General features: G+C 71.6%; 51 protein-coding genes, 4 tRNA genes and 1 pseudogene (1 of these 56 running past the window's edge). 27 read left to right on the top strand and 29 right to left on the bottom strand.

Annotation, left to right across the window (positions count from 1 at the left end):
* The 4 genes from ACFUO4_RS34155 to ACFUO4_RS34140 all read right to left on the bottom strand — a co-directional run.
* A protein-coding gene (locus ACFUO4_RS34155) for a response regulator transcription factor (RefSeq protein WP_037711888.1) crosses the window boundary here: on the bottom strand, nt 1–541 show its 5' portion. The gene continues 200 nt to the left of window position 1, outside the view; the window shows 541 of its 741 coding nt (coding positions 1–541); it begins with the start codon at nt 539–541; its stop codon lies off the left edge, out of view.
* A 102-nt stretch (nt 542–643) separates the two neighbouring features.
* A complete protein-coding gene (locus ACFUO4_RS34150; protein WP_383492078.1) occupies nt 644–1,021 on the bottom strand; it encodes an antibiotic biosynthesis monooxygenase family protein in 378 nt (125 codons plus the stop codon).
* Between the two features lie 234 nt (nt 1,022–1,255).
* Nucleotides 1,256–2,128 carry a DUF2797 domain-containing protein gene (locus ACFUO4_RS34145; protein WP_383492075.1) on the bottom strand — a complete coding sequence of 291 codons (873 nt, stop codon included), beginning with the start codon at nt 2,126–2,128 and terminating at the stop codon, nt 1,256–1,258.
* A 109-nt stretch (nt 2,129–2,237) separates the two neighbouring features.
* Entirely contained in the window at nt 2,238–2,609 is a 372-nt protein-coding gene (locus tag ACFUO4_RS34140; RefSeq protein ID WP_383492072.1) for an HGxxPAAW family protein, read from the bottom strand.
* 85 nt (nt 2,610–2,694) lie between these two features.
* On the opposite strand from ACFUO4_RS34140, the gene ACFUO4_RS34135 reads away from it, so the two are divergent.
* Together ACFUO4_RS34135 and ACFUO4_RS34130 are read left to right on the top strand one after the other, a co-directional pair.
* Nucleotides 2,695–3,204: a MarR family transcriptional regulator gene (locus ACFUO4_RS34135; protein WP_383492069.1), complete on the top strand. Its 510-nt coding sequence runs from the start codon at nt 2,695–2,697 to the stop codon at nt 3,202–3,204.
* Nucleotides 3,205–3,386: 182 nt separating this feature from the next.
* Nucleotides 3,387–3,896 (top strand): hypothetical protein, encoded by a 510-nt coding sequence (locus tag ACFUO4_RS34130; protein ID WP_383492066.1) that lies wholly within the window; start codon nt 3,387–3,389, stop codon nt 3,894–3,896.
* 7 nt (nt 3,897–3,903) lie between these two features.
* Here the strand turns inward: ACFUO4_RS34130 and ACFUO4_RS34125 are convergent, their stop codons facing one another.
* Nucleotides 3,904–5,187: a hypothetical protein gene (locus ACFUO4_RS34125; RefSeq protein WP_383492063.1), complete on the bottom strand. Its 1,284-nt coding sequence runs from the start codon at nt 5,185–5,187 to the stop codon at nt 3,904–3,906.
* 265 nt (nt 5,188–5,452) lie between these two features.
* Between ACFUO4_RS34125 and ACFUO4_RS34120 the strand changes: the two genes are divergently transcribed.
* Entirely contained in the window at nt 5,453–5,632 is a 180-nt protein-coding gene (locus tag ACFUO4_RS34120; protein ID WP_079309070.1) for a hypothetical protein, read from the top strand.
* Between the two features lie 15 nt (nt 5,633–5,647).
* Here ACFUO4_RS34120 and ACFUO4_RS34115 read toward each other — a convergent pair whose 3' ends face one another.
* The 3 genes from ACFUO4_RS34115 to ACFUO4_RS34105 all read right to left on the bottom strand — a co-directional run bounded on the left by ACFUO4_RS34115 (nt 5,648) and on the right by ACFUO4_RS34105 (nt 6,777).
* Nucleotides 5,648–6,340 (bottom strand): signal protein, encoded by a 693-nt coding sequence (locus ACFUO4_RS34115; protein ID WP_383492060.1) that lies wholly within the window; start codon nt 6,338–6,340, stop codon nt 5,648–5,650.
* 73 nt (nt 6,341–6,413) lie between these two features.
* Nucleotides 6,414–6,486 (bottom strand) — tRNA-Arg (locus ACFUO4_RS34110).
* A gap of 200 nt (nt 6,487–6,686) precedes the next feature.
* Nucleotides 6,687–6,777 (bottom strand) — tRNA-Ser (locus ACFUO4_RS34105).
* A gap of 171 nt (nt 6,778–6,948) precedes the next feature.
* Here ACFUO4_RS34105 and ACFUO4_RS34100 point away from each other — a divergent pair.
* Both ACFUO4_RS34100 and ACFUO4_RS34095 read left to right on the top strand, forming a co-directional pair.
* A complete protein-coding gene (locus ACFUO4_RS34100) occupies nt 6,949–7,422 on the top strand; it encodes an SSI family serine proteinase inhibitor (protein WP_079309087.1) in 474 nt (157 codons plus the stop codon).
* 293 nt (nt 7,423–7,715) lie between these two features.
* Complete coding sequence (locus tag ACFUO4_RS34095) at nt 7,716–12,314, top strand: PAS domain-containing protein (protein WP_383492057.1); 4,599 nt, start codon at nt 7,716–7,718, stop codon at nt 12,312–12,314.
* Between the two features lie 36 nt (nt 12,315–12,350).
* On the opposite strand, the gene ACFUO4_RS34090 is transcribed toward ACFUO4_RS34095, so the two are convergent.
* The 6 genes and pseudogenes from ACFUO4_RS34090 to ACFUO4_RS34065 form a co-directional block, all read right to left on the bottom strand.
* A complete protein-coding gene (locus tag ACFUO4_RS34090) occupies nt 12,351–14,027 on the bottom strand; it encodes a long-chain fatty acid--CoA ligase (RefSeq protein WP_079309088.1) in 1,677 nt (558 codons plus the stop codon).
* Nucleotides 14,028–14,169: 142 nt separating this feature from the next.
* Nucleotides 14,170–14,736 (bottom strand): SigE family RNA polymerase sigma factor, encoded by a 567-nt coding sequence (locus ACFUO4_RS34085; RefSeq protein ID WP_079309089.1) that lies wholly within the window; start codon nt 14,734–14,736, stop codon nt 14,170–14,172.
* Nucleotides 14,737–14,910: 174 nt separating this feature from the next.
* A complete protein-coding gene (locus ACFUO4_RS34080; protein WP_383492053.1) occupies nt 14,911–16,077 on the bottom strand; it encodes a lipid-transfer protein in 1,167 nt (388 codons plus the stop codon).
* A gap of 185 nt (nt 16,078–16,262) precedes the next feature.
* A pseudogene (locus tag ACFUO4_RS34075) lies at nt 16,263–16,661 on the bottom strand (MaoC/PaaZ C-terminal domain-containing protein); the annotation flags it as partial.
* The gene (locus ACFUO4_RS34070; protein WP_383492050.1) at nt 16,658–17,740 is read right to left on the bottom strand and encodes a bifunctional MaoC family dehydratase N-terminal/OB-fold nucleic acid binding domain-containing protein; all 1,083 of its coding nucleotides are present in this window, start codon (nt 17,738–17,740) and stop codon (nt 16,658–16,660) included. The gene ACFUO4_RS34070 and the pseudogene ACFUO4_RS34075, both read right to left, overlap by 4 nt.
* Nucleotides 17,741–18,072: 332 nt before the next feature.
* Nucleotides 18,073–18,387 (bottom strand): hypothetical protein, encoded by a 315-nt coding sequence (locus tag ACFUO4_RS34065; RefSeq protein ID WP_079309093.1) that lies wholly within the window; start codon nt 18,385–18,387, stop codon nt 18,073–18,075.
* Between the two features lie 349 nt (nt 18,388–18,736).
* On the opposite strand from ACFUO4_RS34065, the gene ACFUO4_RS34060 reads away from it, so the two are divergent.
* Together ACFUO4_RS34060 and ACFUO4_RS34055 are read left to right on the top strand one after the other, a co-directional pair.
* Nucleotides 18,737–19,651, top strand: a complete 915-nt coding sequence (locus ACFUO4_RS34060) for a bifunctional DNA primase/polymerase (RefSeq protein WP_383492046.1) — start codon at nt 18,737–18,739, stop codon at nt 19,649–19,651.
* A 234-nt stretch (nt 19,652–19,885) separates the two neighbouring features.
* Complete coding sequence (locus tag ACFUO4_RS34055; protein WP_079309094.1) at nt 19,886–20,368, top strand: hypothetical protein; 483 nt, start codon at nt 19,886–19,888, stop codon at nt 20,366–20,368.
* A 50-nt stretch (nt 20,369–20,418) separates the two neighbouring features.
* On the opposite strand, the gene ACFUO4_RS34050 is transcribed toward ACFUO4_RS34055, so the two are convergent.
* Together ACFUO4_RS34050 and ACFUO4_RS34045 are read right to left on the bottom strand one after the other, a co-directional pair.
* Nucleotides 20,419–20,503, bottom strand: a tRNA-Ser gene (locus ACFUO4_RS34050).
* Nucleotides 20,504–20,593: 90 nt separating this feature from the next.
* Nucleotides 20,594–22,192: a S1C family serine protease gene (locus ACFUO4_RS34045; protein ID WP_383492043.1), complete on the bottom strand. Its 1,599-nt coding sequence runs from the start codon at nt 22,190–22,192 to the stop codon at nt 20,594–20,596.
* Between the two features lie 282 nt (nt 22,193–22,474).
* Between ACFUO4_RS34045 and ACFUO4_RS34040 the strand changes: the two genes are divergently transcribed.
* From ACFUO4_RS34040 to ACFUO4_RS34030, 3 genes are all read left to right on the top strand, one after another.
* Nucleotides 22,475–23,284, top strand: a complete 810-nt coding sequence (locus tag ACFUO4_RS34040; protein WP_383492040.1) for a glycerophosphodiester phosphodiesterase — start codon at nt 22,475–22,477, stop codon at nt 23,282–23,284.
* Between the two features lie 162 nt (nt 23,285–23,446).
* Nucleotides 23,447–24,085 carry an ATP-binding protein gene (locus tag ACFUO4_RS34035; RefSeq protein ID WP_079309097.1) on the top strand — a complete coding sequence of 213 codons (639 nt, stop codon included), beginning with the start codon at nt 23,447–23,449 and terminating at the stop codon, nt 24,083–24,085.
* Between the two features lie 138 nt (nt 24,086–24,223).
* The gene (locus ACFUO4_RS34030) at nt 24,224–25,189 is read left to right on the top strand and encodes a DUF5926 family protein (RefSeq protein WP_079309098.1); all 966 of its coding nucleotides are present in this window, start codon (nt 24,224–24,226) and stop codon (nt 25,187–25,189) included.
* A 254-nt stretch (nt 25,190–25,443) separates the two neighbouring features.
* On the opposite strand, the gene ACFUO4_RS34025 is transcribed toward ACFUO4_RS34030, so the two are convergent.
* Nucleotides 25,444–25,977, bottom strand: coding sequence for a hypothetical protein (locus ACFUO4_RS34025; protein WP_383492036.1), 534 nt, complete (start codon nt 25,975–25,977; stop codon nt 25,444–25,446).
* 57 nt (nt 25,978–26,034) lie between these two features.
* The gene (locus ACFUO4_RS34020) at nt 26,035–26,700 is read right to left on the bottom strand and encodes a bifunctional DNA primase/polymerase (protein WP_079309099.1); all 666 of its coding nucleotides are present in this window, start codon (nt 26,698–26,700) and stop codon (nt 26,035–26,037) included.
* A gap of 493 nt (nt 26,701–27,193) precedes the next feature.
* On the opposite strand from ACFUO4_RS34020, the gene ACFUO4_RS34015 reads away from it, so the two are divergent.
* The 4 genes from ACFUO4_RS34015 to ACFUO4_RS34000 all read left to right on the top strand — a co-directional run bounded on the left by ACFUO4_RS34015 (nt 27,194) and on the right by ACFUO4_RS34000 (nt 33,027).
* Entirely contained in the window at nt 27,194–28,705 is a 1,512-nt protein-coding gene (locus tag ACFUO4_RS34015; protein WP_383492033.1) for a PP2C family protein-serine/threonine phosphatase, read from the top strand.
* Nucleotides 28,706–28,809: 104 nt separating this feature from the next.
* Nucleotides 28,810–30,276: an aminopeptidase P family protein gene (locus ACFUO4_RS34010; RefSeq protein ID WP_383492030.1), complete on the top strand. Its 1,467-nt coding sequence runs from the start codon at nt 28,810–28,812 to the stop codon at nt 30,274–30,276.
* A 92-nt stretch (nt 30,277–30,368) separates the two neighbouring features.
* Entirely contained in the window at nt 30,369–31,736 is a 1,368-nt protein-coding gene (locus tag ACFUO4_RS34005) for a PLP-dependent aminotransferase family protein (protein WP_383492265.1), read from the top strand.
* Between the two features lie 55 nt (nt 31,737–31,791).
* Entirely contained in the window at nt 31,792–33,027 is a 1,236-nt protein-coding gene (locus tag ACFUO4_RS34000; protein WP_383492027.1) for an MFS transporter, read from the top strand.
* On the opposite strand, the gene ACFUO4_RS33995 is transcribed toward ACFUO4_RS34000, so the two are convergent.
* The 4 genes from ACFUO4_RS33995 to ACFUO4_RS33980 form a co-directional block, all read right to left on the bottom strand.
* Nucleotides 32,999–33,841, bottom strand: a complete 843-nt coding sequence (locus ACFUO4_RS33995) for a triphosphoribosyl-dephospho-CoA synthase (RefSeq protein WP_383492024.1) — start codon at nt 33,839–33,841, stop codon at nt 32,999–33,001. The genes ACFUO4_RS34000 and ACFUO4_RS33995 overlap by 29 nt on opposite strands.
* Before the next feature lie 9 nt (nt 33,842–33,850).
* Nucleotides 33,851–34,798 carry an intradiol ring-cleavage dioxygenase gene (locus tag ACFUO4_RS33990; protein WP_179143285.1) on the bottom strand — a complete coding sequence of 316 codons (948 nt, stop codon included), beginning with the start codon at nt 34,796–34,798 and terminating at the stop codon, nt 33,851–33,853.
* 104 nt (nt 34,799–34,902) lie between these two features.
* Entirely contained in the window at nt 34,903–35,463 is a 561-nt protein-coding gene (locus ACFUO4_RS33985; protein WP_383492020.1) for a GNAT family N-acetyltransferase, read from the bottom strand.
* Nucleotides 35,464–35,526: 63 nt separating this feature from the next.
* Nucleotides 35,527–35,976, bottom strand: coding sequence for an ATP-binding protein (locus tag ACFUO4_RS33980; protein ID WP_383492017.1), 450 nt, complete (start codon nt 35,974–35,976; stop codon nt 35,527–35,529).
* Nucleotides 35,977–36,207: 231 nt separating this feature from the next.
* Between ACFUO4_RS33980 and ACFUO4_RS33975 the strand changes: the two genes are divergently transcribed.
* The 9 genes from ACFUO4_RS33975 (at nt 36,208) to ACFUO4_RS33935 (ending at nt 46,289) form a co-directional block, all read left to right on the top strand.
* The gene (locus tag ACFUO4_RS33975) at nt 36,208–37,020 is read left to right on the top strand and encodes a hypothetical protein (protein WP_383492014.1); all 813 of its coding nucleotides are present in this window, start codon (nt 36,208–36,210) and stop codon (nt 37,018–37,020) included.
* A gap of 147 nt (nt 37,021–37,167) precedes the next feature.
* Nucleotides 37,168–37,914 (top strand): YcnI family protein, encoded by a 747-nt coding sequence (locus ACFUO4_RS33970; protein ID WP_383492011.1) that lies wholly within the window; start codon nt 37,168–37,170, stop codon nt 37,912–37,914.
* Between the two features lie 92 nt (nt 37,915–38,006).
* A complete protein-coding gene (locus ACFUO4_RS33965) occupies nt 38,007–38,660 on the top strand; it encodes an SCO family protein (RefSeq protein ID WP_079307447.1) in 654 nt (217 codons plus the stop codon).
* Nucleotides 38,657–39,109 (top strand): copper chaperone PCu(A)C, encoded by a 453-nt coding sequence (locus ACFUO4_RS33960; protein ID WP_079307449.1) that lies wholly within the window; start codon nt 38,657–38,659, stop codon nt 39,107–39,109. The genes ACFUO4_RS33965 and ACFUO4_RS33960 overlap by 4 nt, the downstream gene beginning before the upstream one ends.
* Before the next feature lie 14 nt (nt 39,110–39,123).
* The gene (locus tag ACFUO4_RS33955; protein WP_383492007.1) at nt 39,124–41,043 is read left to right on the top strand and encodes a copper resistance CopC/CopD family protein; all 1,920 of its coding nucleotides are present in this window, start codon (nt 39,124–39,126) and stop codon (nt 41,041–41,043) included.
* A gap of 6 nt (nt 41,044–41,049) precedes the next feature.
* Nucleotides 41,050–42,342, top strand: coding sequence for an iron uptake transporter deferrochelatase/peroxidase subunit (gene efeB, locus ACFUO4_RS33950; protein WP_383492004.1), 1,293 nt, complete (start codon nt 41,050–41,052; stop codon nt 42,340–42,342).
* Nucleotides 42,343–42,673: 331 nt separating this feature from the next.
* Nucleotides 42,674–43,606 carry a prephenate dehydratase gene (gene pheA / locus ACFUO4_RS33945; protein ID WP_383492001.1) on the top strand — a complete coding sequence of 311 codons (933 nt, stop codon included), beginning with the start codon at nt 42,674–42,676 and terminating at the stop codon, nt 43,604–43,606.
* A gap of 584 nt (nt 43,607–44,190) precedes the next feature.
* Entirely contained in the window at nt 44,191–45,468 is a 1,278-nt protein-coding gene (serS, locus tag ACFUO4_RS33940; protein ID WP_079307457.1) for a serine--tRNA ligase, read from the top strand.
* Nucleotides 45,465–46,289, top strand: coding sequence for an HAD family hydrolase (locus tag ACFUO4_RS33935; RefSeq protein ID WP_383491998.1), 825 nt, complete (start codon nt 45,465–45,467; stop codon nt 46,287–46,289). Before serS ends, ACFUO4_RS33935 begins: the two co-directional genes overlap by 4 nt.
* Here ACFUO4_RS33935 and ACFUO4_RS33930 read toward each other — a convergent pair.
* From ACFUO4_RS33930 to ACFUO4_RS33900, 7 genes are all read right to left on the bottom strand, one after another.
* Nucleotides 46,286–46,723: a hypothetical protein gene (locus ACFUO4_RS33930; RefSeq protein WP_383491996.1), complete on the bottom strand. Its 438-nt coding sequence runs from the start codon at nt 46,721–46,723 to the stop codon at nt 46,286–46,288. The two genes, ACFUO4_RS33935 and ACFUO4_RS33930, sit on opposite strands and share 4 nt — an antisense overlap.
* 25 nt (nt 46,724–46,748) lie before the next feature.
* Nucleotides 46,749–46,851 (bottom strand) — tRNA-OTHER (locus ACFUO4_RS33925).
* Nucleotides 46,852–47,113: 262 nt separating this feature from the next.
* A complete protein-coding gene (locus ACFUO4_RS33920) occupies nt 47,114–47,350 on the bottom strand; it encodes a hypothetical protein (RefSeq protein ID WP_079307461.1) in 237 nt (78 codons plus the stop codon).
* Between the two features lie 95 nt (nt 47,351–47,445).
* Complete coding sequence (locus ACFUO4_RS33915; protein ID WP_079307463.1) at nt 47,446–48,165, bottom strand: ABC transporter permease subunit; 720 nt, start codon at nt 48,163–48,165, stop codon at nt 47,446–47,448.
* A gap of 26 nt (nt 48,166–48,191) precedes the next feature.
* Nucleotides 48,192–49,103, bottom strand: a complete 912-nt coding sequence (locus ACFUO4_RS33910) for an ABC transporter ATP-binding protein (RefSeq protein WP_383491994.1) — start codon at nt 49,101–49,103, stop codon at nt 48,192–48,194.
* A complete protein-coding gene (locus tag ACFUO4_RS33905) occupies nt 49,100–50,008 on the bottom strand; it encodes an ABC transporter permease (RefSeq protein ID WP_079307467.1) in 909 nt (302 codons plus the stop codon). Before ACFUO4_RS33905 ends, ACFUO4_RS33910 begins: the two co-directional genes overlap by 4 nt.
* Nucleotides 49,998–50,972 carry an ABC transporter ATP-binding protein gene (locus ACFUO4_RS33900; RefSeq protein WP_383492262.1) on the bottom strand — a complete coding sequence of 325 codons (975 nt, stop codon included), beginning with the start codon at nt 50,970–50,972 and terminating at the stop codon, nt 49,998–50,000. The genes ACFUO4_RS33905 and ACFUO4_RS33900 overlap by 11 nt, the downstream gene beginning before the upstream one ends.
* Nucleotides 50,973–51,244: 272 nt before the next feature.
* On the opposite strand from ACFUO4_RS33900, the gene ACFUO4_RS33895 reads away from it, so the two are divergent.
* The 4 genes from ACFUO4_RS33895 (at nt 51,245) to ACFUO4_RS33880 (ending at nt 55,631) form a co-directional block, all read left to right on the top strand.
* A complete protein-coding gene (locus ACFUO4_RS33895; protein ID WP_383491992.1) occupies nt 51,245–52,087 on the top strand; it encodes a M24 family metallopeptidase in 843 nt (280 codons plus the stop codon).
* 87 nt (nt 52,088–52,174) lie between these two features.
* The gene (locus ACFUO4_RS33890; RefSeq protein WP_383491990.1) at nt 52,175–53,926 is read left to right on the top strand and encodes an SDR family oxidoreductase; all 1,752 of its coding nucleotides are present in this window, start codon (nt 52,175–52,177) and stop codon (nt 53,924–53,926) included.
* A gap of 94 nt (nt 53,927–54,020) precedes the next feature.
* A complete protein-coding gene (locus tag ACFUO4_RS33885; RefSeq protein WP_383491989.1) occupies nt 54,021–54,959 on the top strand; it encodes a MerR family transcriptional regulator in 939 nt (312 codons plus the stop codon).
* 123 nt (nt 54,960–55,082) lie between these two features.
* Nucleotides 55,083–55,631: an RNA 2'-phosphotransferase gene (locus ACFUO4_RS33880; protein WP_383492259.1), complete on the top strand. Its 549-nt coding sequence runs from the start codon at nt 55,083–55,085 to the stop codon at nt 55,629–55,631.
* Nucleotides 55,632–55,638 lie beyond the last annotated feature (7 nt).

The raw sequence follows: 55,638 nt of genomic DNA, 5'->3' as shown, positions 1-55,638 counted from the left end.
GCAGCAGCTCGAACTCGGTGGCGGTGAGGTGGATGTTCTCCCCGGCCCGCGAGACCTCGTGGCTGTCCTCGTCCAGGGTGAGGTCGCCGACGACCAGCACGGAGTCCGACCGCCGGTCGGCGGCACCGGAGCGGCGGATCAGCCCCCGCAACCGGGCGACGACCTCTTCCAGGCTGAACGGCTTGGTGACGTAGTCGTCCCCACCGGCGGTGAGCCCGGCGATACGGTCCTCGACGGCGTCCTTCGCGGTGAGGAACAGGACGGGGACGTCCGGCAGCTCGCGCCGCAGTCGCCCGAGGACGGTCAGCCCGTCCATGTCGGGCAGCATCATGTCGAGAACGACGGCGTCGGGCCGGAACTCCCGCGCGGTCTGGACGGCGCCGGTGCCGTCCCCCGCACTCCGGATCTGCCATCCCTCATAGCGCAGGGCCATGGACAGCAGCTCGGTGATCGACAACTCGTCGTCCACCACAAGCACTCGGACGGGGCTCCCGTCCGGCCTCAGCAGTTCGGTGCGCCCCTGGGGCGAGGTCGTGGTCATGGTGGACACACTGTCGGGACGCTCTGAGAACAGGCTTTCGTCTTCCTGTGATTTCCCTGAGAAACGCACAGGGAACACCAAGGCGGCCCCGGTCACCCGAGGTCAGAGGCGGGTCCGCTGGAATCCGTGACTGTGCTCGACCTTGGCGATGTGCAGCGAGTACCGCTCGTACCAGTGCGCCCGGCCCTGCTCCTTGGCCGCGCGGTGCGCCGCGTGCTGCCGCCACTCCTCGATGCCGGCCAGGTCCCGGAAGTAGGCCACGGTGACCGCGAGCCCGCCCGGCGTGTGCGCCGAGTCCTCGCCGAGGAACCCGGGGATCTCCTGGACGAGTTCGGCCATGCGCTCCGCCGTGGCGGCGTATCCGCCGTCCTGCTCCGCCTCCTCCGTACGGACGGAAGTGAAGACGACCGCGTAGTACGGCGGTTCATGGGCGGCAACAGGGAGAACCGGTGCGACAGGTGCAACGTGTTGATCACTCATGTCGCCCACGGTCGCCCCCGGTGCGGCGCCGCGTCCAGGGACCTTGCCGAAAGGGATCCCGGAGGGATCCGTCTCTTTACCTTCCCCGTCTCTTTACCTTCCCCGTCTTCTCACCTTCCGCGTCTTCTCACCTTCCGCGTCTTCTCACCTTCCGCGTCTTGTCACCTTCCGCGCCCCTTTGCTTTCCGCGTCCCGGCCGTCGCCCGGCCCTCTGCACAACGCTCGCCCGCCCCCTCAGAACAACCCGTCCTGCACCCCCGCCTCCCGCCTGAACTCCCGCACCGGCACCGAGACTTCCGTCCCCTCCGCCGGCACCAGCTCCCACCCCGTCATCAGCCGCGTGTCCAGCACGATCACCCCACTCCCGGTGTCCAGATGCAGATCCGGCCCGGCCGCGGCAAGCAACTGCCCGCCCACCACGCCACCCGCGACCAGCTCGGACACCGCGCCCACGGCGGCCGGCACCCCCGCGAGCCCGAACACGCCCACGTGGTCCACCGGCCGGAACGGCTCGGCCCGCAGCGACTGCGGCCAGTTGCCCAACGCCAGCGCCCGACCGTGCAGTTCCGCGATCTCGGCCGCCCGCTCCGCCGCCGTCCCCGGCAACGCGGACCGCACCGCGCGCTTGTCGGCGTACGGAATCCGGTCCGGCACCCGGAGAGCGGCCCGCAGCAGCTCCTCCGTCCGCCGGGCGGCCATCAGCGGGCCGGCGCCGAGCCAGCTGAAGCAGACGGCCCCCTGCTCCAGCAGCCGCGCGGAACCCCGCTCCTCAGCGGTGATCCCGACCTTGGTCATGCCGGGGCCGAACCACGCCAGATATACGTGGTACGGGCGTGGGTCGTCCGCGATCGTGTCGGCGGCCACGGAGTGCGCCCGGTCCAGGCGCGCGCACTCCTCGCACCGCGCCCCCGTGCTCCGCCCCGGCACGGCCGCCCGCACCGGACACGCATGCCCCCGCGCTCCCACGCATGTCCGCACACCCCCGTCCGCGACCCCGAAGGCCACCCTTTTCCCCCAGGTCAGCGCACTGCGCCGCCCGCCGTCCCACGCCAGCACGGGACCGTCCGCCGACCATCGCAGCCCCGAGCACTTCCACGCCTGTGCCATCTCTGACGAGAGTAGGGGCCACCACTGACAACGCCCCGCTCAGCCGCCGGCGTCCGAGGTGACGGCCTCCCCGATCAGGCACCCACGTCCGAGGTGACGGCCTCCCCGATCAGGCACCCACGTCCGCCGTGGCGACCTCCGGCTCGGCACCGGCGACCACCGGCACCGCGGCTCGCCCGCCCCGCCCCCGCCCCGCCAACCGGCACCCCACACACCCCGGATGCCCGTCCCGCGCCGACAGGTCCCGGGTCCGCATCCCCCACTCCTCCCGCGGCCGACGCCCCGGCGGCTTGCCCCAGCCCGCCAGATGCAGGCCCCAGGTGACAAGGGCGCCCAGCACCACCAGGGCACCCCCGCCCGCCAGCACCGGGACCGACACCATGACCACCCCGAGACCCAGGACGACACAACCGACCGTGGCCACGGCGCATCCGGTCCACCCCGCGATCGTGTGCCCCTCGTCATACTGGTGCGCACTCACGTTCCAGCCTCCCACCCATCCCAGAATCTCTCACGCTGTAAGAAATTTAGCACCTTAATCCCTCACGACCTAAGGTAATCCCGAGATGCACGCCAAGCCCCGCCCCGCCACCACCCCGGCCGAGGCGCTGTCGTCGATGGACTCCCTCATCGCGACGCACCTGCTCGGCCAGCAGGAAATGGCCCAGCGGCTGGGCCTGAACGTCACCGACCTGCTCTGCTTCGGCTGCGTTCTGAAGGCCGGCGAGGACCTGCTCACCGCGGGCGACCTCGCGGAGCACGCCCACGTCACCACGGGCGCGATGACCGGCATCCTCAACCGTCTGGAGCGCGGCGGCTTCATCACCCGCCGCCCCGACCCCACCGACCGGCGTCGCGTCCGGGTCGCCGCCGTCCCGGCCGCGGTCGCCCGGGTCACAGCCCTGTACGGCCCGTACTACGCCCGCCTCGACACCCTCTTCGCCGACTACTCCGCCGCCGAGATCGCCGTACTGAACGACTGGTTCACGCGGACGACAGGCCTGGCGCTGGAGTACATCGAGGAGCTGCGCGGCAAGGACGCGGAGGACACCGAGGAAGCCGGGCGCTCCAAGTAAGGGGCGGCCGAAGGGAGTCCAGGAGGGTGTGGCCGCGGGAGTCCAAGTAGGGCGCGGCCCAAGGGAGATGGTGGAGCTGGCCCTACCCCCGTTCCGGGAGGGCACTCCATCGTTTCGCGAGGCCCGCCGGGAGATCGTGGAGCACGTCAGCAGTTCCCCGACCGCCCCGGAAGGACACCGCCATGGAGACGCAGCGCACGGAGCGCCCGGACGTGCCGCAGGGGGTGGGCGCGCTCGCCTCCTTCGTCCGGTTCGTGGTGTGCGGCGGAGGCGTGGGGCTGCTGGCCGGCGCGGCGGTCCCGCTGCTGGCGAGGGTGCTGCCCTGGGCGGTGGCGAACGCGGTGATCACGGTCGCGTCCACCCTGCTCTGCACCGAGCTGCACGCCCTGTTCACCTTCGGCACCGGCCGCCGCGCCGGACTGCGCCGTCATCTGCAGTCGGCGGGTTCGGCGACGGTGGCGTACGTGGTGACCTGCGCCGCGATGGTCGTGCTGCACGCGGTGCGGTCCTCCCCGGGCCTCGCCTGGGAGCAGGCCGTCTACCTCGGCGCCTCCGGCCTCGTCGGCATCGGCCGGTTCCTGGTGCTGCGGCTGTGCGTGTTCGCCGACGGCCGCACGGAGGAGGCGATGCCGGTACGGCCCCTGCCGACCGCCGTCCGCCTCCGCCACGGCGACCTGCGCCTCGCCCACTAGGGCGCGGCTACGAACCGTCCGCCCGCACCGCGTAGACGTACCGCAGACCGTGGTACTCACTGACGTTCCAGATCACGGACTCGTCGTACGCCCACCCGGAGGCCCCGCTGCTGTGGAAGCTCAGGTCCTCGCAGCCGACGGCGAGGTCGGCGACGGTGGTGGCGGTGGACGAGCCGGAGGTGAAGGTGCGCAGGGCGCCCTTGGCGGTCGGGCCGCCGCTCACCGAGAGGTAGTGCTTGCTCTTGCGGGAGACGACGCCCTGGATCTTCTTCTGCGCGATGGTGACGGCCTCGGTGGCGGTGAGTGAACCCGGGTGCCGGTCGGTGTAGTCGAGCGGCCAGCGCACCACGTGGGGCGTCTTCTCCGCGGGTTCGCCGGTGCCGTTGAAGGTGTGGTCCTCGTCGTCGTAGGAGACCACGCCGTTCAGGGAGTACTCGCCTATCACCAGGCTGTCGGGGGTGCTGGCGCGGTCGAGGCCGATGGCCGAGTAGCGCAGATACGTTCCCGCGTTGTCGTAGGCGTGGCTCTGCGGGAGGACGTACTGGTAGCCGTACCCGTAGTACTTGCCGTCGGTGTGCAGACCGCAGACGTCCTTCTCGGCGGTGTCGACCGTGAAGAGGGTGTTGAGATCGAAGATCCGCAGGCCCTTGTAGGTGTCGACGACGTACAGCAGGTTGCCGTACCACATGATGCCGCCGGCGTGCTTCTGCATGGGTTCGAAGGAGTACGCGCCGGTGGCCGTCCGCACCGGCTCGACCAGCAGGACATGGCGATAGGTGGGCGCGGCGGCCGCGTTGTAGTCGACGAAGGTCAGGCGCATGCCCTTGTCGATGGGTTGCTCGTCGCCCGGGGTGTCGCGGTCGGTGTCGGTCTCGAAGTACCAGGAGACGAGGACGACCTTGTCGCCGCCGCTGTCCGGGTAGAGGCCGTTGCCGTAGGCGTCGGCGCTGGTGGTGACGCCCTGGGGTATCCAGTACAGGACGTCCTGGTCGGCGGGGTCCCAGGCGAAGCCGGTCTGGAAGGCCTCGGCGGTGCTGGGTGCGCTGGTCAGGGGTTTGGCGTCGCGGTTGGCGGTGGCGATGACGGTGGTGGCGTCCACCTTGGTCAGCCGGGCCGCCAATCCGGCCGCCAGCGCGGCGAATTCGCCGTGCTCGTTGGAGGAGCGGCTGGTCAGGGAGTACTGGTTCGCGGGGACGGTCGCGGCATGGGCGGGGGCGGCGGCCAGCGCGTTCGCGGCCGCACCGGCGAAGGGGGCGGCGGCCATGCCACGCAGGATCGTTCTTCTCGTCATGGTCATGACGCGAGAAACTAGGCGCATTCGAACATGCGACACAAGCGCAAATGTTCGCCTCAACGGGCCGGAGTGGTACGAGACTTGGATCCGCACCGGCTCGCCGCACCCGGTGGGTGGGGCTGGCCGCACCCCCGGTCCGGTGGGCGACTCCATGGTTCCGCGAGGGGGGTCGCGGCATGGTGGAAGACAGAGGTTCTCAACGGCCTTCGGAGGAACGCATCCCGTCCCAGGGGCTCAGGCCCCGCGCAGGAAGGAAGCTCTCATGAACACACCGGCGAACCACCCGTCCCCGGCCGACGACAGCGAACTCGCCCCCCTGCTCACCGCCTGGGACCTGACCCACCCGGCCGCCGCCGACCCCGAGTGGCGCCACCTCCTGGACGAGCTCGCCCACCCGCGCACCATCGAGGCCTTCCACCGGCTGGCCGGGGCGGCGGCCTGAACTGCCGTACGACGCCTACGAGGTGGCGGCCACCGTCAGCGTGTAGTCGACGCCCGTGGAGAAGTCGGCGGACCGGCCCCGGATCTTCAGCGTGTGCAGACCGCTCTCCAGGCCGGGCAGTTGGACCCACAACCCGCACCCGGTGCCCTCGAACGTCTCGTCCGTGCCGGTGACGGGGTTGCCCGCGACGCTCTCCACGGTGACGGCCTGGCCCCGGTAGACGTCCTCCTCGACCTTCTCGCCGTCCAGGACCGCCGTTCCCTTCACGTCGTCCATGAACAGCACGCAGTCGGCGGGCCCGCCGATCCGGTTCACCAGAGGAAAGGCGAGCGGCACCCCGGCCGGGACCGGACAGCTGCGCGCGGCCTGCGTCCCGAAGGTGCCGGCCAGGAACCACACATCCTTCGGCTGGTTCCGCGCACAGTCACCGCCGTCCTCGTCCGCGACCGGGTTCGTCGCCTCGGGCTCCGACGCCGCCCACGACCACCAGCGACTCTGCAGCACATCCGGAGCGAGCCGCCCCTGCTGCGAAGAGGACGCGGACGCAGAGGGGGATGCCGTGGGCGCAGAGGGGGATGCCGTGGACGCCCGATCCGACGCCTCCCCGGACCCCGCGCCCTCCGCGTCGCCCCCACCACCGCACCCCACCAGCACGGCGGCGAGCCCCACCGCCACGAGCCCCGCTCTGCCGCCGCCCCTGACCCTCATCACGCTCTCCCTCCCCGGAACATCACCATGAAACGCGAAAGGCCCCGGATCTCTCCGGGGCCTTTCGTCTGCGTGCACTCGGCAGGATTCGAACCTGCAACCTTCTGATCCGTAGTCAGATGCTCTATCCGTTAAGCTACGAGTGCTTGTTTTGTTTTCCCGCCGTTCCTTGCCCTTCCGGGCTGCTCGCGGCGACAGGAAGAACATTACATGACTGCCGCCGCCATGTGAAATCCGTTAGCCATACCCCTTGTGACCTGCGAAAACGCGTTGAGGGCGGCATGAGCGGCCGATGCCGGACAACGACGAAGCCCCGGTCCGAGGACCGGGGCTTCGTGATCAAGCGCGGAGGCGGAGGGATTTGAACCCTCGATGGGCTTTAAGGCCCAAACCGCATTAGCAGTGCGGCGCCATAGACCGGACTAGGCGACGCCTCCAGCACAACCGCCCGCGCGAGCGCGAGTGGTGCGTGCAGATGATGACACAGTCGAGCGCGGTGTCACCAATCGCCTCCCACGGTACTAGGCAGGCGGGCCGCAGGGCAAAGCTGTTCTCGCCGTCACCGGGCCGTGCCGCAACCGGCCGGGGCGGGCGGCGTTAGTCAGGTCATGTCCCTGCTCCGGAAGTCCCGCGCCCCGTTCGCCCGGCTGCTCGTCGCCGGCGCCTCCTCCCTCGTCGCCGCCGGCTCCCTGGCCGCCTCGCCCGCCGCCGCCCTGGACCACATGCCGCCGCCCGCCCGCGACGACCTCGGCACCGGCGACCACCTCACTGTCACCGTCCGGAACGCGGGCGGCGGAAAGGACGGCACCTTCGAGCTGTACTGCCACCCCGGAGGCGGCACCCACCCCGACGCCGGCCGCGCCTGCGCCGCGCTCGACCGCGGCACCCAGTGGGGCAGGGACACCTTCGCCCCCGTACCCGACGACAGCCTCTGCACCATGCAGTACGGCGGTCCCGCCACCGCGCATGTCACCGGGACCTGGGCCGGGCGGCCCGTCGAGGCGACGTACGACCGCAGCAACGGGTGCGAGATCGGGCGGTGGGACCGGATGGTGCCGCTGCTGCCCGACCTGCGGGCGTGAGTCCGGGGCGAGAGGCCGTGGCGAGAAAGCGTGTACACCCGTCGTGTTCGCACAGGCATTTCATGGCGGATTCGGCGGGGACGTGAAAACGGCGCGAAGGTCCCCCGGAGACGAAGCAAGAGGTCGCGGGAGTCGGTCACACGTTCTGCGTCACTTCGTCGTGCGACCTCCCTCTCATCCGGGGCCGCGCGCGCAACCGCAGCCCTTAGACTCCCTCGCGTGACACGCTGCGGACCGGTTGGCAAGATGGCCCGAGCGGTCGGCAAGGTGCGGTAACAGGGAGGAAGCGTCTCGTGAGCAGCAGGCCATCCCGAGGCGCTGCTCGCCTCGCAGCCATACTCGACGCGCTGCCCGATGCGTTGGTGCTGGTCAACGCCAATGGGACCGTCGTCAACGCCAACACGATCGCGCTGGAGGCCTTCGAGGCCCCGGGCACCGCGCTCGTGGGGCGCGGGCTGCTCGATCTGCTGCCCGAGTTCGACTCCAAGCTGATCCCGGGCTCCATGCGACGCCCGGACCACATGGATCCACGTGGGCGGACCAAGCCGACCCGGATGATCGCGCGCCGGACCGACGGGAGCCAGTTCCCGGTCGAGGTGACCAGCGCGAACCTCGAGAACGGCCAGCAGGCCTACGACAGCTACGGCTACGGCGGCGACGAACTGCTGATGCTCGTCGTACGCGACCTCACCGGCACCGTCGACACCGAGGCCGAGCTGGCGCGGTCGCAACGGCAGACCGAGATGATCCTGCGGGCCGCGGCCGAGGGTGTCGTAGGGACCGACACCGACGGGCGGATCGTCCTCGTCAACCCGGCCGCCGCCCAGATACTGGGCTACCGGGCCAGCGACCTCGGCGGACGCGAGCTGCACGAGCTGATGCTGCACTCGCGCGCCGACGGCACGCCCTTCCCGTACGAGGAGTCCCCGCTCGCCGACACCCTGCGCTCCGGGCGCAAGCACCGGGTGCGCGGGCAGGTGGTGTGGTCGAAGAAGGGTGAGAAGGTCTCCGTCGACCTGACGACCGCGCCGGTACGCGACGGCGACCAGCTCGTCGGCGCCGTCATGACCTTCACCGACCGGCGGCCGTACGACGCGCTCGCCGAGGAGAAGGCCGCCGTCGAGAAGCAGCACGCGGACGAGCTCGAACGGCTTTCGGAGGAGCACGCCTCCGAACTCACCGCACTGCGCCAGAAGCACGTCACCGAGGTCGAGGAACTCCAGGAACGGCACGCGGAGGAACTCGCCGCCGGCGAGGAGCGGTATGCCGCGCTGGGCGAGCGGGAGAAGGACCGCTACGAGGCGCTCGCCGGGCGGCACGAGCAGCTGCTGACGCTGCTCGGGTCCTCGCTGCGCGGGCCGCTCGACGAACTCCGCCGCGAGCTGGCCACCCTCGCCGCCGACGACGCCGGGCAGCTGTGGCCCGAGGCGAACCAGGTCCTGCACCACCTGTCCGCCGGGTACTCCCGGATCACCCAGCTCATCGACAACGTCCTCGCCTACCAGCGGCTCGACGCGGGCACCGACGGCATCACCCGGACCAAGGTGATGCTCGACGCCGTCGTCGCGGCGGGCGTCGAAGGGGCCGTCGAGCTCATCGGGCCCGGCCGTGTGCAGTTCGCCGTGCACGCGCCGCCCATCGAGGCCGAGGTCGACCACGCGCTGCTGGCCCGCGCCCTCGCCCACCTCGTCGCCGACGTCGCCGGCGTCGACGCGACCGGCAACGCACCCGTGTCGGCGGGCGGTTACATGGACAACACGGTCGTCGTGGCCGCCGCGCAGCGCGGTGAGGTCGTACGCATCGAGGTGCGCGGGCCGTACGCCGGGGGAGACCCGGTGCACGAGCCGATCGTGCGCGGGATCGTGCGGGCGCACGGCGGTGTGCTCCAGACCCATGAAGTGCCGGGGATGAGCGGGAGCGCGTACGTCCTCGAAGTGCCGATCGGGGGTGGCGCGGGAGCCGTTCCGGCCGCACCCGCCGCTGTTCCGGCCGCGATCGAGGCGGCCCCGGAGGCCACCGAGGGGGGCGGGCGACGCCGGGCTCGGCGGGCGACGACGGACGCGTTCCTGGAGAGCGAGGACCTGACCGAGTCGGACGGCTCCGCCGAGGGCTCGGGTTCGGGTGAGGGCGGTACCGCTCCGACCGGGCGGCGCAGGAGGCGTGCGGCGGAGGAGGCGGCGGCGCCGGTTCCGGCGGCGGGTCAGGGGGCGCCGGTCACGGCGGCTCAGCCGGCCCAGACGGCTCAGGCTGCCGAGGAGGCCGCGCCCGCGTCCGGGGGTACCGGGCGGCGGCGGGGGCGGCCTGCCGAGGTCGCCGGTGGTGAGGTGGCCGCGGGTGCGGGTGTCGGCGGGGGCGCGGGTGTCTCCGAGGGTGCCGTCATGACCGCCGCCGAGCATGCCGCGGGGACCGCGGCCGTGGGCAGTGGGCTGGGCGGGACCGTACCGCCGCAGGGAGTGCCGTCACAGGGGGTGCCGCCACAGGGCGTGGCCCCGCAAGGGGTGCCCGCGGCTGCGCAGCACGCCTTGCCGCCGGCGTTGCCCGCGGTGGCGTCCGGGGACGCGGCCGGTGGGGAGGCTCAGCCGACCGGGCGTCGGCGTCGTGCCCTGGCCGCGGCGAACGAACGTGCGGCCGCGCAGGAGGCGGGGCCGCGGGCGGTGTTCGCCCTGCCGCCGGCGGAGGCGGACCGGGGGCCCGAGGTGGCCTCCGGTGGCGGGGTGCCGGGACAGGTGGCCGGTACGCCTGGGCAGGTGGCCGAGGTGCCTGGGCAGGTGGCTGACGTGCCTGGGCAGGCGGTCGGCGGGCCCGGGCAGGTGGCCGAGGTGCCTTCGCCGGTTGCCGGTGCCGGGCAGCCTCAGGTTCCTGGGGTGCCTCAGGCTGCAGTGCCGGGGGCGCCTCAAGTCCCCGGGCAGTCTCAAGTTCCCGGGCAGCCGCAGGGGCCGGGGGCCGTGCAGGTTCCGGTTCAGGGGGTGGCGGCCGCGCCGGTTCCGGTTCCCGCTCAGATGCCGGTTCAGGCGCAGGCTCAGGCTTCGGCCGCGGTGCCTCCGCAGGTGCCCGGCGCTCAGGTCGCCGTACACGTTCCCGTTCCCGGGCAGGCCGTGCCCGTCGGCGGGCTGGTCGACGACGGGCGGCACGACGCGGTTCTCCACGATCAGTCCGAGGATCACACTCCGCCGCAGCCGCACCCCGCGAGCGCGCCGACCGGTCGGCGTCGGCGGGCCGTGGGTCAGCCCGCGGAGGCCGCCGGGGCGACGCCCGCGCCGGGGGTTCCGGCGCAGCAGCAGGCGACTCCCGGGCAGGGCGTTCCGGCAACGGGCGTTCCGGCGAACGCCGCTCCGGGGCAGCCGGTGCCCGCTCAGTCGGTGCCGGCGCAGGCTGTCGCTCCTGGCGCGGCCGCTCCCGTGCCGCCGCAGAACGCCACCGGTCAGGCCGCGTTGCCCGCGCAGGCGTCGGCTCCGCAGCAGGCCCCGGCGACCGCTCCCGCGCAGCCGCTTCCGGCGGAGGCCGCCGCGCCGCAGGCCTGGGCTGGCAGCGAGGGCGCCGGGGTTGCGGGGATTACCGGGGTCGCCGGGGTCGCCGTACCGGCGAACGGCGAGGGCGTTCCCGTACCGCCGCAGGCTCCGCAGGCCGTGCCGGGCGTCGGCACTCCCGCGCCCGGGACGCCGCTGCCGCCCGAGGCCAGCGCCGGTGCGGCGCAGGCGCGGGGCGCTCAGCCGCTGCCCGCTGAGGCCGCGGCGGGCGCGGCGGGCGCGGCGGGCGCGGTTGCCGGCGCTCCCGTCGACCCGAACTCCACGCAGGGGCGGGCGATCAGTGTGCGGACGCTGGGCCAGGGGGTGCCGTTCACGCGGCAGGCCGCCCAGGTGCAGCAGCCGCAGACCGCCACGCCCGCACCGCATCAGCCGGGGGGTTCCGGACGGCGCCGCAAGCTCGGCACGCCGCCCGACCCGGCCGCCGGCCGGCCGCACCCCACGCCCGAGGCCACCGCCCCCGCGGCGGCGCAGCCGTCGCTCGCCGGGCAGTCGCGGCTCGCGCAGATGACCGAGGGCACCGGACGGTCGTACGCCATAGGGGCGCCGGACGAGAACGCCGCCGAGGGCCCTGAGCCGCTCGACGGTCCGGGCGGGGCGGTCGAGGTGGCCGATCCGCCGCGGCCGCAGCCGATGGACGACGAGCTGCCGCCGGAGCCGCTGGACAACCCGCGCCGGCTGCTGGTGTGGCCCGCGCCGGATGTGACGACCCAGCAGGCGCTGAGCGACCGCGGCTATCGGCCCGTCATCGTGCACTCGCGCGAGGAGGTCGACGCGCAGATCGCCGCCTTCCCGGCCGCGCTGTTCGTGGACCCGCTGACCGGGCCGATCACGCGGACCGCGCTGCAGTCGCTGCGGGAGGCCGCCGTCACCGCGCAGGTGCCGGTGATGGTGACCGCGGGACTCGGACAGGCGACACGCGAGGCGGCGTACGGCGCCGACCCCGCCGTTCTGCTGAAGGCGCTCGCGCCGCGGGACAGCGAGCAGCATCCGCCGCGGGTGCTGCTGATCGAGGAGCACGCGGAGATCGCGCTGGCGCTGACGGCGACGCTGGAGCGGCGCGGGATGCAGGTGGCGCGGGCCGCGAGCGACGCCGACGCGGTGGCGCTGGCGGGGCAGTTCCGGCCGAACCTGGTGGTGATGGACCTGCTGCAGGTGCATCGGCGGCAGGCCGGGATCGTGGACTGGCTGCGCGCGAACGGGCAGCTCAACCGCACCCCGCTCGTCGTCTACACCGCCGCCGTCGACCAGGCCGACCTGCCGCGGCTGGCGTCCGGGGAGACGGTGCTGTTCCTGGCGGAGCGGTCGACCAGCGCCGAGGTGCAGGCGCGGATCGTGGACCTGCTGGCACGGATCGGCACCAACTGACCCTGGTGGGGGCCGGTTGGTGCCGACAGGCGTCTTCTAGAGCTTGGTGACGTCCAGGGTGCCCTCCGCGTACTGCTTGCGGATCACCTTCTTGTCGAACTTGCCCACGCTGGTCTTCGGCACCGACTCGATGACCGTCCAGCGCTCCGGGAGCTGCCACTTGGCGATGTGGCCCTCGTCGGCGAGGAAGGCGCGCAGGGTCTCGAAGGTCGCGGTGGAGCCCTCCTTGAGGACGACCGTGGCGAGGGGGCGCTCGCCCCACTTCTCGTCGGGTACGGCGACCACGGCGGCCTCGGCGACGTCCGGGTGGGACATCAGCGCGTTCTCCAGCTCCACCGAGGAGATCCACTCGCCGCCGGACTTGATGACGTCCTTGGCGCGGTCGGTGAGGGTGAGGAAGCCGTCGGGGGAGATGGTGCCGACGTCGCCGGTCTTCAGCCAGCCGTCCTCGCTGAACTTGTCGGCGGGGCGCAGGGGTTCGGCGTCCGGGCCGTTGTAGTACGCGCCCGCGATCCAGGTGCCGCGGACCTCCAGCTCGCCGGCCGACTCGCCGTCCCAGGGCAGGCGCTCGCCGCCGGGGCCGGTGAGGCGGGCCTCGACGCCGGCCGGGAAACGGCCCTGGGTGAGCCGGTACGCGAACTCCGCGTCCGTGCCGACCACATGGGCCGGCGGGCGGGCGATGGTGCCGAGCGGGGAGGTCTCCGTCATGCCCCAGGCGTGACAGACCCGCATGCCCAGCTCGTCGAAGGCCGCCATGAGGGACGGCGGGCAGGCCGAGCCGCCGATGGTGACCTGGCCGAGGGAGGAGACATCCCGCGGGTTGGCGGTCAGCTCGCCGAGCAGGCCCTGCCAGATGGTGGGCACGGCCGCCGCGTGCGTCGGCTTCTCGCGCTCGATCATCTCGGCGAGCGGCGCGGGCTGCAGGAAGCGGTCCGGCATCAGCATGTTCACGCCGGTCATGAAGGTGGCGTGCGGCAGGCCCCAGGCGTTGACGTGGAACTGGGGGACCACGACGAGGGAGGTGTCCTGGTCCGTCAGGCCCATCGACTGGGCCATGTTGACCTGCATGGAGTGCAGGTAGATCGAACGGTGGCTGTACACCACGCCCTTGGGGTCGCCCGTGGTGCCGGAGGTGTAGCACATGGCGGCGGCCTGGCGCTCGTCCAGCTCCGGCCAGTCGTAGCTGGTCGGCTTGCCCGCGAGCAGTTCCTCGTACTCGTGCACGCTCGCGTGGGAGCCCTCGAGGAGCGAACGGTCACCGGGGCCGGTCACCACCACGTGCTCCACCGTCTTCAGGTGCGGGAGCAGCGGGGCGAGCAGCGGCAGCAGCGAACCGTTGGCGATCACCACCCGGTCCGCCGCGTGGTTGACGATCCACGCCAGCTGCTCGGCCGGGAGCCGCAGGTTCAGCGTGTGCAGGATCGCGCCCATGGAGGGGATGGCGAAGTAGGCCTCGACATGCTCGGCGTTGTTCCACGCGAGGGTCGCGACCCGGTCGTCGTCGGCCACTCCCAGGTCGTCACGGAGCGCGTGCGCCAGCTGGGCCGCGCGGGCGCCGATCTCGGCGAAGGAGCGGCGGTGCGGCTCGCCCTCACCGGTCCAGGTGGTCACCTGCGATGTGCCGTGGATCGTGGACCCGTGGGTCAGGATCCTCGAGATCAGCAGCGGTACGTCCTGCATGGTGCTCAGCACGGCGTCCTCCCGGGGCGACATTGCCTACGCGGTAGTAAGGGTTGGGCTGATTCTGCTCACATACCGCGCGGTATGTCACTAGTGGACGGTGATCGATCACGTCACGTTGCGTTCACAGCGGCGCCGCGCTACCGGGGAGGGGAGGACGATCACTCGGGCTGCGCTATCGGACCAGGCTCAGCTCCGGGTCCTCGCGCAGCTTGCCCAGGGCCCTCGACACCGCCGACTTCACGGTCCCCACCGACACCCCGAGCACCTCCGCCGTCTGGACCTCGCTCAGATCCTCGTAGTACCTCAGGACGACCATCGCCCGCTGCCGCGCCGGCAGCTTCATGATCGCCCGCCACATCGCGTCGTGCAGCGCCTGCTGCTCCGCGGGGTCCTCGCCGCCGGGCAGCGGCTCGGGCTCCGGGATCTCGTCGGTCGCGAACTCGTCCACCTTGCGCTTGCGCCACTGCGACGTGCGCGTGTTCAGCAGCGCGCGGCGCACATAGCCGTCCAGCGCACGGTGGTCCTCGATCCGCTCCCAGGCGACATACGTCTTGGTGAGCGCGGTCTGCAGCAGGTCCTCGGCATCGCTCGGGTTCGCGGTCAGCGACCGGGCGGTGCGCAGCAGCACCGGCTGGCGTGCCTTCACGTACGACGAGAACGAGGGGTACGTCGCATACGGGCGGGTCTGCCTCGCCGGTACTGCGGCGTCCGAAGCGCTGGTGCAGACGGGTGTGGTCATGGCTCAACGCTAGGAGTGAGGGGCCCTCCCGCTCATCGGCCGCAGGTCCCGAAGACGACTCCGCCTCAGGTTGTAGGGGTGGGGGTGGCTCCACCTCCTGAGGGTGGACGAGGAGCTGGGGACTACTGCGGGATGACCCCTGGGGGCTCGTCCCACGGAGGCACCGGACCGGCGTCATCCGTCGGCCGTGAGCACCAGACCCGACGTCGGTACTCCCGTCCCCGCCGTCACCAGGACCCGGCCGGCCGAGGGTATGGGATTCACGGCCGTCCCCCTGATCTGGCGCACGGCCTCCGCCATTCCGTTCATCCCGTGCAGATACGCCTCCCCCAGCTGTCCTCCGTGCGTGTTCAGCGGCAGCCTCCCTTCCGCCACGAACTCCGCCGCCTCCCCCTTCCCGCAGAACCCGAACTCCTCCAGCTGCATCAGCACGAACGGCGTGAAGTGGTCGTACAGGATCCCCACGTCGATGTCGGCCGGCGTGAGCCCCGAGGTCCGCCACAGCTGGCGGGCCACCACGCCCATCTCCGGCAGACCGGTCAGGTCGTCGCGGTAGAAGCTGGTCATCTGCTCCTGGGCCCGGCCCGCTCCCTGCGCGGCGGCGGCCACGACGGCGGGCGGGTTCGGCAGGTCCCGCGCCCGCTCCAGCGAGGTGACGACCAGGGCCTGGCCGCCGTCCGTCTCCTGGCAGCAGTCGAGGAGGCGCAGCGGCTCGACGATCCAGCGCGAGGCGGCATGGTCGGCGAGGGTGATGGGGCGGCCGTGGAAGTACGCCGCCGGGTTGGTCGCCGCGTGTCTGCGCGCGGTGACGGCCACCTGTCCGAAGGCCTCCGGTGTCAGGCCGTACGTGTGCAGATAGCGCTGGGCCGCCATCGCCACCCAGGACGCCGGGGTGAGCAGCCCGAACGGCAGCGACCAGCCGAGCGCGACGCCCTCCGCGGAGGGCTCCCGGTGCTGCACGCCGGAGCCGAAGCGACGCCCCGAGCGTTCGTTGAAGGCGCGGTAGCAGACCACCACCTCGGCCACGCCGGTCGCCACCGCCAGCGCCGCCTGCTGGACGGTCGCACAGGCCGCGCCGCCGCCGTAGTGGACGCGGGAGAAGAACGACAGCTCGCCGATCCCGCAGGCCTGGGCGACGGTGATCTCCGGGCTGGTGTCCATCGTGAACGTCACCATCCCGTCCACGTCGGCCGGCGCCAGCCCGGCATCGTCCAGCGCGGCCCGCACCGCCTCCGCGGCCAGCTTCAGCTCACTGCGGCCGGACTCCTTGGAGAACTCCGTGGCCCCGATCCCGACGATCGCCGCCCGCCCACCGAGGGAGTCACGCCCACGCACACTCATCCGGCACCTCCTGCGGGGGCGGTCGACTCCGGGGGCGCTTCGGCTGCCGAAGACACGTGAGCTTCGGAGGGCACGTCGGCCGTCGAGGGCGCGCCGGCTCTCCTGGGGACGTCGGCGGTTGAGGGCGCGCCGGCCGTTGAAGGCACCCCGGCTCTCGCAGGGGCGTCGGCTTCTGAAGCCACGTCGGCCCCCGAAGGGACCGTCACCGTCACCGTGCCCGTGACATGTCTGCCGATGCCGTTCTCCCCGAGCACGCGGACCGTCGCCGTGGTGCCGGCGGGGGTTTCGGTGACTTCCTCGACCGTGCCTCTCAACACCATCGTGTCCCCCGGGTAGTTGGGCGCTCCCAGTCGGATGGCCACGCGGTGCAGTACGGCCGTCGGGCCGAAGTGGTCGGTGATGTAGCGGCCGACCAGGCCGTTGGTGGTGAGGATGTTCATGAAGATGTCGGGAGAGCCCTTCTGCCGGGCCGTCTCGGCGTCGTGGTGGACGTCCTGGTAGTCGCGGGAGGCGATGGCGCCGGCGACGACGAGGGTTCGGGTCACCGGGATCTCCAGCGCCGGGAGTTGTTCGCCGGGCTTCATACAGGCCTCCCCTCGACGCCGACCCGGCTCGCCTCGGCACGGGAGGCACGGGACTCCCGGGAGGCACGGGACTCCCGGGAGGCACGGGACTCCCGGGAGGCACGACAGGCACGGAAGACAGGGAGCACCAACTCCTCGTCGTACTGCTCGAATTCGAGCCGCACCGGCATACCGATCCGCACCTCGTCGTACGGCACCCCGATCACGTTGCTGATCATTCGCACGCCTTCCGTGAGCTCTATCAGGGCGACCGCGTAGGGAGGGTCGAAGGCCGGGAAGGGCGGGTGGTGCATGACGACGTACGAATAGACCTCGCCCGTCCCGCTCGCCTCGACCGTGTCCCACTCCGGGTGTCCGCAGCCGGCGCAGCCGGGGAGCCAGGGATGACGCAGGGTGGAGCAGGCCGTGCAGCGCTGGATCAGGAGGCGGCGCTCGCGGACGCCCTCCCAGAAGCCGGCGTTGTCGCGGTTGACGACGGGGCGGGGACGCGGGGGCCTGCCCTGCGCGGGCTTGCGCTGCGGGGGCTCCTCGCGCCGGGGCTTCTCCGGCTGAGGCTCCTTCTGTGCTCGCCCGTCCCTCCTGTGCGCGGGTGCGTACTTGAGGATGCGGAAGCGATGGGTGCCGGCCAGCTCGGGGCCGACGCGGATGTCCATGCGGGTGGTGACGAAGTAACCCGTGCCGAGCTTGGTCGTCTTGCGGTCGGACACGGACTCGATGACCGCGTCGAACGTGATCTCGTCGCCCGGGCGCAGGGGGCGGATGTACTCCTGCTCGCAGTCGGTGGCGACGACCGACGTGCAGCCCGAGTCGTCGAGGAGGGTGAGCAGTTCGTCGTACGCCGACGAACGGCCCGTATGCCCGGAGAGGCCGCCCATGGTCCACGCCTGGAGCATGGTGGGGGGCGCTATGGCGTCCGGGCCGGTGTACGCCGGGTTGGCGTCGCCCATGGCCTCGCACCAGTGCCGGATCATGGGTGCGTTGACGGGGTCCTTGCCGGCGGCGGAGACGGCGGCGGCCTGCCCCTCGTACGCCTTCAGGCGCCTGCCCAACTCGTCGCTCGCCCGCGGCTCCTGTGTCATGGCCTCCCCCTCTGTCTCCCTCGTCCCCGCCGTCCCGCCCGTCGCGTTCTGTCATTTCTGGTACACCGCTGCCGCCGCCCGGGTTCCACGAACCGGCCGCGGACTTCGCGAAGATTTCTGACTGTCCGTCAGATAACAGGAGCTGTCAAGGTCAGCGGGGCCAGATCGGCGGGGGCTGTCGACCTCATGCGGAAACGGCTGCGCGGTGGCGCCGAAGCACCACCGCGCAGCCGTACGACCACCCCTCGGAGCACACCCGTCGGACCAGGCCGGCCGACCCCCCGGTCGGCCGACCCTCCCTTCAGTTCACGTCCTCAGCTCACGCCTTCCGCTCACCACCACAGCGGGGTGAAATGGACGGACGTGTTGTCGTTGCCCTGATTGACGGCCGTGAACGCCGAGCCGTTGACCTGGGCGGTGTTGCTCTGGTTCGAGGCGCCGGAGCCGACCGCGTTCTGCTGCGTGGTGGACGAGTTGCCGTTGTTGGTGCCGCCGACCCCGCTGCCGACGATGCTCGCGACACCCGCGTTCGATCCGTCGTCCGCGAAGCCGCCGTTGTCCGCCGCCGCGACGCCGGTGAACAGGGCCGCGGCGAGCGGGAGGGCGGAGACGGCGGCGATGACGCGGGCGGTACGGATGCTTGCCATGTTTCTTCCTCCAGAACCCGGCCTCTTGAGCCGGAAGTACGTCAAGTAAGGCTGTTTCCAAGGCAGTTGGCCGACCGCCTCGGTGTCGTTCACGACGTCGCGAGACCAGAGTTGCCCACCGAATCCCCGGCGAACCAGCCCGGAAGCGGCTATTCCCCCTGAAGCGTGAGGACAAGTCGATAAACCCCTTTCGCGATCTAAGGCATCAGACCTGTGCCTCTCGGGCATCTCCACCCCAAGTGCCGCAACAGGCGAAGCGTTCCGGCGGTTTTCCGGCCAATCCGCTCCGCCCGGCGAGTCGCCTCCGAACTCCCTTCCCTTTTTCGAACACTCGTACGAAAATGGAGGCATGGCCACCACAGACCGGCAGGCCACGACGCTGGCCCTCGCACACGCCCTGTCCGCCGCCGAACGCGGACTGGCCGTCATCCCCCTGTCCCGTACGAAGCTCCCGGCGCTGCGCTCCCCGCACCGCGACGCACCCCGTCCCGCCGAGGCCTCCGCCGCCTCCGGGAGCCCCGAGCCGACACCGAATCCGCCCTGCCACGGCGAGTGCGGCCGCTTCGGCCACGGGGTCTACGACGCCGCCACCGACCCGGCCCGTATCCGCGAACTGTTCGCCGCGGCCCCCTGGGCGACCGGCTACGGCATCGCGTGCGGTCTCCCGCCCCACCATCTGATCGGCGTCGACCTCGACACCAAATCCGGTACGGACTCCTCCGCGGCGCTGCGCGAGCTGGCCCTGCGCCATCTCTTCACGATCCCGCCCACGGTGGTCGTCCTGACCCCGAGCGGCGGCCGCCATCTGTGGCTGAGCGGCCCGCCGGACGTGGTCGTCCCCAACTCGGCCGGCCGGCTGGCGCCTGGCATCGACATCCGCGGCGCCGGCGGCTATCTCGTCGGACCCGGCTCCCGCACCGACCAGGGCGTGTACGCGACGGCCCCCGGTACGGCCGGCCTCGCCCCGGCGGCCTGCCCGCCGGCCCTGCTGCGCCTCCTGCTCCCGCCGCCGCGCGCCTCCCACCACCCCACGCCCGCGTCGACCGGCGACCACGGACAGGGCCTCGTCCAGTTCGTGCTCGCCGCGCACGAGGGCCAGCGCAACACCCGCCTGTTCTGGGCGGCCTGCCGCGCCTACGAGGACGGCATCGGCCCCGCCCTCGTGGACCCCCTCGTCGAGGCGGCCCTCAACACCGGCCTGTCCGAACGCGAGGCCCGCGCGACGATCGCCTCGGCGGCGCGCATGACGGGGCATCGGCCGTGAGGAGGCACCGAGGCAGGGCCGGCGCGGGGCACCGGTCATGGGGGCGCCAGGCGAGAACGACGAGGTACCGGCCAGGAGGACGCATGCGAACGCATGACGCGTTACCGGCCACGAGGACGCACGCCAACGCATGACGAAGCACCGGCCACGAGGACGCACGCCAACGCATGACGAAGCACCGGCCACGAGGACGGATGTCGCAGCACCACAGCACGCACCACCCCCGGGAGCACGATGCGCCACCGTCCCAGAGTGCCGACCATGGCCCTGGCACGCCTCACCCTCGCCTCGGGCCGCAGCGTCGTCCTCTCCGAGCTGCGGCTCTCCTCGACGTACGGCGACATGCCGGAGGGCTATCCCTGCAAGCCGCTCAACGAGTCGCGGATCAGGGCCCTGGTGCACGCGGCCGAGCGCGACCTCCCGGCCGCGCCCGTCCACCTCGTCCCGCCGCCGCGCGAATACCCCCACCAGTACGCCGGCGGCTTCGGTCCCGTCGAGGTGCTCCCCTCCGTCGCCTGCGTCGGCACCTTCCATTCCACGGCCCTCGCCCCGGCCCGCGACCCGGACCTGTACCGTTCCCGGCTCACGATCGTCTGGTTCCAGCCGACCACCGACGTGCCCTCGGACTGCGACACCACGGCCGCTCTGCGCGACGTGGCCTGGGACGAGCTGGCCCGGGACTACGCGCTCCAGGCCCTGCCGTTCACGCCAGGGTGAACATGCAGGAAGGGGTGCCTCTCTAAGAGAGGCACCCCTTCGAACTCATGCGGTGGGTGTGGGATTTGAACCCACGGTGACTCGCGCCACGACGGTTTTCAAGACCGTTCCCTTAGGCCGCTCGGGCAACCCACCCCGCGCCGCCGCTCGTCGACCGGCGGCGCGGGGACAAGAGTAACCGGTGCCCACGCGCGCGTGGGGGCGGTGGTGGGACCCGCGTGTGGGTCAGCTGTCGCCCTCGCGGGAGCCCAGGGTGAGCTCCACCGTGTTGGTCTTGCCGTCCCGCTCGTAGGTGATCTTGACCTTGTCGCCGGGCTGGTGGGTCCAGATCTCGCCGATGAGGGTCGGGCCGGAGTCGATCACCGTGTCGTCGAGCTTGGTGATGACGTCGCCCGGCTTCAGGCCCGCCTTGTCGGCCGGGCCGCCGGACTCAACCGGGTCGGAGCCGCTGGCGCCCTGCTCGGTGATCTTCGCACCGCCCGTGGAGTCCTCCAGGGAGACGGACGCGCCGATCTTGGCGTAGACGGGCTTGCCGGTCTTGATGAGCTGCTGGGCGACGTACTTGGCCTGGTTGATCGGGATGGCGAAGCCGAGGCCGATGGAGCCGGACTGGCTGGTGCCGCCGAGGCCGCCGCTGCTCGTCGACTGGATCGCCGAGTTGATGCCGATCACGTTGCCCTTGGCGTCCAGCAGGGGGCCGCCGGAGTTGCCCGGGTTGATCGAGGCGTCGGTCTGGAGGGCGCTCATGTACGAGGCGTTCGAGCCCGTGCCGTCGCTGGAGGCCACCGGGCGGTTCTTGGCGCTGATGATGCCCGTGGTGACCGTGTTGGACAGGCCGAAGGGGGCGCCGATCGCGATGGTCGAGTCGCCGACCGCCACCTTGTCGGAGTCGCCGAGCGTCAGCGGCTTGAGGTCGCCCGGCGCGTTCTTGAGCTTGATCACCGCGACGTCGTAGCCCTGCGCGTGGCCGACGACCTCGGCGTCGTACTTCTTGCCGTTCGGGAAGGTGGCGGTCAGCTTGCCGCCGTCCACCGCGTCCGCCACCACGTGGTTGTTGGTGAGGATGTGGCCCTCGCGGTCGAAGACGAACCCGGTGCCGGTGCCGCCCTCGCCGCTGCTCGACTCGGCCTCGATGGTCACCGTGCTCGGCAGGGCGGCTGCGGCCACGCCCGCGACGGTGCCCGCGTCGCGCTTGACGTCCCCGCCGCTGTCCGAGGCGGAGACGGTCGTCGAGGAGCCGTTGTCGTTGTCCTTGGCCAGGGTGTAGCCGAGGCCGCCGCCCAGGCCGCCCGCGACCAGGGCCGCGATCAGGACCGCCGCCATCAGACCGCCACGGCCGCGCCCCGACTTGGGGGCGGGCTGCTGGTAGGAGGCGCCCCAGCCACCGGCACCCGCACCGCCCGAGCCGCTGTCGGCGTACGCCGGGGTCGCGGGCGGCGGAGGCGGCCAGGAGGCGTCCGGGGCCTGGGGGGTCTGGGCCGGGGTGCCGTAACCGGGCACGCCTTGTGCCGGGGCCTGGCCCGGGGCGCCCTCACCCTGCGAGGCCTGCGGCCCGTGCGACCCCTGGGGCCCGTGCGGGCCCTGTGGCCCCTGCGCGCCGCCCGCGCCCGCCGACGCGTAGGCCGGCGCCTGGCCCGCGTGCACCAGTTCCTGCTCCGGTGCGCCGGGGGCGTGCGGAGGCGTCGTGGGGAGCGGGGTCGTCGGGGCGCCGCTGTCGGGCGCGCTCGCCTGCGGGGAGGCCGGGGAGGCTGCGGGGGAATCCACCGGCACGGGAGGTGCGGACGGGGCCGGGGGTACCGCAGTGCCCTCGTTCTCGGTGCTCACAGCTTGTCTCCTCGATCCACGGCTGTTTTTCCTAAGGTCGCACTCGGTCACGCTCGTTCACGCTTGCCGACGGTCCGGCGCGATGCAGCTGTGCATGTGCTTTTGTATGCCGTCAGCTTTTCCCACAGGCCGTCAGAGCACCATAAGCGGTGCCTGTGGGTCTGCGACCATCCTTTATATGGGACCTTTTGGACGGAACGCCCGCATCTCGACGCCCGTATCTCGTCCTGTCATGGCCCACCTCGTGCGACGCGTACCCCGCCGCGGTGGCACCATGACGCGGTGACCCACGCACGGCAGCACAGCATTCAGGTCGTCGCCCACCGCGGAGCCTCCGAAGAGGCCCCCGAGCACACCCTGGCCGCGTACAAGAAAGCGATCGAGGACGGCGCCGACGCGCTCGAGTGCGATGTGCGTCTGACGGCCGACGGCCATCTCGTCTGCGTCCACGACCGACGCGTCAACCGTACGTCCAACGGGCGGGGAGCCGTCTCCGCCCTGGAGCTGGCCGAGCTCGCCGCCCTGGACTTCGGCTCCTGGAAGAACCGGGACGAGGAGCCCGACTGGGAGCACCGCCCCGAGGACCGCGAGGAGACCTCCGTACTGACCCTGGAGCGGCTCCTGGAGCTCGTCGCGGACGCGGGGCGGCGGGTGGAGCTGGCCATCGAGACCAAGCACCCCACGCGATGGGCGGGTCAGGTGGAGGAGCGGCTGCTGGTGCTGCTGAAGCGGTTCGGCCTGGAGGCGCCGGCCTCGGCCGCCGACTCCCCGGTGCGGATCATGAGCTTCTCAGCCCGTTCGCTGGCACGCGTGCGTGCCGCCTCGCCGATGCTGCCGACGGTCTATCTGATGCAGTTCGTCTCGCCCCGGCTGAGGGACGGACGGCTTCCGGCGGGCGTGCGGATCGCGGGGCCCTCGATCCGGATCGTGCGCAATCACCCGGCCTACATCGAGCGGCTGAAACGAGCCGGCCACCAGGTGCACGTGTGGACGGTGAACGAGCCCGAGGACGTCGACCTCTGCGTGGAACTCGGCATCGACGCCATCATCACCAACCGGCCTCGCGCGGTCCTGCGCCAGCTGGGCCGATGACCTTCGCCGCGCCTGACGGTGACTCACTGGTAAAGACCTGTGAAGAAACCTTGACCACACGAGTCGACTGAAGCATCTTCGGTCACGGCCAAATCGTCGAAATCCGGCCACACGATTACAGGGAGTGCTCCGGCGCGTTCGGTCCGTGTTCGATCGTTACGAATGCGTCAGCGGACCTGCGTTGGCCGGTTTCCGGTACAGGCCAATGGGGCATCCACACCGTGGCGTGGGGCAAAGGAGGTCTCGGGGGTGGCGTTGGTGGTGGCACAGGAGGTGCCCACGTCGTCGAGCATGGCCGTACCCCATGGCCCTGCGGGCGTGGGGGAAGCAAGACACCGGATGCGTTCTCAGTTGCGCAGGGGCGGTGTGTCGGAAGCGGTCATCGACGACGCCGTACTGATTCTTTCCGAACTCTTGAGCAATGCGTGCAAGCACGGCCGGCCTCTGGGCGACGCCCTGGCCGGGGACGGCGACGTCCGCGCCGCGTGGCGCGTGGAGCCGAGCGGCAGACTCACGGTCGAGGTGACGGACGGAGGCGGGCCCACCCGCCCTGCTCCGGCCACGCCCTCGGTCACCGCGCACGGCGGCCGGGGGCTGAACATCATCACCGCGCTGTCCGACGACTGGGGCGTCCGGGACGACGCCCGCGGCGAGGTCACGGTGTGGGTCGTCGTGCACGACGACGTTCATGATCCCGATGCCTGCCACCGCCGGGACGACTTCGCTACGCGCGTCACGGCGCCGTCGGTGTCGTCGATCGGCGGCCTGGACTTCGCGGACGCCTTCACCGACATGGACTGAGGCGCGCGGCACCGCGCTGCGACGAGGGCCCTCGCCGCACAGGACGCCCGGCACGTTGTCCACAGGCTCCCGTCACGCATGGCCTGAACGACTAGGCTCCCGCCCGTACGAGACGAGCCGTAACCGGGAGACCCCACGATGGCCAAGAAGCGACCCCAGACGAAGGCCCAGCGCCCTCAGATCGCCGACGGGGAGGTCCCGGTCGTCGGTGCCCGTGAACCCTGCCCCTGCGGCAGCGGCCGCCGCTACAAGGCGTGCCACGGCCGGGCCGCCGCCCACGCGGTGACCGAGCTGGTGCAGCGCCCGTTCGAGGGCCTGGCGGGCGAGGGCGACTGGGTGGCGCTGCGCGAGCTGGTGCCGGCCGCCACGGTCGAGCTGTCCCTGAAGGGCGGCCTCCCCGAAGGCGTCCCGTCGGTCACGCTGGCCACGGTCCTGCCGATGGCCTGGCCGGCGCTGCGCCGTGACGACGGCTCGGTGCTGCTCGGCCTGCAGAACGACACGGCGTCGGGCGACATCAGCCGCGACCTGGCCGACACCCTGCAGCGCGCGCTCACCGCCGAGCCGGGCACCCCGGTCCAGGGCCGCCGCGCGCCGGCCGAGGGGCCGCGGCTGCAGGACCTGCTCGACCCCGAAGGCACGTTCGAGCCAGTCGTGCACGAGGGCTTCGAGTTCTGGGTCCCGGACGCGGAGAACGCCACCCCGGAGGTGACCGCCTCCCTGGAGCGGGCCAACGCCGCGGCCATCCCGACCGTGAAGCTCCAGGGGGTGGACGCCGCCTACTGGTGCGAGACGCCGGAGAAGAACCACCTGCGCTGGGTCATGCCGTACGGCGAGGAGCAGCTTCTGGACGCGCTCGCGCGGCTGCACGCGGCCGGGAAGTCCGGCCTCGGCGAAGGCACCCGGCTGGTGGGCTCCTTCCGTGCCCACGGCCTGACCGTGCCGGTCTGGGACCTGCCGAGCGGGGTGTCGGCGGAGGACGTGGAGAAGCCGGCGGCCGAGTTCGCCGAGCGCCTCACCGCGGCCCTGGCCTCGGACGCACCGCTCACCGCGGACGAGCGCCGCGCGCGGGGCGGCCTGACCAACCGACAGGTGACCCTCAGCTGAGACACAGGTCCGAGACAGGGTCCGGCTGACCGGTCGTTCAGCCGGATCCGCTCTCGCCGTGCGGCCGGATCGGATCACAACTGCCGTCCGCGGCAAGTGAGTCGGTGTCCGGAAAGCCGACGAACTTCCGAGATCGAATTTGCGAACAGCCGATCTCTTGTTACCGTTCGAGTAGCCCGGTTGCTGGTGCATCCCCCGTCGCCAGCAACCGGGTCTTTCTACGCCCGCTTCCGTTCAGGGGACGCTGATGCGTGTCAACTGCCGGAAGGCGCCGTGGAGTTGCTTCCGCTTCGCAGCAGCAGCGGCCCACTCCCGGCCTCGCCCGCGAACTCCGCGACCGCGGTGTAGGCGTCCGGACCGCCCCGGCTGCGCTCCCTGGGCGTCTCACAGGTCCCCGGTTCGTCCCCCGCACCCACGGCACAGCGCATCTGCACGGTCCGATCGTCCGGACCCATGAGGCTCAGTACGGCGTCGAGGGCGCCGCCGGTGACATTGCGGTAGTAGGTCCGCGCCCAGGTCTCCTCGCCCTGCGTCAGGACGCAGGTCTGCGCCTCGATGCCGTCGGGGGAGGTGAGTTCGGGGCCGCAGCGCGCGGCGGTGGCCAGACCGAGGCCGAGGAGGGGGGCGCGACTGGGTGCGGCGGACGGCATCTTGGCGTCGTCGCGCGCGGCGGTGCGCGCCGGCTCACGCGCCGCCTCGTCCCCCACCTGCCCCGCGGACGCCACGGCCAGCGGCAGCGCGACCGCGCATGCCACGACGCCCGAGAGGGCGAGGAGACGAAGGTTCATGAAAGGGGACGATAACGACCAGGCGCACACGGCTGGTTCCGTGCGCGCCCGACACCCTTACAACTCGGGCGCGCTCACACCCGTACGAGTGAGGGCGTCGACGACCGCGTCGACCACGGCCTCCACGTCGGGCACCCACGGAGAGGCCGAGCCGGGCAGCGGGGCGCGCTCCCAGCGGATGGCGCCGTGGCCCGTCTCGGACGGGGGCAGGGCGAGGTAGCCGCCCTCGCCGTGGAACCGCAGGGAGCCGGGGACGAAGTCCTTGGCGTACAGCAGTTCGCCCAACTGTTCCATGGAGTACGGCTTGACGAGGATCGCCCAGCGATTGGGCGCGGCGACCACCGGTCCGAGGCGCATGCCCTGACGGTCCAGGGCGGTGAGCGCGCGGGCGGCCGCGAGGGCCGGCAAGGAGACCGCGCAGGGAGCCGCGCCACCCGTGGCCAGGACGATCGGCGCGGCGGGGCGGTTGGCCCACCACCAGCGCACCATGCGCTCGTCGGTGGTGGCCGCGAGGAGGCCGGGATCGAAGGGGTGCGCCCCGGGCACCGTGCACTCGGGGTCGGGACAGGAGCAGCGGGCCCGGCCCTGTGGGTCCGGCGCCGCGCCCGGGAGTACGGGCCACTGCCATTCCGTCGCGAAGGTCAGGGCCGCGCTGATCAACTCAGGCCCCCCGTCGTTCCGCTTGGACAGGAGCCTGCGTGCCTTTCCGAGGATCTCGCGCATGAGCGCTCGTTCCTTTCCGTTGCACCGCTGGCAACACCGTGGGCCACATCACACCATGTGTCGATCACTGCACTGTGCGTACCTGTTGGCGCATCACACCCTTGTCCGAGACAAGGGGAACCCCTATGGGCCGAACGTCGGCTGCGTCCGCGGCAGCCGGGCCCACACTGCATCTATCAAAAGCATGGGCGTGGCGTGGGGGTGGCGAAGTCTGGCGTTTTGCCGTCCCGCGTATTTCTCTTCGCCTCCGCCACGGGAGGATGGGGCTCGGTCGTCGGTGGCTAAGACGCCCGGGTCCGTCACCAGGTTCCGGGTGGTTGTCAACCACCCCTGGCCTTCTCCGAGTACGTACCCATCACGACCGCTGTGACGCTCTGTGGAGCAAGGCCAGTCGACCGCAATAAGGCGTTACCTGAGTCAGTTTCAAGCCAACTTGGCATTTCGGCAAGGGGTACCCCGGTGACCCACGGACACCAGGAATCCCGGCAGGACAATGCTGGACATCCCCTCACGAGTGCGTGTACATGTGGAGACACTGCTAGCGGCGCAGAATGACATGGGGGTTTGCGATGCTTTTGAGCAATACGCACCGGTCGGAAAGCCGGACGCCATGAACGCCCCTCACCCTCCGAAAGTGGCTGGAATCGATTCAACGGTTCCCTCGCCCGCACACACTGTCGCGCCCGCGCCCGTAGCCCCGGACACCTCACCGGCCTCTCCGCCGGGCGCTCCCGGGGCCCTGCTCCAGGACCGGCTCGCAGGCTGGGTCTCCGACCTCACGACCCTCCACGAGCTCACCGAGCGGCTGGCCCGCACGGATTCCCTCGCGGAGGCCCTGACCGAACTGCTGCGCGCCGGAGCCGCCCTGGTGGGCGCCCGGCGCGGTCTCGTCGTCCTGGAACCCGGCGACGGCCTGGGTCCCGACACCACCATCGGCCTCGGCCTGGCCCGCGCCGACCTCGGCCACATCGAGACCGTGCCGCGCAGCGCCATGTCCTACGGCCGCATCCTCGACGGACTCCCCGACGCCGACGGCGAGATCGCCGAGCCCGACCTGTTCGCCGGGGAGGGCCTCGACCCCCGCCACCGCGAGGTGGCCGCCCGCCTCGGCTACGCCGCGAGCTACGCGCTGCCCCTGTCGTCCGACGCGGCGGGCCGCCTCGGCGCGGCCGTGTGGCTGTACGACGAGCCGGCCGAGCCCGGCGAGCGCCAGCGCCACCTCGTCGGCCTGTACGCCCGCTACGCCACCGAGCACCTGGCGCGCGTCGTCGAGGTCGAGCGCACGCGCGCGTGCATGACGACGATGGCCGAGGAGCTGCTGCCGTCCCGGCTCCCCCGCGTCGCCGGCGTCCAGCTCGCCGCCCGGCACCGCACCGGCCCGCGCGGCGGCGGCGACTGGTACGACGCGCTGCCGTTGCCGGATGCCGCACTCGGCCTCGCGGTCGGCTCGGTGACCGGCTCGGGCCCCAGCGCGGTCGCCGCGATGGGCCGGCTCAGAGCGTCCCTGCGGGCGTACGCCGTCATGGAGGGCGAGGACCCGGTCGCGGTCCTGTCCGACCTGGAGCTGCTGCTGCGCCTGACCGAGCCCGCCCGCTCGGCCACCGCCCTGTTCGCCTACTGCGAGCCCGCGCTGCGCAAGATCACCCTGGCCGGCGCCGGGCACTGCCCGCCGCTGCTGGTCGGTGAGCGGCGCACGGATTTCGTGGAGACGTCCGTGTCGGCGCCGCTCGGCATGCTCGCCTGCTGGGAGGCGCCCAGCGTGGAGCTGGCGGCCGAACCCGGAGAGACGGTTCTGCTCTACACCGACGGGCTGCTGCACCGTACCGGCGACGCCACGGACCGCGCCTTCGCGCGGCTGCACGCGGCCGCCGCCGGCGTACCCAAGGCGCTGCGGCACGATCCGGACGCGATCGCCGACCACGTGCTGCGCACGGTGCTGCCCGACGGGCTGGACGCGGCGGACTCCGACGAGGACGTCGTACTGCTCGCCGCCCGTTTCGAGTAGCTCCGCGTGTAACGCCGGGCAGCGGCGTGTAACAGGTCTTCCGGCCCTGGGCCCCCTTCCGTACGACCGTACGATGGAGGGGGTCCAGTGCCGTATCGAGGAGGATGACCGTGGCCGACGAGCTCACACCGGAGACCCCGGAAGCTGAGTCTGAAGAGCCCATCAAGCAGCGGAAGAACGGCCTGTACCCGGGCGTCTCCGACGAGCTCGCCGAGAACATGAAGTCCGGCTGGGCCGACACCGAGCTGCACGACCTGGAGCCGATCGCCCAGGCCGCCGAGACCGCGGCCCGCCGTGCGGCGCTCTCCGCCCGTTTCCCGGGCGAGCGGCTGGTGATCCCCGCGGGCAACCTGAAGACCCGCTCCAACGACACCGAGTACGCCTTCCGGGCCTCCGTGGAGTACGCCTACCTCACCGGCAACCAGACCGAGGACGGCGTCCTCGTCCTGGAGCCGGTCGCCGACGGCCACAAGGCGACGATCTACCTCCTGCCGCGCTCCGACCGCGACAACGGCGAGTTCTGGCTCTCCGGCCACGGCGAGCTGTGGGTGGGCCGCCGGCACTCCCTCACCGAGGCGGAGAAGCTGTACGGCATCCCCGCCTCCGACGTCCGCGAGCTCGCCGACGCGCTGCGCGAGGCGACCGGCCCGGTCCGCGTCGTCCGCGGCTACGACGCCGGCATCGAGGCCGCGCTGACCGACAAGGTCACCGCCGAGCGCGACGAGGAGCTGCGGGTCTTCCTCTCCGAGGCGCGGCTGGTCAAGGACGAGTTCGAGATCGGCGAGCTGCAGAAGGCCGTCGACTCCACGGTCCGCGGCTTCGAGGACGTCGTGAAGGTCCTCGACAAGGCCGAGGCCACCTCCGAGCGCTACATCGAGGGCACGTTCTTCCTCCGCGCGCGGGTCGAGGGCAACGACATCGGCTACGGCTCCATCTGCGCCGCCGGTCCGCACGCCTGCACGCTGCACTGGGTGCGCAACGACGGGCCGGTGCGCTCCGGTGACCTGCTGCTGCTGGACGCGGGCGTCGAGACGCACACGTACTACACCGCCGACGTCACGCGCACGCTGCCGATCAACGGCCGCTACAGCGAGATCCAGAAGAAGATCTACGACGCCGTGTACGACGCCCAGGAGGCCGGTATCGCGGCCGTGAAGCCGGGCGCCAAGTACCGGGACTTCCACGACGCCGCGCAGCGGGTGCTGACCGAGCGGCTCGTCGAGTGGGGGCTTGTCGAGGGGCCCGTGGAGCGGGTGCTGGAGCTCGGGCTCCAGCGGCGCTGGACGCTGCACGGGACCGGGCACATGCTCGGCATGGACGTCCACGACTGCGCTGCCGCGCGGGTGGAGACGTATGTCGATGGTGTCCTTGAGCCCGGAATGGTGCTGACCGTCGAGCCCGGGCTGTACTTCCAGGCCGACGATCTGACCGTGCCCGAGGAGTACCGGGGCATCGGTGTGCGGATCGAGGACGACATTCTGGTGACCGCTGACGGCAACCGGAACATGTCGGACGGCCTGCCCCGGCGGTCGGACGAGGTCGAGAGCTGGATGGCTTCGCTGAAGGGCTGAGGTTGTTCCGAAGGCCGGGTACCTGTGGGGTGCCCGGCCTTTCGTTGTGGTCTGCGGGTGTGTGGGGGCTTGTCGCGCAGTTCCCCGCGCCCCTGGAGGGGGTTTCAGTGGACCTGCATATTGAGTTGATCGCTGCTGAAGGGCGGCGCTCTGGGCTGGAGCGGGCCCTTCGTGATGCCGTGCGGGACGGGAGGCTGGCGCCTGGGGCCCGGTTGCCTGCCACTCGGCGGCTCGCCGAGGAGCTCGGGGTCTCCCGGGGGACCGTCAAAGCGGCCTACGACCAGCTTGTCGCCGAGGGGTATCTGACCGCTCGGCAGGGGGCTGGGACTCAGGTGGCGTCTCTTCCCGTCAGCGATGCCGAGGCTGCTCCCGTCCCCTCACGCGCGCGTGCTCCCCGTTTCGATCTGCGGCCCGGGAGCCCGGACGTCGGGGCGTTTCCCGCGGCCGCCTGGTTGCGGGCGTTGCGGCGGGCCATCGCCACCGCGCCCTCACTGGCGTACGACTACGGCGACCCACGCGGGCGGATCGAGCTGCGGACCGCGTTGTCGGGGTATCTGGGCCGGGCGCGCGGGGTCGTCGCGCCGCCCGAGCGGATCGTCATCACCTCGGGGTACGTCCAGGGCCTCGCGCTGCTCACGCGCGTGCTCGACGGGGGCAAGATCGCCATGGAGGACCCTGGGCTGGCCTTCCACCGGGAGGTGGTGCGCCGGGGCGGTGGACGGGTCGTGCCGGTGCGGGTGGACGAGCAGGGTGCCTGTGCGGGGGAGCTGGGAGATGCCCGGGCGGTCGTGCTGACGCCCGCGCATCAGTATCCGACCGGCGTGACGCTCCATCCCGCACGGCGGCGGGCGGTCACCGACTGGGCACGCGCGCGTGGCGGGCTGATCGTGGAGGACGACTACGACGGGGAGTTCCGGTACGACCGGCAGCCCGTCGGGGCGCTCCAGGGGATGGCTCCGGGGCAGGTGGTGTATCTGGGCACCGCGTCGAAGACCCTGGGGCCCGCCCTGCGGCTCGGCTGGATGGTGCTGCCGCCGCACCTGGTCGACGCGGTCGCCGACGCCAAGCTGCACAGCGATCACCACACCGAGACCATCGGCCAGTTGGCGCTCGCCGAGCTCATCGACAGTCATGCCTACGACCGTCACGTGCGTGCCTGCCGGCTGCGGTACCGGCGGCGCCGGGACCAGCTGCTGCACCGGCTCGGGGCACGGCGGGCGGTGCGCGGGATCGCGGCCGGGCTGCACGCGCTGGTGGAGGTCGCCGACGAGAAGGAGGCCCTGGCGCGGGCGGAGGCGGCGGGGGTCGCGGTGGGGCGGCTGGGCGATCACTGGCACACGCCGGACGCCGGGGAAGGGCGGACGCAGGGTCTGGTCGTCGGGTACGGAACGCCTCGGGAGCGGGTCTACCCGGAGGCCCTGGAGGCGTTGGGGAGGGCCCTCGACGGATTGGGCCACTGAGAAGGGCGGCAATTGGGTCTGTCTGTCGGTCCAGTCGGCTTCTATCGTCGGTCACATGACGAACTCACTCGTCCCGCCCAGGGGGCCGCAACGCGTCCTCGCCGTCGCCCAGTTGACCAACGCCGTCGGTGACGGCGCCTTCCTCGTGACCTCGGCGCTCTACTTCACGTACGTCGTCGGACTCGCCCCCGCGCGCGTGGGGCTCGGGCTGACCCTCGCGTGGGCCCTCGGGGCGGTGGCGGGCGTGCCGCTGGGGCGGCTCGCGGACCGGCGCGGGGCGCGCGGGACGGCGGCGCTGCTGGCGGTGGTGGCGGGGCTCGCGATCGCGGCGTTCCTGTTCGTGCGCGGGTTCGTGCCGTTCGTCATGGCCGCGTGCGTCTACGCCGCCGCGCAGTCGGGGCTGGCGGCGGCCCGGCAGACGCTGCTGGCGGGGCTGGTGCCCGCCGGGGAGCGGACCGGGCTGCTGGCGCATCTGCAGTCAGCTTTCAACGCCGGTCTGGCGGTGGGGGCCGGGCTGGGCGGGTTGGCGCTGCAGGCGGGGACACGGGGGGCGTATCTCGGGGTGTTCGCGCTGGACGTGGTGAGCTTCGCGGTGTGTGCGGGGGTGCTGCTGCGGCTGCCTGCGGTGGCGCCCGTCGCCGCCGAGCGGAAACGGCCCGGCGGCCTCCCTGTCCTGCGCGACCGGCGCTATGTCGCCGTCACGCTCCTCAACACCGTTCTGCTACTGCGGATGCCGCTGCTCAGCCTCGCGCTGCCGCTGTGGATCGCCGAGCGGACCGACGCACCGGCGTGGCTGGTCTCCGCGCTGTTCGTGCTCAACACCGGGGCCGTGATGCTGTTCCAGGTGCGGATGGCACGCGGGGTCACGGGGCTCGCGTCGGCCACGCGCGCGGTGCGGCGGTCGGGGTGGGTGATGCTGGCGGCGTGCGCGGTGTTCGCGCTCTCGGCGGGCGGGTCGGCGTGGTGGGCCGCCGGGGCGCTGGTCGTCGGGGCGGTGCTCCAGGTCGTCGCGGAGATGGGGCAGTCGGCAGGGTCCTGGCAGCTCTCCTTCGACCTGGCGCCGGCCGACCGGGTCGGCGAGTACCAGGGCTTCTTCGGCACCGGGGTGACGGTGGCGCGGACACTGGGGCCGCTCGTGCTGACCACGCTGCTGCTCGGGTGGGGTACGGCGGGCTGGCTGCTGCTGGGAGGGGCGACGCTCGTGGCGTCGTACGCCATGGGGCCGGTGGCGCGCCGCCGGGGCACCGTCGCCCGGCCGGAGGTCAGGCCACAGCCGGTGCTCGCGAACTGACCACGGTCGGCAGCGAGTCCAGGAACAGTGCCCCCGCCAGCAGCCCCGCGCTGCCGCGGGGGCTCCACGCGCGTGTGCGCAGGTCCTCGTCGAAGGCGGCGAGGGCCGTGGCGCCCGCCGTCGTGGACGTGCCGCCCGCTTCCAGGACCTCGCGGGCGCCCGCCTGGACGTGGCGCAGGCCCAGCGGGCCCGCGGTGTAGAGGAGTTCGGTGTCCTGGAGGGTGGACATCACGGTGAGCAGGGCGTCCAGCCGGGCCTGCGCCTCCGTGGCGCCGGCCTTGCGGGCGGCGGCGATCGCGTCCAACGCCCGCCGTACGTGCGGGAATCCGGCCCGCGCCTCACCGCGCGCCCCGGCGGCCCCGTACTTCGCCGACACCGACGAGCCGCGCGACGGCCGCCGCGGGGCCCGCTTGTCGGGGTGCCGGGCGATCCGTTTGGCGGTCGCGGCGACCTCCCAGCCCGTGGTCCCCGGGTTCAGGGCGGCCGCGGCCACCAGCAGGCCCAGCGCCCACAGGGCACCCCGGTGGCCGCCGCCCGCGAGGCCCACCGAGTGCTCGGTGCAGCGGCCGATCGCGCCGAGTTCCGTACGGAGCCCGGGAGTCGGCTCGCCGGTGCGGCGGGCGGCGGCGGCCATGGCCGCGAGGCCGGGCACGAGCGCCTTCGCCGACCAGCGCAGGGCGCTGTGGTCCACGCGCGTGGCGCGGGCGTCCAGGTCGCGCGGGTCGGGCAGTCCCGGCTTGGGGGCCAGGGCCAGTTGCCCGGTCAGCGCGGTCACGGCGGCCTGCGCCAGCGCTTCGTCCTCGCGGCTGCTCATGGCCGTACCTTACGAGGACGCCGAGGCGGTGGCAGTGGCGCTTTCGGACGGAGCGTCGGACGGCGGCTCGCCGGTCGGCCCGCCGCTCGGGGGCGTACCGCCGTCACCGCCGCCGCTGCCCGCGCCGGTGTTCTCGGCGTCGGGGTCGATGCCGAGGGTGAGGAAGCCCTTGTAGCCCTTGGACGGGTCGGCCTTCTTGACCGCCTTGAGGGTGAGCAGGCCGCTGGAGGCGCCGCCGCCGTCGTACACCATGTCGTTGTCCAGGGTGGTGTAGCTGCCGGAGTGCCGGGAGTAGGGCTCCAGGGTGAAGATCTCCTGGGCGATGTCGTCGTCGAAGAAGAACTGGCCGGTGTAGTTGACCTTGCCGCCCTCGTAGGTGCCGTCCTCCTTCTCGCCGCCGGTGTGGACCTTGACGTGGATGTGGCAGGTGCGCGGGGTGTACCAACCCGGGAAGATCGTCTCGAACTTGACGACCCCGTTGGCGTTGGCGATCTGGTAACCGCGCAGGTAGGTGGCGTCGTTGGCGGTGGAGCCGTCCTCGCTCTCGGCGGGGGCCGAACCGCCGGGGTTGGCGGTGGTGTAGCCGGAGTAGTAGCCCCAGGCGTCGCAGTGCCAGATCTCCACGGCCGCGCCGGGGACCGGGGTGCAGCCGTCGGTGGCGTCGACGACCGTCAGGCGCAGGGTGAGCGGGACGCCGCTCTTGCCCTCGGTGATGTCCTTCCTGACCAGGGCGCCGTCCAGGTAGTACGGGCCTTCGGTGACGCTCGTCATGAGCGTCATGCACGCGCTCTCGGAGCTGGTGGTGGAAGCCGTGGCGGTGGTCTCGGCGGTGGTGCCGGTGTCGGCGAAGGCCGACTGGTAGCCGGCGACGGCGAGGCCGCCCGCGGCGACCGTGCCGCCGGTCACGGCGAGGGCGCGGCGCCGGGTGATCGTCTTGTCCCTGTGGTTTCCCGTCATGATCGGGAAGTTAGGGACGCTGTCCGTCAGGGGAATCGGAGGAGGCTGAGAGCCGCCTGTGAATGCCGAGAAAGCTGAAATCCCGTCTCTTCAGGGGGCTTTCGTCACAGCTGCGGGTCGTCGTCGTGCAGGATCTTCTGGAACATCCGGTGGTCCCGCCACTCGCCGTCGATGTGCAGATAGCGCGGCGCCAGGCCGATCGGATCGAAGCCGCTCTTCTCCAGCACGCGTTGCGAACCGGCGTTGTCCACGACCGTGGTGGCCTCGATGCGGTGCAGTCCGACCGTCTCCCGCGCGGCCCGGCTCACCCGCTCCACGGCGGCCGTCGCCAGGCCCCGGCCCTGCTGGTCGGCGGCGATCCAGTAGCCGAGGTAGGCGCTGCGGAACGGCCCCAGGATGATGCCGGTCAGGGTGATCGCGCCCACGATCCGCCCCTCGGCCTCCAGGTGCCACGGCACGAGCCGGCCCTCCGCGAACTGCCGGAGCCGCTCGTCCAGACGTATCCGCTGGCCAGCGACCGTGAAGAAGTCCTCGGGGCGGCGCGGCTCCCACGGCTCGAGATGCTTGCGGTTGGCGACGTAGGCGGCGCACAGCGCCTCTGCGTCACCGGGCGCGGCGGGACGCAGGACCACACCACCGGGCAGCTCTTCGGACTCGATCTCCATGCCGCGACCCTAACCGCGGCCACTGACAACGGCAGTTGGGTTGTGCGCAGAGCGCTGGAGAGCCTAGACCGCCATGAGCGGAGCGTCCTTCTTCCACTTGAGGATCTTGTCGAAGCTGACCACCGCACCGCCCCGGCCCGGCGTGTTGCCGATGTGGACGTGGTCGGCGAGTTCCTGGATCAGACACAGGCCGCGGCCGTGCTCCGCCTCGCTGGGCGCGCGGCGGACGGCCGGTGCGGAGCGGACGAACCCGGGTCCGGAGTCGGCGACCTCGATCCGGCACTTCTCGCCGTCCAGGTACGCGGTGACGCGGTACGCCTCCGAGGTGCCGCCCTGCCCGGTGTCCCCGCCGTGCTCGACGGCGTTGGCGCAGGCCTCGCTGAGGGCGACGGAGAGGTCGTAGCAGACGTCGGGGTCGACGCCCGCGGTCTCCATGGTGCCGAGCAGCAGGCGCCGGGCGAGCGGAACGCTCGCAGCCTCGCGCCGCAGATGGAGTGACCACCAGATGCTCATGCTCCAGCCTCCCGGCCGCGGCTCGACATACCGTTACGTATTGCCGCCCGTGCCCGTGTGTAAGCACACTGTCGACGTGACGCCGCCCATATGGGGGATGCGTAGGGGGCGTCGGATGGGGTATGTGGGGCCGTTCGCAGCAGAAGGTGACCTTCCGGTCGTACGACCCGTACGTCATCTTGTGGACCTGCCGTATGGCGGCCGTAAGGCCAGTGCGATGATGAGCCCGCCATGACTGCCCCCCACCCACGCACGGCGCGCACCGGAACCGGCCTCCGGGTCCTGCGGGCCGCGGTGTTCGCCGCGGTCTGCGTCGTGCTGGCCGCGGGCGGGCACGCGCTCGCCTCCTGCGCCACGGTTCCGCTGTGGACCCTCGGCGCGGGATTCCTCGGGGCGGCCGTGGTGGCCGCGCCGCTCGCCGGGCGGGTGCGGTCGCTGCCGAGCATCGCGGCGCTGCTCACGGCCGGACAGGTCGTGCTGCACACGCTGTTCGGACTGGGGCAGCACACCGTCGCGGCCAAGCCGTCGATGGCCTCCATGTCCGACGCCTCACTCGTGGAGCAGGCCGCGCGCCTGGTCTGCGGGACCACCGCGGCGGCGATCAGCCCGGCCCAGGCGGCCCGCCTCCTCACCGAGGCCCGCCTCTACCCGGGCCCGCACATGCACGCGTCCATGGACATGTCCGCGGACTCCATGTCCGGCGGTTCCTCCGTCTCGCTGCTGCCCTCCCTGCCGATGCTGCTCGGTCACGTCCTCGCGGCCCTGGCCGCCGGCTGGCTGCTGCGCCACGGCGACCTGGCCCTGCTGCGGCTGGCCGAACTGTCGGCGCACGGCGTCGCCGAGGGGGCGCTCGTACGGTCCCTGCGCGGGGCGCTCGCCCTGGTCCGCGCCCTGCGTGCCGGGCTCCCCGGCGCACCCCTGACCGGCCCGGCGCTGCCGCGCACCGCGCTGCTCGCGCCGGCGGAACCCCGTACCACCGCACTCCAGCACACGGTGATCAGGCGCGGCCCGCCGGCCGCCGAGGTTCTCGTCCTCGCCGCCTGACACGACGCGCGCCACTTCCCGGGAAGGGGAGGCCGCCGTCGTGCGGCCCACGCACGCGTGCCCGGGTCCGACACCCGTCGGCACCTCCACGCGCGCGTACCCCTCTTCATCACCGGAATCACCTCTCGAAGTGGAGTGCCCCTTTTCATGAAGACCTCTCGTATCGCCGCCGTCGGCGCCCTCACCGCCTCGGCCGTCGTCGTCCTGTCCTCCCCCGCGTTCGCGCACGTCAGCGTGCAGCCCGAGGGCACCGCGGCGAAGGGCGGCTACGCGGTCGTCGACTTCAAGGTGCCGAACGAGCGCGACAAGGCCTCGACCACCAAGCTGGAGGTCACCTTCCCGACCGACCACCCGCTCGCCTCCGCGATGCCGGAGCCGATCGACGGCTGGGACGTCAAGGTCACCAAGGCCACGCTCGACAAGCCCATCGAGATGCACGGCGAGAAGATCGACCAGGCCGTCTCCAAGATCACCTGGACCGCCACCGGCAAGGGCATCGAGCCCGGCTTCTTCCAGAAGTTCCCGGTCTCCGTGGGCGCCCTCCCCGAGGACGCGGACGAACTGACCTTCAAGGCGATCCAGACGTACTCCAACAAAGAGGTCGTCCGCTGGATCGAGGTCCAGCAGGACGGCCAGGAGGAGCCGGAGAACCCGGCGCCCGTGCTGACGCTGTCCGAGGCCACCGAGGACGGCCACTCGCACGGCTCGGCGGACGCCGAGAAGGCCTCCGACGACTCCAAGGCGGCCGAGAACACCGCCGCCGAGACCGCCGCCCCCGCCGACAGCAGTGACACCACCGCCCGGGTGCTCGGTGTCGTCGGCATCGTCGTCGGCGCCCTGGGCGTCGCCTACGGCGTGCTCGCCGGGCGCCGGCGCACGGGCGCCGACGCCTGAGTCCGACCGTCCGCGCGCTGCACCGGGGGCGGTACGGCCGCCCGTACCGCCCCCGGTGCACGCCGGAGCCATCACATCTGGGACATTTCTCTATGCGCAAGAAGACGTTCGCCGCGGCCGCCCTGCTCGCCGCCGCCTCCCTGACCCTGACCGCCTGCGGCAGCGGTGACGACACCGGTTCGCCCGTCTCCGTGGTCTCCGAGGACTCCGCCAACACCAAGGCCGCCATCGTCCTCGACAAGCCGTTCGAAAAGCCGGACCTCGTCCTCACGGACACCAACGGCAAGAAGTACGACCTGCGCGAGCAGACCGAGGGCCGGCCGACGCTGATCTACTTCGGCTACACCAACTGCCCCGACGTCTGCCCGACGACCATGAGCAACATCGCCGTGGCCAAGAGCAAGCTGCCCAAGGCCCAGCAGGACGAACTGCGGGTCGTCTTCGTCACCACCGACCCCGACCGGGACACCCCCAAGGCACTCGGCAAGTGGCTCAAGGGCATCGACCCCCAGGTCGTCGGCCTCACCGGCGACTTCGCCACCATCCAGGCCGGCGCCCGCACCCTCGGCATCACCATCGAGGCACCGCACAAGGACAAGAACGGCAAGATCGTCTCGACGCACGGCACCCAGGTCGTCGCCTTCTCCCCGAAGACCGACGGCGGATACGTCCTCTACACCGAGGAAGCCACCGTCGACGACTACATCAAGGACCTCCCCAAGCTCGTCAAGGGAGAGACCCCGTGAGGCGCACCGCCGCCCTCCTCGGCGCCACCCTGACCGGGACCCTGCTGCTCGCGGGCTGCGGCTCCTCCGACGACGACGCGGCCGACCTGTCCGTCTCCGGCGCCTACATGCCGCAGCCGGTCTCCGACTCGATGGCCGCCGGCTTCCTGACCGTCACCAACAAGGGCGGCACGAAGGACGAGCTGACCTCCGTGACCAGCGACCTCGGCGAGGTCACCATGCACGAGACCGTCGACGCCGCCATGCAGGAGACGAAGCGCCTCGACGTCCCCGCACACGGTCAACTCGTGTTCAAAAGCGGCGGCACCCATCTCATGTTCGAGAAGCTGAAGCACCAGCCGAAGCAGGGCCAGACCGTCTCCGTCGAACTGCACTTCGCCGACTCCGACCCGGTCACCGTCGAGATGCCGGTGAAGTCCGCGACGTACACCCCCAAGACCGGTCACTGAGGGAGGGACCCACCTTGACGCAGACCATCGCCCCCCGCGTAAGGGTCCTGGTGCTGCTGCTCCTCGCGGCCACCGGACTGCTCCTCGCCGGTGCCGGGCCGGCCTCCGCGCACGCCGCGCTGACCGGCAGCGACCCCCAGCAGGGGACGGTGGTCGACAAGGCCCCGGACCAGATCTCGCTCACCTTCTCCGAGAAGGTCGCGATGTCCGACGGCTCCCTGCGGGTCCTCGACCCCAAGGGCAAGCGCGTCGACCAGGGCAAGGCGTCCAACATCAGCGGCACCACCTACGCCGTCCAGCTGCACGGCGGCCTGCCCGACGGCACGTACACCGTCACCTACCAGGTCGTCTCCGAGGACAGCCACCCCGTCGCCGGGGCCTACACCTTCTCCATCGGCGCCCCCTCGCAGACCAGCGTCTCGGTCGCCGACCAGACCGTCGGCGGCGGAGTCGTCGGCTGGCTCTACGGCTTCGGCCGCTACGTCTCCTACGCCGGCTTCGCCGTCATGATCGGCGGCGCCGCCTTCGTCCTCGCCTGCTGGCAGCGCGGCTCCGGAGTACGGGCGGTCCAGCGCACCGTCGTCTCCGGATGGCTCGCGCTCACCGCGGCCACGCTCCTGCTGCTGCTCCTGCGCGGCTCCTACACCAGCACCGGGTCCGTCGGCGACGTCTTCGACCTGAGCCTGCTCGGCCAGGTGCTGCAGACCAAGACCGGCGCCGCGCTCGTCTCCCGGCTGCTGCTGCTCGCCGCGGCCGCGCTGTTCATCGCCGTGCTCTTCGGGGCGTACGACAAACGCGAGGACGAGGACAAGCGCGACCTGACCTTCGGGCTCGCCATCGGCGGCACCGTCGTCGCCGCCGGGCTCGCCGCGAGCTGGGCCATGGCCGAGCACGCCTCCACCGGCCTCCAGACGGGCATCGCGATGCCCGTCGACGTGATCCACCTGCTGGCCGTCGCGGCCTGGCTGGGCGGCCTGTGCACCCTCCTCGTGGCCCTCTACCGCGCAGACACCCTCATCGAGCGCTCCGCCGTGAGCCGCTTCTCCACCCTCGCCTTCAGCAGCGTCCTCACCCTCGTCACGACTGGCATCTACCAGTCCTGGCGACAGCTCGGCTCCTGGTCCGCCTTCACCGAGACCAGATACGGCCAGCTGCTGCTCGTCAAGATCGGACTCGTGGCACTGCTCGTCGGCATCGCGTGGATCTCGCGACGGTGGACGGCACGACTGGGCGAGGCCGGGGCGCTGGTGACCACGGACGCCGAAGAGGCCGACGACACGGAAGACACCGCCGTACGGGAGAAGGAGCACGTCGGCGCCAAGGCGGCCGGTGCCGACTCCGTACGCGCCGCCCAGCTCGCCCGGCAGCGGGCCGCCGTCGACGCCGCCCGGCGCAAGCGGCAGCGGGACGCCGACCCCGACCGGTTCGGGCTGCGCCGCTCCGTGCTCGCCGAGGCGGGCGTCGCCGTGGTCCTGCTCGCCGTCACCACCGTGCTCACCCAGACCGAGCCCGGACGCACCGAACAAGAGGCCAAGGCGGCCACGTCCTCGTCCGCCTCCTCCTCTTCCTCGTCCTCCTCCGCCGACTCGTCCGCCGCGGTCACCCTGGACATGCCCTTCGACACCGGCGGCGAGGACGGCAAGGGCGTCGTCCGGGTCGACCTCAACCCCGCGCGCGTGGGCGCCAACGAGATGCACGTCTACGTGGAACGGCCCAACGGCCGGGCCTTCGACGTCCCCGAGGTGAAGGTGTCCTTCACCCTGGAGGCCAAGAGCATCGGGCCACTGCCCGTCACCCCCGACCGCATCACCACCGGCCACTGGTCCGCCGCCGGTGTGCAGCTCCCCATGGCGGGCGACTGGAAGATCGCCGTCACCGTGCGGACCTCCGACATCGACCAGACCACCGTCTCCAAGAACGCGCAGATCGGCTGAACCACCGTGGCTGACCAGTCCCTTCCGCAGACGCGGACGCCCGAGAAGGCAGTTAATGACGGCGTTTCCGAAACTGCCCTCCCCAAGGAGGGCCTTTCGCGGCGCCGACTGCTCGGCACCGCCGGTGCCACCGGGCTCGTGCTCGGCGCGGCCGGCGGAGCCGTGGGATACGCCGCCCGGCCCGCCGAGGCCACCCCGCTGACCTCGCTCGGCGCCGAGGAGGTGATGTTTCACGGGAAACATCAGCCCGGCATCCTCCAGGGCCTCCAGGCCCGCGGCCACCTCATCGCCTTCGACTTGGCTGCGGGCGCGGGCCGCAAGGGCGCGGCCGCGCTGCTGCGCCGCTGGTCGCAGACCGCACGACGGCTGATGGCGGGCGAGGCCATGGCGAGCGACGACACGGACGTCGCCCGCGACGCCGGCCCGTCCTCGCTGACGATCACCTTCGGCTTCGGACACAGCTTCTTCGCCCGGACCGGCCTGGAGAAGCAGCGGCCCATCGCCCTCGATCCCCTGCCCGCCTTCTCCTCCGACCGGCTCGACAAGGCACGCAGCAACGGCGACCTGTGGGTGCAGATCGGCGCCGACGACGCCCTGGTCGCCTTCCACGCCCTGCGCGCGATCCAGAAGGACGCGAGCGGCGCGGCGAAGGTCCGCTGGCAGATGAACGGCTTCAACCGCTCGCCGGGCGCCACCGCCCGCCCCATGACCGCCCGCAACCTGATGGGCCAGATCGACGGCACCCGCAATCCGAAGCCGACGGAATCCGACTTCGACCGGCGGATCTTCGTCCCCTCCTCCGGAGACCCCGCGTGGATGGCGAACGGCTCCTACGCCGTCGTACGCCGCATCCGCATGCTCCTCGACGACTGGGAGCAGCTCACGGTCAACGCGCAGGAGCAGGTCATCGGGCGCCGCAAGGCGGACGGGGCGCCGCTCACCGGGGGGTCCGAGACGACCCCGATGGACCTGGAGAAGACCGACGCCAAGGGTGATCTGGTGGTCCCCCTCAACGCCCACGCCCGCATCACCCGGCCCGACCAGAACGGAGGCGCGGCGATGCTCCGCCGCCCCTGGTCCTTCCACGACGGCATCGACACGGACGGCGTCCCGGACGCGGGCCTCCTCTTCGTCTGCTGGCAGGCCGACCCGCTGCGCGGCTTCGTCCCCGTCCAGCGCAAGCTCGACCGCGGGGACGCGCTGTCGCGGTACATCCGCCACGAGTCCAGCGGGCTGTTCGCGGTGCCGGGCGGGGCGGCGGAAGGGGAGTACGTGGGGCAGGGACTGCTGGAGGGCTGAGCGCGCACGAGCGGTCGCAGCGGCGTCCGGTCACGCCGGTTCACTCGGCGGTGGGACTGCCCCGGGACGAGTGTCCGGCGTTGCGCAAGGGCCTGTCCGGCGGATCAGGTCGCGGGAAAGTGACGGGACCTCGTCGGGGGCACGTGAGCGGGGTTTGGTGCGTCGAGCTGCAAGGCGGAGGAGGGCGGCGACGCGATGGGGGTCCCCCCGCTCGAGCGAAGTCGAGAGTGGGGGAGTCGGCAACCGACGACAACGCCGCAGATCGGCGTGCCAAACCCCGCGTCTGCGGCATGATCCGCCGGACAGGCCCTTGGCCCATTAGGGTGAGGTCATGCCAGCCAGCTATGCGTACCTCGGTCCCGAGGGCACCTTCACCGAAGCCGCCCTGCGCACGCTTCCGGAGGCGGCCACGCGGGAGCTGATCCCGTACGTGTCCGTGCAGTCCGCCCTGGACGCGGTGCGCGGCGGCGAGGCCGAGGCCGCGTTCGTGCCGATCGAGAACTCCGTCGAGGGCGGCATCACCACCACCCTCGACGAGCTGGTCGCGGGCGCGCCGCTGATGATCTACCGCGAGGTGCTGCTGTCGATCACCTTCGCGCTGCTGGTCCGGCCTGGTACGAAACTCTCGGAGATCAAGACCGTCTCCGCGCACCCGGCCGCCCAGCCGCAGGTCCGCAACTGGCTGAAGAAGAACCTCCCGGACGCCCACTGGGAGTCCGCCGCCTCCAACGCCGACGCCGCGCGACTGGTCCAGGAGGGGCAGTACGACGCCGCCTTCGCCGGAGAGTTCGCCGCCGCCCTGTACGGGCTGGAGGCCCTGGAGACCGGCATCCACGACGCGGAGAACGCGCAGACCCGGTTCGTCCTGGTCGGCCGCCCCGCCCGGCCCGCCGCACCGACCGGAGCCGACAAGACCTCCGTCGTGCTGTGGCAGCGCGACGACCACCCCGGTGGCCTGCGCGACCTGCTCGGCGAGTTCGCCACCCGCGGCATCAACCTGATGCTGCTCCAGTCCCGGCCCACCGGCGCCGGCATCGGCAACTACTGCTTCTGCATCGACGCAGAAGGCCACATCTCCGACCGCCGGGTCGCCGAGGCCCTGATGGGGCTGAAGCGGATCTGCCTGGAGGTGCGGTTCCTCGGTTCGTACCCGCGTGCGGACGCGACCGAGGCCGAGGCGCGGCCGCCGCTGCGCGGGACGTCGGACGACGAGTTCGTGGCGGCGTCGGACTGGGTGGCGCGCTGCCAGGACGGACGCTTCTAGCGCGCCGAGCCGCGTTACCGGACCGTTTCCCGTGCGTTCGGGGAGCGTTTCCGTCCATCCCTACCTGCATATTTTCGTTATCCACAGGAGTTATCCACAGGCCGCCATCTCGACCTGGGGACAAGTCGACATGGAAGCGCCACCTAGTCGACAAATCGTCCTACAGTGCCCAACTTCGTCCACAGCCCCACAGGTCACTCTTCGTCCACCCGTTTCCCTTGATCAATCCTTTGGGGCGACCCATTTACACCCGAAAGTGGGCGTGAAGAGCGTTTGGATCGGGAATTCTCAGCACGCGGGATCCGATCGGGAATGATCAATTCCGAAGTCCACAGATCTTTCGCACAGCCTGTGGATAACTCTGAGGCGCTGTGGATTCCTGTGGACGAAGCGGCCCCCAAGTCCCGCTCCCCGCAAGGGAATCGAGTCAACCCGCCGTTAACCTCTTGCTTCGTTCCAGGGAGTGAGACGCCTTTTATTGACACGCTCCCCTACACAGGGCATTTCCCCCATAACGGTATGCAAGGGGTCGCCGCGGAATAGTGAGTCGTGGGCGCTCACCCGGCACCGGTAGCCTTGAGCGCGTGATTGACCTTCGCCTGCTCCGTGAGGACCCCGACCGAGTGCGCGCGTCGCAGCGCGCCCGTGGAGAGGACGTCGCCCTCGTCGACTCCCTCCTGTCTGCCGACGAGCGGCGCAGGTCGTCCGGCGTCCGCTTCGACGAGCTGCGTTCCGAGCAGAAGTCGCTCGGCAAGCTCATTCCCAAGGCCTCCGGGGACGAGAAGGCCGAGCTGCTGAAGAAGGCGAGCCAGCTGGCCGCCGACGTCAAGGCGGCCGACGCCGAGCAGCACGAGGCCGACGAGGAGACCAAGCGCCTCGCCCTCCAGCTCGGCAACCTCGTCCACCCCGACGTGCCCGTCGGCGGCGAGGAAGACTTCGTCGTCCTGGAGACGCACGGCACCATCCGCGACTTCGGCGCCGAGGGCTTCGAGCCCAAGGACCACCTGGAGCTCGGCGAGGCGCTGGGCGCCATCGACGTCGAGCGCGGCGCCAAGGTCTCCGGCTCGCGCTTCTACTACCTGACCGGCGTCGGCGCCCTCCTGGAGCTCGCGCTCGTCAACGCGGCGATCGCGCAGGCCACCGAGGCCGGCTTCGTCCCGATGCTCACCCCCGCGCTGGTCCGCCCGCGCGCCATGGAGGGCACCGGCTTCCTCGGCCAGGCCGCGGAGAACGTGTACCACCTGGAGAAGGACGACTACTACCTGGTCGGCACCTCCGAGGTCCCGCTCGCCGCGTACCACATGGACGAGATCCTGGAGGCCGACCAGCTGCCGCTGCGCTACGCCGGCTTCTCGCCGTGCTTCCGCCGTGAGGCCGGCACGTACGGCAAGGACACGCGGGGCATCTTCCGCGTGCATCAGTTCGACAAGGTCGAGATGTTCTCGTACGTCGCCCCCGAGGACGCCGAGAACGAGCACAAGCGGCTCCTGGACTGGGAGAAGCAGTGGCTGACCGGCCTGGAGCTGCCCTTCCAGGTCATCGACGTCGCCTCGGGCGACCTGGGCGCCTCCGCCTCGCGCAAGTACGACTGCGAGGCGTGGATCCCGACCCAGGGCAAGTACCGCGAGCTGACCTCGGCGTCCAACTGCGACAGCTTCCAGGCGCGCCGCCTGGCCGTCCGCATGCGCGACGGCAAGAAGGTGCAGCCGCTGGCGACCCTCAACGGCACGCTGTGTGCCGTACCGCGCACGATCGTGGCCATCCTGGAGAACCACCAGCAGGCCGACGGCTCCGTCCGCGTCCCCGCGGTGCTGCGCCCGTACCTGGGCGGCCGTGAGGTGCTGGAGCCGATCTCCAAGTGAGCCACGCGCCTTCGACCTCGGCCGGGGGATTTCCCTACCGGCTGATCGCGACCGACCTCGACGGCACGCTCCTGCGCTCCGACGACTCGGTCTCGGACCGCACCCGTGCCGCGCTCGCCGCGGCCACGGCGGCCGGTGCCGCGCACATCGTGGTGACCGGCCGCGCGGTCCCCTGGACCCGGCACATCCTCGACGACCTCGGCTACGAGGGCCTCGCGGTGTGCGGGCAGGGTGCTCAGGTGTACGACGCCGGGGCGCACCGGCTGCTGACGTCCGTGACGCTGGACCGGCAGCTGGCCGGGGTGGCGCTCGCGAAGATCGAGGCGGAGGTCGGTCCGCTGTACCTGGCGGCCAGCCGCGACGGGCTGGACGGAGAGGTGCTGGTCGGGCAGGGTTACGCGCTCACCGGTGATCTGCCGACCACCCCCTTCACGGACGCGGCCGATCTGTGGTCCGCGCCGCTGAACAAGATCTACATACAGCATCCGGAGCTGTCCGACGACGAGCTGGCGGAGGCCGCTCGGCAGGCGGCGGGCGGGTTCGTGAACGTCGCGATGGCGGGCGCGGGCATCGTGGAGCTGCTGCCGCTGGGGCTGTCGAAGGCGACGGGGCTGTCGCTGGCGGCACGCCGGCTCGGTGTGAAGGCCGCGGACACGATCGCCTTCGGTGACATGCCCAACGACATTCCCATGTTCGGGTGGGCGGCTCGGGGCGTGGCGATGGCCAACGCGCACGAGGAGCTCAAGGCGGTGGCCGACGAGGTGACCTCCTCCAACGAGGAGGACGGGATCGCCGTGGTGCTGGAGCGGTTGCTCGGCTAGGGCCGGCTGCTGGGCCGGGGCCGGTCGGTGAAGCGGCTGAAGCCCGCCTGCAGGCTGTGGAAGGTGACGGTGCCGCCGCCGAGCATCTCGGCCTTGCGGCGCAGCTGCTCCGCCGCGGCCGGGCTCGGTCGGCCGTAGACGTCGATGGAGTTCATGCGGATGAGCTCGCGGAAGGCACGGAACTTCGGTCCGCCGAGCTCCATGTGGAGTTCCAGGGACGCCGGGTCGGGGTGGACTGCCACCGTGGTCATCGTGGTCCCGGACTCGTCGATGTAGAAGCGGTAGGCGATCAGTTGCGGCTCGCGGGCCTCGATGAAATCGGCGAGGTCGAGCATGCCTTCCCTGACCTCGGCGAGCTTGCCTTCTCGGATGTCCGAGCGGTCGATGTAGTAGATGGGTTCCGTGATGCCCGCCATGCCCGTTTTGTCTGTCATGGCGCCTGAACGTAATCGGGTCTTGCGGAGGATGCACGGATCGAACGTGCGCGGAGTTTCCCCCGACCTCGACTTGCTTTTAGTTGAGCACAGCGCAAGCCGGTGCCTTGCCTCTCGGCCAATCCTCCGGGTGGGCGGCCCACGCGAGAGCGACATCGCGTGCTCGAAGCGGCCGCCCCGGGCAGTTCCGGGCGGTGGACTCGACGGTGGGGTAACTACACCGGAGTCCTCCGCGGACTGCCCTGACGGGAGCTGGACGTACTGTCGTGCATGGACATCGCCCGGCTCCTCTCCCAGAACGTGGCGCCGGTGTCACTCTCCGGCGGGGACACAACCATCGTGCCTGTGCGGGGAGTTGGACGCCACTGAATTAATCGGCCGTCTGTTCGCCTACCGGCGTCGCCACCTGCGGCGCCGCCCCTTGCTGAAGAACCACCCCGCCGGCGGCTCGTCGGAGCGCCAGGGCTGCGGTTCGGGGGCTTCCTCGCGCCAGCGGGCGGCGAGCATACGGGCTCGGGCGGACGGCTCCGAGGTCTCCGCGGAACGTATGAAGTCCTCGTCCAGGACGAGCCGGTCCCAGGTGTCGTCCCCGGACCGGTCCCGTTCGTCGTGGTGCGCGTCCGCCATCCCCGTCCTCCTAGCAGTGCATCCCCGTCGATCCAGTGTGCCGAGGCAGGGGTGAAGCCCTCGTCAATAAGAGCAGCGTTCACTCCTCCCGGCGCCTACTCCTCGCCCGCCAGCGTCAGCGTCCGCAGCTTCTGCCCCGCGTACCAGGTGGCCAGCACGGTCACCGCGACCAGCAGGACCGTCGCCGTGACGATGCCGACGTCCGAGGTGACCAGGTCCCCGCCGGCGACCTTGTGGGCCACCGCCAGCGACCACTGCTGGACGCTGAGCGTGCGCGCACCCGAGACCAGGGAGCCGAACAGGGCTTCCCAGACGAGGGCGTAGACGAGGCCGAAGACGACCGCGTGCCGGGACACCGTGCCGAGCAGCAGGAAGAGGGCGGCGTAGGCGATGGAGGAGACCAGCGCGGCGACCGTGTAGGCGACGGCGATCTGCTGGCCGTTGCCGTTGAGGATGAGGCCCGCGACCAGGGTCGGCAGGGCCGAGAAGACCATGGTGACCGCGATCGCGACGATCAGCTTGGTGAAGATGATCGTGGGCCGCTTGATCGGCTTGGACAGCAGGTACACCACGGAGCCGTCGTCGATCTCCGGGCCGATCGCGCCGGTGCCGGCGATGACGCCGATGATCGGCACCATGGTGGCGAGGGCGAGGCCGCCGAGCAGGTCGGACGCGGTCTGGTCGTCGGCGCCGACCAGGGCGCGCACGATCACCGAGATCACGATCAGCAGCAGGGGCAGGGCGCCCAGGATGAGGGCCCGGCGGCGGCCGAGCAGGGCCCGGTAGGTGAGTCGGGCGACTGTGGGGTCGTACATCTTCGGACTCCTAAGCCGATGTGCCGCTACGCCGCGACCAGGTAAGAGAACACGGACTCGAGGGACTCGTCGGACGGCGAGACCGTCAGCAGCCGGATGCCGTGGTCGCGGGCGACCTTCGGCAACAGGGCCGTGAAACGGCCGAAGTCGACGGCCTGGATGAGCAACGCGCCCTCCGCCAGGTCGACTTCGATGCCGGACGTCGACGGGTCGGCGATCAGCGCGGCCGCGAGGGTGCGGTCGTCGCTGGAGCGCACCAGATAGCGGTGCGGGCGGTCGGTCATCAGGCGGCGGATCTTGCGGAAGTCGCCACTGGCCGCGTGCCGTCCCGCGACCACGACCTCGATGTGCCAGGCGAGTTGCTCGACCTCTTCGAGGATGTGGGACGAGAACAGGACCGTGCGGCCCTCGTCGCCCATGCGGCGCAGCAGGTCCATGAGCTGCATGCGCTGGCGCGGGTCCATGCCGTTGAAGGGCTCGTCGAGCAGGAGCAGCGAGGGGTCGTGGACCAGTGCGCTCGCCATCTTCACGCGCTGGCGCATGCCCTTGGAGTACGTCTGGATCTTGCGGTCCTGCGCGTATTCCATCTCGACCGTGGCCAGCGCCTTCTGGGCGGCCTTGGCGCCCAGGCCGTGCAACTCGGCGTTGGCGACGACGAATTCGCGGCCGGTGAGGAAGTCGTACATCGCCTCGCGCTCGGGGACGATGCCGATGTGTTGGTAGATGGCCTCGTTGCGCCAGGTCGGCTGCCCGTCGAGGGTGACGGTGCCGGTGGAGGGGGCGAGGAAGCCGCCCATCATGTTGATGAGGGTGGACTTTCCGGCGCTGTTGGGGCCGAGGAGGCCGGTGACGCCGGGGCCGATCGTCATGGTGACGTCGTTGACGGCGACCACGTTGCCGAACCAGCGCGAGACGTGGTCGATGGAGAGCGTGGTCACAGTCCCACCTTCTTGTAACGGCGCATCATGAGGCCGTAGCTGGCGGCGATCAGGCCGAGGACGACGAGGACGTACACCACGCCCTGGCCGGTCGAGGGGCCGTGCCCGCCGGGCAGGGAGGGGGTCGCGCCGAGGAAGGCGGACTGCACGCCGTCGATGAGCGTGACCGGCGAGAACAGGCCCATCCACGGGATGGCGGAGGTGCTGCCCTGGGTGTCGGCGATGGCCTGGAGGGTGGTGACGGCGCCGTAGGAGATGGTGAAGACGGCGATGACGGCCGCGATGCCGAAGCCGCGCCTCGGGGTGACGGCGGCGATGACCAGGCCGATGCCGGCGAACAGCAGCGAGAGCAGTGCCACGGAGACGAGTCCCTGCGCGAATCCCTTGGTCTGGTCGGTGAAGTCCAGCTTGGCCAGCAGTGCGCCCACGTAGAGGACGAGCAGGGGAGCCGCGGTCAGGATGAACATCGCCGAGGCCAGCGCCGCGTACTTGGCACGGACGTAGTCGGCGGTCTCGATGGGCCGCGAGAAGTACAGCGGCACGGTCTTGAAGCGCAGGTCGCGCGAGACGGACTGGGGGGCCTGCGAGGCGACGTACAGGCAGATCACGGACTGCATGATGATCGCGTAGCGCGTGTAGTCGACCGGCAGGTCGTTGGCCTTGGTGGCGACCGCGACGGCCACCATGATGAGCGCCGGGACGCACATCACGACGAACAGCAGCATCGGCAGCACCTTGGACTTCACCGAGCGGCCGAGGCCGTAGGCGCCGCGCAGGGACTGCGAGTACAGGGACCGGGTCGCGTAGGAGCGGCCGAGGCGGGGGCCGTCGTAGGAGCGGTAGCCGATGTTGTGGATGCGGGTCTGGTCGCCCGCGGGGGTGGCGACCGGGTGTTCAGCTGCCATGGCCGACGGCCTCCTTCCGCTGCTGTTCCTCGGTCTCCTGGTCGTCCTTGAAGACCTCCGAGATGTGGTGGCGGCGCTGTTCCATGCGGACCAGGCCGAGGCCGAGGTCGGCGACGACGTCCCGGACGACGTCGTACGTCTCCTCGCCCTGCGCGGTGAGCAGCAGGATGTGGCCGGCACCGGGCAGGCCGCTGCCCGCCTCGACGCTCACCCCGCGCGCGTGGAGCGCTTCGCGGACCGCGCGGGTGCCGTCGGGGTGCTCGTCGGTGTCGGTGACCTCGATCGCGAGGGTGGTGGTGGTCTGGGTGAAGTCGGTGGTGGAGCTGGAGCGCAGGAGCTTGCCGCCGTCGACGACGACCACGTGGTCGCAGGTGCGTTCCAGTTCGCCCAGGAGGTGGGAGGTGACCAGGACCGAGATGCCGAAGTCGGTGTGGACGCGCCGGATCAGGGCGAGCATCTCGTCGCGGCCGACCGGGTCCAGGCCGTTGGTCGGCTCGTCCAGGAAGACCAGCTGCGGGTCGTGGACGAGGGCCTGGGCGAGCTTCACGCGCTGCTTCATGCCGGTCGAGTAACCGCCGATGGGGCGGTAGCGCTCCTCGTACAGCCCGACATGGCGCAGGGTGTCCGCGGTGCGCTCGCGCGCGGCGGCGGGCGGCAGTCCTGACATGCGCGCCATGTGGACGACGAACTCGGTGGCCGAGACGTCGGGCGGCAGGCAGTCGTGCTCCGGCATGTACCCGACGCGCTCGCGGATGGCGCCGCCCTTGGTGGCGACGTCGAGGCCGAGCACCTCGGCGCGGCCCTCGGTGGCGGGGGACAGACCCAGCAGGATCTTGATCAGTGTGGACTTGCCGGCTCCGTTGGCTCCGACGAGTCCCGTCACACCGGGTCCGACGTCCACGGAGAGCCGGTCAAGCGCGGTCACCCGGGGGAACCGCTTGCTCAGGCTTTCGGTCGCGATCACAGTCACGTCTTCGACAGTAGTGACCCGCGCCACTCGGGTCGTCACACCGCAGAGCTGTCTTCGGGTCAGCCTCCAGACGTACGGGCCCGTAGGGGATGCCATGCCTGAGAGTTACGGAAGGGCCGCGCGGCGGGCTCGGCCGAGGGTTTTCCACCCGGTTCTCCACAGGCCGACCCGGCCTATTGACGCAGCCTCTAACAACTGTCACATTCGACGGTGTCAAGTTACGGGCACGTAGCGCAGTCGGCGTGGACTGGGTGGGACGGGGTGGCATGACGACGGCGGTGGCAGGCGAACGGGCGGCGGAACTGCGGGGATTCAGGAAGGTCCAGCGGCTGGCGTACGAGTGCGCCGAGGCCGTGGCGGCACGGCTGGAACCCGGAGTGACCGAGCGCGAGGCGGCGCGGATGCAGCGCGACTGGCTGCGCGAGCGCGGAGTGCGGGACTGGTTCCATCTGCCCTTCGCCTGGTTCGGCGACCGCACGGCGTTCGTGAACTTCCGCGTCCCGCTCCAGTTCTTCCCCACCGGCCGGCGTCTGGAGCCCGGGATGCCGTTCATCCTGGACATGGCCCCGGTCCACGACGGCTTCACCGCGGACATCGGCTACTCGGGCTCGCTCGGCCCGAACCCCGTGCAGGACAAGCTGATGGACGACCTGGAGGCGCACCGCGAGCTGATCCTGCGCGAGGTGCGCGAGCGGCGTCCGCTGCGGGCGATCTACGAGGACGTGGACCGCCTCATGGTCCGCCAGGGCCACGCGAACCGGCACCGCGCCTACCCCTTCGGCGTGATCGCCCACAAGGTGGACCGGGTGAAGGGACGCCGCTGGTCACCGAAGGTCTTCGGGTTCGGCACCCAGTCCCTGAAGGGCCTCGCGGCCGACGCGCTGCACGGCCACCGCGAGGGCTGGTCCCCGCTGTGGTCGCCGTACCGCTTCTCCGACCACCCGCCGCAGCCGGGTCTGTGGGCGGTCGAACCGCACCTCGGATTCCGGGGCACGGGCGCGAAGTTCGAGGAGATCCTCGTGGTCACCGACTCCAGGGACCCCGAGGAGAGCGCCTTCTGGCTGGACGACGACCTGCCGCATGTGCGGCGCTGGGCGGAGGCGAAGTGACTGGGTCGGTACTCGACGACGCGCGTGGGCGCCGGACGGAAGGGACGTGACCGGGTGGGTGCGGCGCTGGGCGGAAGGGACGTGAGCATGCTGGAGAACGCGCGGGAGCGCCGGGTACGGACCGGCGGTGTCGAGCTGTGCGTCGCCGAACTGGGGGAGCCTGGCCGGCCGACCGTGGTCCTCGTACACGGTTATCCGGACAGCAAGGAGGTGTGGGCGCAGGTCGCCGCCCGGCTCGCCGACCGCTTCCACGTCGTGCTCTACGACGTCCGGGGCCACGGCCGCTCCACGGCGCCGCGACCGCTGCGGGGCGGCTTCACCCTGGAGAAGCTGACGGACGACTTCCTGGCCGTGGTGGACGCGGTCAGCCCTGACCGTCCGGTGCACCTGGTCGGGCACGACTGGGGCTCGGTGCAGTCCTGGGAGTTCGTCACCGTGGCACGCACGGAGGGCCGTATCGCGTCCTTCACCTCGATGTCCGGGCCGTCCCTCGACCACTTCGGACACTGGATCAACACGCGCCTCAGGCGCCCCACCCCGCGCCGGGTCGGCCAACTCCTCGGCCAGGGTGCCAAGTCCTGGTACGTGTACGCGCTGCACGCGCCCGTGCTGCCCGAACTGGCCTGGCGCGGCCCGCTCGGCAAGGTGTGGCCGCGCGTCCTGGAGCGGGCCGAACGGGTCCCCGGCGACGGCTACCCCACCTCGTCCCTTCCCACGGACGCGGCCCACGGAGCCTGGCTGTACCGGGACAACGTACGGGCCCGCCTGCGCCGCCCCCGCGCGGACGCCTACGCGCACGCGCCCGTGCAGCTCATCACGCCGCTCGGCGACGCGTTCCTGTCGGAGCGGCTCTACGACGAACTGGAGCAGTGGGTGCCGCAGTTGACGCGCCGCACCCTGCCGGCCCGGCACTGGATACCCCGCTCCCGGCCCGACCAAGTGGCCGCCTGGATCGGAGAGTTCGTGACAGTCAACGAGAGCGGCAGAGCTGTCACCGCGCCGATCGGCAAGTACGCCGAACGGTTCGGCGGGCAGTTGGTGCTGGTCACCGGCGCGGGCAGCGGCATCGGGCGGGCGACGGCGTACGCGTTCGCCGAGTCCGGCGCGCGCGTGATCGCCGTCGACCGGGACGCGGAGGCCGCGGCCCGCACGGCCGAGATGTCCCGGCTGCTGGGGGCGCCCGAGGCCTGGGCCGAGACGGTCGACGTCTCCGACGAGCAGGCCATGGAGAAGCTCGCCGACAAGGTCGCCGCCGCGTACGGGGTGGTGGACGTCCTGGTCAACAACGCCGGGATCGGGCTGTCCGGGTCCTTCTTCGACACCACCCCGGAGGACTGGAAGAAGGTCCTCGACGTGAACCTCTGGGGCGTCATCCACGGCTGCCGGCTGTTCGGCAGGCAGATGGCCGAGCGCGGACAGGGCGGCCACATCGTCAACACCGCGTCGGCGGCGGCGTACCAGCCCTCCAAGGCGCTGCCGGCCTACAGCACCTCCAAGGCGGCGGTGCTGATGCTCAGCGAGTGCCTGCGCGCGGAACTCGCCGGTCAGGGCATCGGCGTGAGCGCGATCTGCCCCGGCTTCGTCAACACCAACATCACCTCGACCGCGCGCTTCGCCGGCGTCGACGGCGAGGAGGAGAAGCGGCGCCAGAAGAGGACCGCGCGGCTGTACGGGCTGCGCAACTACCCGCCGGAGAAGGTCGCGGACGCGATCCTGCGGGCGGTCGTGCGCAACGAGGCGGTCGTGCCGGTGACACCGGAGGCGCGCGGCGCGCATCTGATGTCCCGGTTCACGCCCCGCGCGCTCCGGGCGATCGCGCGGTTGGAACCCCCGCTGTGAGGCCGGGGGCTACCCCTCACGGGGTCCTCGTCGGCCGGTCGCGCACCCCGCTGTGCCGGACTCCGCGCAGGTCACCGGCGGCGCGGGCGATCCCGTGAGCACCGTTTCCGCGTACCGGATCGAGGACCTCGCGCACCGCAGTGGCGCCACCGTCCGCACCATCCGCGCCTACCAGGACCGGGGCCTGCTCCCCCGCCCGGAGCGGCGCGGCCGGGCCAACGTCTACTCGGACGCGCATCTCGCCCGCCTCCACCAGATCGCCGCCCTCCTCGACCGCGGCTACACCCTGGCCTCCATCAAGGAGTTGTTGGAGGCCTGGGACGCCGGGCGCGGGCTCGGCGGGGTGCTCGGGCTGGTCGCCGAGGTCGACGGGCCATGGAGCGACGAGGAGGCGGTGCGGATCTCGCGCGCGGAGCTGGACGAGCGGTTCGGCGGCACTCCGGACGCCGCGGCGGTGGCCGACGCCGTGGAGCTCGGCGTGCTGGAGCCGGTGCCGGGCCACGAGGACTCCTTCCTCGTCCCGAGCCCTCAAGAGCTTTCTGTGGCCGTCGAGTTGCACGCGGCGGGGGTGCCGCTGTCCGCGATCGCGGGGCATCTGCGGGAGTTGAGGGGTCAGGTCGAGCACATCGCGGCCCGTTTCCTGGAGTTCACCACCGAGCACGTCTTCGCCCGCTACCTCGACGGGCCGCACCGGCCGACCGACGCGGAGGCGGCCGAAGCCGCCTCTCTCGTACGACGGCTGCGGCCGCTGGCGCAGCAGACGGTGGACGCCGAACTCGCCCGTGCCATGCGCCTGTTGGCGGTGCGGCAGCTGAGACAGCACCTCGGCACGGACGAGGGGGCACTGGAGCGTTCCGCGACCCGGATGGTGGTGCTGCCCGAGGAGACGATGCGGGCCGTGGAAAGGCTGGTTGGGGAGGAGCGGGTGGCGGAGTTCGTGGCGTTGGCGGCTGAACGGGAGGTGCGGGCGCGGGCGTTGGACGCGCTCACGTCAAGGGGAGGGCCCCCAAGCAAGCTTGACGAAGAGGGCTGACATGACAGGGAGTTGTCCACAGAACCGCCAACTGGCCTGTGGATAAGACTACTTGGTTGTGGATCAAACATCCGGAGCAAAATCATTCGCGTGATTCACGTCTCGCCCGTCACGCTGAAGGACATGGACGAACGACGCACCGTGAAGGTGTCGAAGTACCTCTCGAAGCACCTGCGCCATCAGCCGGAACGCATCGGGCTCACGCTCGACGAGGGCGGCTGGGTGGAGATCGACACGCTGATCGCGGCGGCGGCAGCGCACGGCTTCCGCTTCACCCGGGAAGAGATGGACCACGTGGTCGCCGCCAACGACAAGAAGCGCTTCGCCGTGGAAGGCACCCGCATCCGTGCCAGCCAGGGCCACAGCATCGACGTGGACCTGGGGCTGCCCCCGGCGACGCCACCGCCGTACCTCTACCACGGCACCGTCGCCCGCAGCCTGGACGCGATCCGCGCCGAGGGGCTGCGGCCCATGAACCGGCACGCGGTGCACCTCTCGGCGGACCGCGAGACCGCGACCCGGGTGGGCGCCCGGCGGGGCCGCCCCGTCGTGCTCTCGGTGGACGCCGGCGCCATGCACCGCGACGGCCATGTCTTCCACGTCAGCGCGAACGGCGTATGGCTGACCGAGGCGGTACCGCCGCAGTACCTGCGGTTCCCCGCGCCGCACTGACCCCTCG

Origin of the sequence: Streptomyces sp. NPDC057280 (assembly GCF_042668605.1) — a bacterium.
In the GTDB taxonomy this organism is placed as follows: domain Bacteria; phylum Actinomycetota; class Actinomycetes; order Streptomycetales; family Streptomycetaceae; genus Streptomyces.
The sequence above is the reverse complement of the archived record's forward strand: the minus strand, read 5'-3'. Positions and strand labels throughout refer to the sequence as shown.

Excerpts from the sequence above, each read along its gene's own strand:
- ACFUO4_RS34150 (WP_383492078.1), bottom strand. The coding sequence starts at position 1,021 with ATGAGTGATCAACACGTTGCACCTGTCGCACCGGTTCTCCCTGTTGCC.
- ACFUO4_RS34145 (WP_383492075.1), bottom strand. The coding sequence starts at position 2,128 with ATGGCACAGGCGTGGAAGTGCTCGGGGCTGCGATGGTCGGCGGACGGT.
- ACFUO4_RS34135 (WP_383492069.1), top strand. The coding sequence starts at position 2,695 with ATGCACGCCAAGCCCCGCCCCGCCACCACCCCGGCCGAGGCGCTGTCG.
- ACFUO4_RS34130 (WP_383492066.1), top strand. The coding sequence starts at position 3,387 with ATGGAGACGCAGCGCACGGAGCGCCCGGACGTGCCGCAGGGGGTGGGC.
- ACFUO4_RS34125 (WP_383492063.1), bottom strand. The coding sequence starts at position 5,187 with ATGACGAGAAGAACGATCCTGCGTGGCATGGCCGCCGCCCCCTTCGCC.
- ACFUO4_RS34120 (WP_079309070.1), top strand. The coding sequence starts at position 5,453 with ATGAACACACCGGCGAACCACCCGTCCCCGGCCGACGACAGCGAACTC.
- ACFUO4_RS34115 (WP_383492060.1), bottom strand. The coding sequence starts at position 6,340 with ATGAGGGTCAGGGGCGGCGGCAGAGCGGGGCTCGTGGCGGTGGGGCTC.
- ACFUO4_RS34100 (WP_079309087.1), top strand. The coding sequence starts at position 6,949 with ATGTCCCTGCTCCGGAAGTCCCGCGCCCCGTTCGCCCGGCTGCTCGTC.
- ACFUO4_RS34090 (WP_079309088.1), bottom strand. The coding sequence starts at position 14,027 with ATGTCGCCCCGGGAGGACGCCGTGCTGAGCACCATGCAGGACGTACCG.
- ACFUO4_RS34085 (WP_079309089.1), bottom strand. The coding sequence starts at position 14,736 with ATGACCACACCCGTCTGCACCAGCGCTTCGGACGCCGCAGTACCGGCG.
- ACFUO4_RS34080 (WP_383492053.1), bottom strand. The coding sequence starts at position 16,077 with ATGAGTGTGCGTGGGCGTGACTCCCTCGGTGGGCGGGCGGCGATCGTC.
- ACFUO4_RS34070 (WP_383492050.1), bottom strand. The coding sequence starts at position 17,740 with ATGACACAGGAGCCGCGGGCGAGCGACGAGTTGGGCAGGCGCCTGAAG.
- ACFUO4_RS34065 (WP_079309093.1), bottom strand. The coding sequence starts at position 18,387 with ATGGCAAGCATCCGTACCGCCCGCGTCATCGCCGCCGTCTCCGCCCTC.
- ACFUO4_RS34060 (WP_383492046.1), top strand. The coding sequence starts at position 18,737 with ATGGCCACCACAGACCGGCAGGCCACGACGCTGGCCCTCGCACACGCC.
- ACFUO4_RS34055 (WP_079309094.1), top strand. The coding sequence starts at position 19,886 with ATGCGCCACCGTCCCAGAGTGCCGACCATGGCCCTGGCACGCCTCACC.
- ACFUO4_RS34035 (WP_079309097.1), top strand. The coding sequence starts at position 23,447 with ATGCGTCAGCGGACCTGCGTTGGCCGGTTTCCGGTACAGGCCAATGGG.
- ACFUO4_RS34030 (WP_079309098.1), top strand. The coding sequence starts at position 24,224 with ATGGCCAAGAAGCGACCCCAGACGAAGGCCCAGCGCCCTCAGATCGCC.
- ACFUO4_RS34025 (WP_383492036.1), bottom strand. The coding sequence starts at position 25,977 with ATGAACCTTCGTCTCCTCGCCCTCTCGGGCGTCGTGGCATGCGCGGTC.
- ACFUO4_RS34020 (WP_079309099.1), bottom strand. The coding sequence starts at position 26,700 with ATGCGCGAGATCCTCGGAAAGGCACGCAGGCTCCTGTCCAAGCGGAAC.
- ACFUO4_RS34015 (WP_383492033.1), top strand. The coding sequence starts at position 27,194 with ATGCTGGACATCCCCTCACGAGTGCGTGTACATGTGGAGACACTGCTA.
- ACFUO4_RS34010 (WP_383492030.1), top strand. The coding sequence starts at position 28,810 with ATGACCGTGGCCGACGAGCTCACACCGGAGACCCCGGAAGCTGAGTCT.
- ACFUO4_RS34000 (WP_383492027.1), top strand. The coding sequence starts at position 31,792 with ATGACGAACTCACTCGTCCCGCCCAGGGGGCCGCAACGCGTCCTCGCC.
- ACFUO4_RS33995 (WP_383492024.1), bottom strand. The coding sequence starts at position 33,841 with ATGAGCAGCCGCGAGGACGAAGCGCTGGCGCAGGCCGCCGTGACCGCG.
- ACFUO4_RS33990 (WP_179143285.1), bottom strand. The coding sequence starts at position 34,798 with ATGACGGGAAACCACAGGGACAAGACGATCACCCGGCGCCGCGCCCTC.
- ACFUO4_RS33985 (WP_383492020.1), bottom strand. The coding sequence starts at position 35,463 with ATGGAGATCGAGTCCGAAGAGCTGCCCGGTGGTGTGGTCCTGCGTCCC.
- ACFUO4_RS33980 (WP_383492017.1), bottom strand. The coding sequence starts at position 35,976 with ATGAGCATCTGGTGGTCACTCCATCTGCGGCGCGAGGCTGCGAGCGTT.
- ACFUO4_RS33975 (WP_383492014.1), top strand. The coding sequence starts at position 36,208 with ATGACTGCCCCCCACCCACGCACGGCGCGCACCGGAACCGGCCTCCGG.
- ACFUO4_RS33970 (WP_383492011.1), top strand. The coding sequence starts at position 37,168 with ATGAAGACCTCTCGTATCGCCGCCGTCGGCGCCCTCACCGCCTCGGCC.
- ACFUO4_RS33965 (WP_079307447.1), top strand. The coding sequence starts at position 38,007 with ATGCGCAAGAAGACGTTCGCCGCGGCCGCCCTGCTCGCCGCCGCCTCC.
- pheA (WP_383492001.1), top strand. The coding sequence starts at position 42,674 with ATGCCAGCCAGCTATGCGTACCTCGGTCCCGAGGGCACCTTCACCGAA.
- ACFUO4_RS33930 (WP_383491996.1), bottom strand. The coding sequence starts at position 46,723 with ATGACAGACAAAACGGGCATGGCGGGCATCACGGAACCCATCTACTAC.
- ACFUO4_RS33920 (WP_079307461.1), bottom strand. The coding sequence starts at position 47,350 with ATGGCGGACGCGCACCACGACGAACGGGACCGGTCCGGGGACGACACC.
- ACFUO4_RS33915 (WP_079307463.1), bottom strand. The coding sequence starts at position 48,165 with ATGTACGACCCCACAGTCGCCCGACTCACCTACCGGGCCCTGCTCGGC.
- ACFUO4_RS33905 (WP_079307467.1), bottom strand. The coding sequence starts at position 50,008 with ATGGCAGCTGAACACCCGGTCGCCACCCCCGCGGGCGACCAGACCCGC.
- ACFUO4_RS33895 (WP_383491992.1), top strand. The coding sequence starts at position 51,245 with ATGACGACGGCGGTGGCAGGCGAACGGGCGGCGGAACTGCGGGGATTC.
- ACFUO4_RS33890 (WP_383491990.1), top strand. The coding sequence starts at position 52,175 with ATGCTGGAGAACGCGCGGGAGCGCCGGGTACGGACCGGCGGTGTCGAG.
- ACFUO4_RS33880 (WP_383492259.1), top strand. The coding sequence starts at position 55,083 with ATGGACGAACGACGCACCGTGAAGGTGTCGAAGTACCTCTCGAAGCAC.